The 57,671-nt window shown below is 55.9% G+C and carries 47 protein-coding genes (1 of these 47 running past the window's edge); 20 read left to right on the forward strand and 27 right to left on the reverse strand.

The annotated features are described in order from the left end of the window. Window positions 1–406: transposase (locus tag BUE18_RS16540; RefSeq protein WP_211482819.1), on the forward strand; the 406-nt coding region annotated here is incomplete at its 5' end. Further along, window positions 394–3,462: a type I restriction endonuclease subunit R gene (locus tag BUE18_RS16545; protein WP_073477308.1), complete on the forward strand. Its 3,069-nt coding sequence runs from the start codon at window positions 394–396 to the stop codon at window positions 3,460–3,462. The genes BUE18_RS16540 and BUE18_RS16545, both read left to right, overlap by 13 nt. A gap of 335 nt (window positions 3,463–3,797) precedes the next feature. Here the strand turns inward: BUE18_RS16545 and BUE18_RS16550 are convergent, their stop codons facing one another. Further along, on the reverse strand, window positions 3,798–5,150 hold the full coding sequence (locus tag BUE18_RS16550; protein ID WP_073477309.1) for a YihY/virulence factor BrkB family protein: 1,353 nt from the start codon (window positions 5,148–5,150) through the stop codon (window positions 3,798–3,800). A 175-nt stretch (window positions 5,151–5,325) separates the two neighbouring features. Here BUE18_RS16550 and BUE18_RS16555 point away from each other — a divergent pair, with 175 nt between their 5' ends. The 5 genes from BUE18_RS16555 (at window position 5,326) to BUE18_RS28325 (ending at window position 13,011) form a co-directional block, all read left to right on the forward strand. After that, window positions 5,326–6,096, forward strand: a complete 771-nt coding sequence (locus BUE18_RS16555) for an electron transfer flavoprotein subunit beta/FixA family protein (RefSeq protein WP_073477310.1) — start codon at window positions 5,326–5,328, stop codon at window positions 6,094–6,096. Further along, on the forward strand, window positions 6,093–7,061 hold the full coding sequence (locus tag BUE18_RS16560; protein WP_073477311.1) for an electron transfer flavoprotein subunit alpha/FixB family protein: 969 nt from the start codon (window positions 6,093–6,095) through the stop codon (window positions 7,059–7,061). Before BUE18_RS16555 ends, BUE18_RS16560 begins: the two co-directional genes overlap by 4 nt. A gap of 96 nt (window positions 7,062–7,157) precedes the next feature. Then, window positions 7,158–7,886, forward strand: coding sequence for a glutamine amidotransferase (locus BUE18_RS16565; RefSeq protein ID WP_083611078.1), 729 nt, complete (start codon window positions 7,158–7,160; stop codon window positions 7,884–7,886). Between the two features lie 374 nt (window positions 7,887–8,260). Next, the gene (locus BUE18_RS16570; RefSeq protein ID WP_083611079.1) at window positions 8,261–12,583 is read left to right on the forward strand and encodes an RHS repeat-associated core domain-containing protein; all 4,323 of its coding nucleotides are present in this window, start codon (window positions 8,261–8,263) and stop codon (window positions 12,581–12,583) included. Continuing rightward, window positions 12,583–13,011, forward strand: a complete 429-nt coding sequence (locus tag BUE18_RS28325; RefSeq protein WP_073477314.1) for a hypothetical protein — start codon at window positions 12,583–12,585, stop codon at window positions 13,009–13,011. The genes BUE18_RS16570 and BUE18_RS28325 overlap by 1 nt, the downstream gene beginning before the upstream one ends. 36 nt (window positions 13,012–13,047) lie before the next feature. On the opposite strand, the gene BUE18_RS16580 is transcribed toward BUE18_RS28325, so the two are convergent. From BUE18_RS16580 to BUE18_RS16595, 4 genes are all read right to left on the reverse strand, one after another. After that, window positions 13,048–14,061 carry a hypothetical protein gene (locus BUE18_RS16580; protein ID WP_073477315.1) on the reverse strand — a complete coding sequence of 338 codons (1,014 nt, stop codon included), beginning with the start codon at window positions 14,059–14,061 and terminating at the stop codon, window positions 13,048–13,050. Window positions 14,062–14,233: 172 nt separating this feature from the next. After that, complete coding sequence (locus tag BUE18_RS16585) at window positions 14,234–14,920, reverse strand: ubiquinone/menaquinone biosynthesis methyltransferase (RefSeq protein WP_073477316.1); 687 nt, start codon at window positions 14,918–14,920, stop codon at window positions 14,234–14,236. A 737-nt stretch (window positions 14,921–15,657) separates the two neighbouring features. After that, entirely contained in the window at window positions 15,658–16,293 is a 636-nt protein-coding gene (locus BUE18_RS16590; protein ID WP_073477317.1) for a CPBP family intramembrane glutamic endopeptidase, read from the reverse strand. Beyond that, window positions 16,290–17,180: a prenyltransferase gene (locus BUE18_RS16595; RefSeq protein ID WP_073477318.1), complete on the reverse strand. Its 891-nt coding sequence runs from the start codon at window positions 17,178–17,180 to the stop codon at window positions 16,290–16,292. Before BUE18_RS16595 ends, BUE18_RS16590 begins: the two co-directional genes overlap by 4 nt. 248 nt (window positions 17,181–17,428) lie before the next feature. Between BUE18_RS16595 and argS the strand changes: the two genes are divergently transcribed. From argS to mutL, 6 genes are all read left to right on the forward strand, one after another. Further along, a complete protein-coding gene (gene argS / locus BUE18_RS16600; RefSeq protein WP_073477319.1) occupies window positions 17,429–19,099 on the forward strand; it encodes an arginine--tRNA ligase in 1,671 nt (556 codons plus the stop codon). 83 nt (window positions 19,100–19,182) lie between these two features. Continuing rightward, window positions 19,183–19,908, forward strand: a complete 726-nt coding sequence (locus BUE18_RS16605; RefSeq protein ID WP_073477320.1) for an SPOR domain-containing protein — start codon at window positions 19,183–19,185, stop codon at window positions 19,906–19,908. 34 nt (window positions 19,909–19,942) lie between these two features. After that, window positions 19,943–20,227 (forward strand): Asp-tRNA(Asn)/Glu-tRNA(Gln) amidotransferase subunit GatC, encoded by a 285-nt coding sequence (gene gatC, locus BUE18_RS16610; protein ID WP_028316045.1) that lies wholly within the window; start codon window positions 19,943–19,945, stop codon window positions 20,225–20,227. Between the two features lie 11 nt (window positions 20,228–20,238). Then, the gene (gene gatA, locus BUE18_RS16615; RefSeq protein ID WP_073477321.1) at window positions 20,239–21,696 is read left to right on the forward strand and encodes an Asp-tRNA(Asn)/Glu-tRNA(Gln) amidotransferase subunit GatA; all 1,458 of its coding nucleotides are present in this window, start codon (window positions 20,239–20,241) and stop codon (window positions 21,694–21,696) included. A gap of 27 nt (window positions 21,697–21,723) precedes the next feature. After that, window positions 21,724–21,909, forward strand: coding sequence for a hypothetical protein (locus tag BUE18_RS16620; RefSeq protein WP_073477322.1), 186 nt, complete (start codon window positions 21,724–21,726; stop codon window positions 21,907–21,909). A gap of 73 nt (window positions 21,910–21,982) precedes the next feature. Beyond that, window positions 21,983–23,911 carry a DNA mismatch repair endonuclease MutL gene (gene mutL, locus BUE18_RS16625; RefSeq protein WP_073477323.1) on the forward strand — a complete coding sequence of 643 codons (1,929 nt, stop codon included), beginning with the start codon at window positions 21,983–21,985 and terminating at the stop codon, window positions 23,909–23,911. Here mutL and BUE18_RS16630 read toward each other — a convergent pair. The 14 genes from BUE18_RS16630 to BUE18_RS16695 form a co-directional block, all read right to left on the reverse strand. Beyond that, complete coding sequence (locus tag BUE18_RS16630; protein WP_073477324.1) at window positions 23,898–24,803, reverse strand: diguanylate cyclase; 906 nt, start codon at window positions 24,801–24,803, stop codon at window positions 23,898–23,900. The two genes, mutL and BUE18_RS16630, sit on opposite strands and share 14 nt — an antisense overlap. Window positions 24,804–24,859: 56 nt before the next feature. Then, complete coding sequence (locus BUE18_RS16635; RefSeq protein ID WP_073477325.1) at window positions 24,860–25,900, reverse strand: protein-glutamate methylesterase/protein-glutamine glutaminase; 1,041 nt, start codon at window positions 25,898–25,900, stop codon at window positions 24,860–24,862. A gap of 15 nt (window positions 25,901–25,915) precedes the next feature. Next, window positions 25,916–26,461 carry a chemotaxis protein CheD gene (locus BUE18_RS16640; protein WP_139264778.1) on the reverse strand — a complete coding sequence of 182 codons (546 nt, stop codon included), beginning with the start codon at window positions 26,459–26,461 and terminating at the stop codon, window positions 25,916–25,918. A 96-nt stretch (window positions 26,462–26,557) separates the two neighbouring features. Beyond that, window positions 26,558–27,391 (reverse strand): CheR family methyltransferase, encoded by an 834-nt coding sequence (locus BUE18_RS16645; protein WP_083611083.1) that lies wholly within the window; start codon window positions 27,389–27,391, stop codon window positions 26,558–26,560. A gap of 1 nt (window position 27,392) precedes the next feature. After that, complete coding sequence (locus BUE18_RS16650; protein ID WP_073477327.1) at window positions 27,393–27,839, reverse strand: chemotaxis protein CheW; 447 nt, start codon at window positions 27,837–27,839, stop codon at window positions 27,393–27,395. Continuing rightward, on the reverse strand, window positions 27,839–30,466 hold the full coding sequence (locus BUE18_RS16655; RefSeq protein WP_073477328.1) for a methyl-accepting chemotaxis protein: 2,628 nt from the start codon (window positions 30,464–30,466) through the stop codon (window positions 27,839–27,841). The genes BUE18_RS16650 and BUE18_RS16655 overlap by 1 nt, the downstream gene beginning before the upstream one ends. Before the next feature lie 16 nt (window positions 30,467–30,482). Next, window positions 30,483–31,007, reverse strand: a complete 525-nt coding sequence (locus BUE18_RS16660) for a cytochrome c family protein (protein ID WP_083611084.1) — start codon at window positions 31,005–31,007, stop codon at window positions 30,483–30,485. Further along, window positions 31,004–33,205, reverse strand: coding sequence for a chemotaxis protein CheA (locus BUE18_RS16665; protein WP_073477329.1), 2,202 nt, complete (start codon window positions 33,203–33,205; stop codon window positions 31,004–31,006). The genes BUE18_RS16660 and BUE18_RS16665 overlap by 4 nt, the downstream gene beginning before the upstream one ends. Continuing rightward, window positions 33,202–33,585, reverse strand: a complete 384-nt coding sequence (locus tag BUE18_RS16670) for a response regulator (protein WP_015949207.1) — start codon at window positions 33,583–33,585, stop codon at window positions 33,202–33,204. Before BUE18_RS16670 ends, BUE18_RS16665 begins: the two co-directional genes overlap by 4 nt. 109 nt (window positions 33,586–33,694) lie before the next feature. Beyond that, window positions 33,695–34,009, reverse strand: a complete 315-nt coding sequence (locus BUE18_RS16675) for an STAS domain-containing protein (RefSeq protein ID WP_170868391.1) — start codon at window positions 34,007–34,009, stop codon at window positions 33,695–33,697. 19 nt (window positions 34,010–34,028) lie between these two features. Then, window positions 34,029–34,892: an NUDIX hydrolase gene (locus tag BUE18_RS16680; RefSeq protein WP_073477331.1), complete on the reverse strand. Its 864-nt coding sequence runs from the start codon at window positions 34,890–34,892 to the stop codon at window positions 34,029–34,031. After that, window positions 34,889–37,222 carry a hypothetical protein gene (locus BUE18_RS16685; RefSeq protein ID WP_073477332.1) on the reverse strand — a complete coding sequence of 778 codons (2,334 nt, stop codon included), beginning with the start codon at window positions 37,220–37,222 and terminating at the stop codon, window positions 34,889–34,891. The genes BUE18_RS16680 and BUE18_RS16685 overlap by 4 nt, the downstream gene beginning before the upstream one ends. A 203-nt stretch (window positions 37,223–37,425) precedes the next feature. Next, window positions 37,426–38,616, reverse strand: coding sequence for an iron-containing alcohol dehydrogenase (locus tag BUE18_RS16690; RefSeq protein ID WP_073477333.1), 1,191 nt, complete (start codon window positions 38,614–38,616; stop codon window positions 37,426–37,428). A 57-nt stretch (window positions 38,617–38,673) separates the two neighbouring features. After that, window positions 38,674–39,228, reverse strand: coding sequence for a hypothetical protein (locus BUE18_RS16695; protein WP_073477334.1), 555 nt, complete (start codon window positions 39,226–39,228; stop codon window positions 38,674–38,676). A 465-nt stretch (window positions 39,229–39,693) separates the two neighbouring features. Here BUE18_RS16695 and BUE18_RS16700 point away from each other — a divergent pair, with 465 nt between their 5' ends. Both BUE18_RS16700 and BUE18_RS16705 read left to right on the forward strand, forming a co-directional pair. After that, on the forward strand, window positions 39,694–41,700 hold the full coding sequence (locus BUE18_RS16700; protein ID WP_073477335.1) for an aldehyde ferredoxin oxidoreductase family protein: 2,007 nt from the start codon (window positions 39,694–39,696) through the stop codon (window positions 41,698–41,700). A gap of 485 nt (window positions 41,701–42,185) precedes the next feature. Further along, entirely contained in the window at window positions 42,186–43,352 is a 1,167-nt protein-coding gene (locus BUE18_RS16705; protein ID WP_073477336.1) for an aminotransferase class III-fold pyridoxal phosphate-dependent enzyme, read from the forward strand. Window positions 43,353–43,761: 409 nt separating this feature from the next. Here the strand turns inward: BUE18_RS16705 and BUE18_RS16710 are convergent, their stop codons facing one another. From BUE18_RS16710 to BUE18_RS16730, 5 genes are all read right to left on the reverse strand, one after another. Beyond that, window positions 43,762–46,185 carry an efflux RND transporter permease subunit gene (locus BUE18_RS16710; protein WP_073477337.1) on the reverse strand — a complete coding sequence of 808 codons (2,424 nt, stop codon included), beginning with the start codon at window positions 46,183–46,185 and terminating at the stop codon, window positions 43,762–43,764. 184 nt (window positions 46,186–46,369) lie between these two features. Continuing rightward, window positions 46,370–46,990: a carboxymuconolactone decarboxylase family protein gene (locus tag BUE18_RS16715; RefSeq protein WP_073477338.1), complete on the reverse strand. Its 621-nt coding sequence runs from the start codon at window positions 46,988–46,990 to the stop codon at window positions 46,370–46,372. Between the two features lie 26 nt (window positions 46,991–47,016). Further along, window positions 47,017–47,616, reverse strand: coding sequence for a YceI family protein (locus BUE18_RS16720; protein WP_083611085.1), 600 nt, complete (start codon window positions 47,614–47,616; stop codon window positions 47,017–47,019). A gap of 35 nt (window positions 47,617–47,651) precedes the next feature. Then, entirely contained in the window at window positions 47,652–48,824 is a 1,173-nt protein-coding gene (locus BUE18_RS16725; protein ID WP_073477339.1) for a MalY/PatB family protein, read from the reverse strand. A 79-nt stretch (window positions 48,825–48,903) separates the two neighbouring features. Then, window positions 48,904–50,073, reverse strand: coding sequence for an MFS transporter (locus tag BUE18_RS16730; RefSeq protein WP_073477340.1), 1,170 nt, complete (start codon window positions 50,071–50,073; stop codon window positions 48,904–48,906). 248 nt (window positions 50,074–50,321) lie between these two features. On the opposite strand from BUE18_RS16730, the gene BUE18_RS16735 reads away from it, so the two are divergent. Next, window positions 50,322–50,696, forward strand: coding sequence for a hypothetical protein (locus BUE18_RS16735; protein WP_073477341.1), 375 nt, complete (start codon window positions 50,322–50,324; stop codon window positions 50,694–50,696). Between the two features lie 8 nt (window positions 50,697–50,704). Here the strand turns inward: BUE18_RS16735 and mutY are convergent, their stop codons facing one another. The 3 genes from mutY to BUE18_RS16750 all read right to left on the reverse strand — a co-directional run bounded on the left by mutY (window position 50,705) and on the right by BUE18_RS16750 (window position 52,963). Continuing rightward, window positions 50,705–51,814, reverse strand: coding sequence for an A/G-specific adenine glycosylase (gene mutY, locus BUE18_RS16740; protein WP_073477342.1), 1,110 nt, complete (start codon window positions 51,812–51,814; stop codon window positions 50,705–50,707). 46 nt (window positions 51,815–51,860) lie between these two features. Then, complete coding sequence (locus BUE18_RS16745) at window positions 51,861–52,268, reverse strand: hypothetical protein (RefSeq protein WP_139264780.1); 408 nt, start codon at window positions 52,266–52,268, stop codon at window positions 51,861–51,863. Window positions 52,269–52,336: 68 nt separating this feature from the next. Beyond that, entirely contained in the window at window positions 52,337–52,963 is a 627-nt protein-coding gene (locus BUE18_RS16750; protein WP_073477344.1) for a TetR/AcrR family transcriptional regulator, read from the reverse strand. Window positions 52,964–53,181: 218 nt separating this feature from the next. Here BUE18_RS16750 and BUE18_RS16755 point away from each other — a divergent pair, with 218 nt between their 5' ends. The 4 genes from BUE18_RS16755 to BUE18_RS16770 all read left to right on the forward strand — a co-directional run. Continuing rightward, window positions 53,182–53,772 carry a chalcone isomerase family protein gene (locus BUE18_RS16755; RefSeq protein WP_083611087.1) on the forward strand — a complete coding sequence of 197 codons (591 nt, stop codon included), beginning with the start codon at window positions 53,182–53,184 and terminating at the stop codon, window positions 53,770–53,772. Between the two features lie 235 nt (window positions 53,773–54,007). Further along, window positions 54,008–54,568 (forward strand): SCP2 sterol-binding domain-containing protein, encoded by a 561-nt coding sequence (locus tag BUE18_RS16760; protein WP_073477345.1) that lies wholly within the window; start codon window positions 54,008–54,010, stop codon window positions 54,566–54,568. Between the two features lie 89 nt (window positions 54,569–54,657). After that, on the forward strand, window positions 54,658–56,496 hold the full coding sequence (locus BUE18_RS16765) for an AMP-binding protein (RefSeq protein WP_073477346.1): 1,839 nt from the start codon (window positions 54,658–54,660) through the stop codon (window positions 56,494–56,496). Window positions 56,497–56,604: 108 nt separating this feature from the next. After that, window positions 56,605–57,671 carry the 5' portion of a thiolase family protein gene (locus BUE18_RS16770; protein WP_073477347.1) on the forward strand. The gene runs 112 nt beyond the window's last position, so the window shows 1,067 of its 1,179 coding nt (coding positions 1–1,067); the start codon lies at window positions 56,605–56,607; its stop codon lies beyond the right edge, outside the window.

Below are 57,671 nucleotides of genomic sequence, written 5' to 3' on the forward strand. Positions count from 1 at the left end.
CCATCGTCAAAATACAGCCATGGGCGATCACAAGGATCGCCCCTACGGCGACAAGGATCATACCGACATGGGCGATCTCAAGGATCGCCCCTACGGCGGCGGCGCGAATCGCCCGAGCGGTACACTGCCGGATACTGTAGGGCGCCTCATACAGGGCTTTAAATCAATAACTACGCATCAATATACGGTGGGCGTCAAACAATCCGATTGGCCCCGATTCAATAGCAAACTGTGGCAACGCAATTATTATGAACATATCGTCCGTGATCAAAACTCATTTAATCTCATCCGGGAATACATTGTGAACAATCCTGCGCAATGGCTCTTTGACAGAGAACATCCTGAATACACGATAATAGGCTCACAATCTGAATCTTTAACGGAGAAAGAACCGTGGCGGGTTTAAATGAATCTCATCTCGAAAACATCGCCTTGAACTGGTTTCAAGACCTTGGGTTTGAATTAATTCACGGCCCGGACATAGCCCCGGACGAAGCCCAGGCCGAAAGAGCGGATTACAGCCAGGTGGTTTTACAGAACCGGCTGGCCCGGGCCGTGGACGCAATCAACCCGCATATTCCGGGCGGCGCCCGGGAGGAAGCCATCCGGCAGGCCCTGACAACACAGTCCCCGTCTTTGGTGGGTAACAACCATGCTTTTCATCGGTTGCTGGTGGAAGGCGTCCCGGTTTCCTATCAGAACAAGGAAGGCGGCACGGTCCATGATTACGCCCGGCTGATTGATTTTGAACATCCCCTTGCAAACGATTTTACAGCGGTCAACCAGTTTACCGTGGAAGAAGGCCAGAACAAACGCAGGCCGGACATTGTGCTGTTTATCAACGGCCTGCCCCTGGCTGTATTGGAGTTGAAGAATCCCGCCAGCCAGGAAGCCACCATCTGGACCGCCTTCAACCAGTTGCAAACCTACAAGGAACAAATCCCTTCCCTGTTCATCTATAATCAGGTGCTGGTGATCTCTGACGGCCTGGACGCCCGGGTGGGCTCCCTGACCGCCAACAAGGAATGGTTCATGCCCTGGCGCACCATTGAAGGGGAAAACCTGGCCCCGGAATCCATGCTCAAGCTGGAGGTATTGGTTAGAGGGCTGTTCGATAAAGAGCGGTTCCTGGACTACATACGCCATTTTATTGTGTTTGACGAAGACAAGGCCGGGACCGTCAAAAAGATCGCCGGGTATCATCAATTCCACGCCGCCAACCGGGCTGTGGAAACCACGGCGGAGGCGTCCTCTAAATACGGGGACAGGCGGGCCGGGGTGGTCTGGCACACCCAGGGTTCGGGTAAAAGTCTGACCATGGCTTTTTATGCGGGCAAGCTGATTCTCCATCCTGCCATGGAAAATCCCACGGTGGTGGTCATTACGGACCGGAACGACCTGGACGACCAATTATTCAGCAACTTCGCCCATTGCCACGAACTTTTGCGCCAGCAGCCCAAAAAAGCCGATAGCAGGGAGCATTTAAGGGATCTCTTAAGCGTGGACTCGGGTGGCGTAATCTTTACCACGGTTCATAAGTTTTTTCCCGAGGACAGGGGCGGCAAGCATCCCGAGCTTTCGCCAAGAAGAAACATTGTGGTCATTGCCGACGAGGCCCACCGGAGCCAGTACGATTTTATTGACGGGTTCGCCCGGCACATGCGCGACGCCCTGCCCAACGCCTCGTTTATCGGGTTTACCGGCACGCCCATTGAAACGGCGGATAAAAACACCCTGGCCGTGTTCGGGGATCACATCAGCATATACGACATCCAGCGCGCCCAGAGGGACGGCGCCACGGTTCCCATCTATTACGAAAGCAGGCTGGCCCGGATCGAACTGGACGAAAGGGAAAAGCCCTCCCTGGATTCGGAGTTCGAGGAAGCCACCGAAGGGGAGGAACTGGAAGGCAAGGAGCGCCTGAAAAGCAAATGGGCGGCTTTGGAATCCCTGGTGGGCGCGGAAAAACGCATCGGCCTGGTGGCCCGGGATCTGGTGGATCATTGGGAAAGCCGCCTGGAAGCCATGGACGGCAAGGCCATGATCGTGTGCATGAGCCGCCGCATTTGCGTGGATTTGTATAACGCCATCACCAAGCTAAGGCCCGGCTGGCGGGACTCGGAAGATAAGAACGGAACCATAAAAATTGTCATGACCGGCTCGGCCTCCGATCCCCTGGACTGGCAGGAGCATATCCGCACCAAAGGCCGCAGGGAGGAACTGGCCAACCGGTTCAAGGAGCCGGACGATCCGTTTAAAATTGTCATTGTTCGGGACATGTGGCTGACCGGGTTTGACGCCCCGTGCCTTCATACCATGTACGTGGACAAGCCCATGCGCGGCCACGGCCTGATGCAGGCCATCGCCCGGGTGAATAGGGTTTTCAAGGATAAGCCGGGGGGCCTGGTTGTGGATTATCTGGGCATTGCCGAGCATTTGAAATTCGCCCTGGCCCAATACACCCAAAGCGGCGGCAGGGGGAAAACCACGGTGGATCAAGCCGCCGCAGTGGCCCTCATGCTGGAAAAGCACGAAATTTGCTGCGGGCTTTTCCACGGCTTTAACTGGAGCGCCTGGACCAAAGACGATCCGGCTAAAAAGCTGGCCCTGCTTCCGGCCGCCCAGGAGCATATCCTGGGCCAGGACAAAGGCAAGGAACGGCTGCTAAAAGAGGTTTCGGAGCTGTCCAAGGCTTTCGCCCTGTCCGTCCCTCACGAGGAAACCAAGAACATTCGGAACAACGTGGCTTTCTTCCAGGCGGTGCGGGCCGCCCTGGCCAAGTCCTCGCCGGGATCTCCGGTCAATCCCCAGGATATGGAAATGGCGGTCAGACAGTTGGTTTCCAAGGCCGTGGTCTCGGACGGCGTTTTGGACATTTACGACGCCGCAGGCCTGGACAAGCCGGACATCACGATTTTATCCGACAAGTTTTTGGAGGAAGTCCGGCAGATGAAATTCAAGAATCTTGCCGTGGAAACCCTGCGAAAACTCCTGGACGGGGAAATTAAACAACGCAAAAAGAAAAGCCTTGTCCAGGCCCGGTCCTTTGCCGAAATGCTGGAAAAAAGCATCCAGGCCTACCAAAACAGGACCATCCAGGCATCCGTGGTCATCGAAGAACTGATCGCCCTGGCCAAGGAAATGAAGGAAGCCGACAAGCGCGGGGAAGCCTTAAACCTGACCATGGAGGAAGTGGCTTTTTACGACGCCCTGGAAACCAACGACAGCGCCGTCAAAGTCCTGGGGGATGATAATTTGCGGATCATCGCCAAGGAGCTGCTGATCACGGTCAGGAAAAACGCCACTATTGACTGGACAATGAAGGAAAGCGTCCGGGCCAAGCTGCGGGTGATGGTCAAACGAATTCTCCGCAAGCACGGCTATCCGCCGGACAAACAGGAAAAGGCCGTCCTGACCATCATCGAACAAGCCGAACTGATCACCACCGATTGGGCGGAGTGATAATAATCTTTCATAAAGCTATCCCCCTGCGCGCAGCGCCATTTTAGGTTTCTTGCGGAGCTTTTTTGTAAAAAAGCGACCCGCCGAAAGCAAAATTTTCTCGTTTTTTAAATATGTTATTTCTCAAACGTCAAACGTAGATTTGACCCCATTGCTTTGTCGCTACATGGCTTCCTGAGACCTCAAAGGGGGATTAATCCTTTTTGGGGTTTCATGCTCTCTACGCCCCCTGCGCGCAGCGCCATTTTAAAAAGTTTTGATCCAACTTTTTCAAAAGTTGGCCGCCGGAGGCTAAAAACTCTTTCTTTTTTTATCTATTCTCTTTTGTCCTTCTTTCAATCTTCTTCTTTGCTTGGCGTTTTAAAGGGTTTATTGGCCGGGGATTGCTTCATGGCTTGGCTGAAGTGGTCCAGGGCGTCTCTTGCATTGTCTGCGATGGGGTTTTCGGTTTGGTTAAAGCTGGAGGTTCCTACTTGTTCCAGGCGTTCCAGGACGAGTTGGGTGGTGAGGGCGTCCGGGTCCATGCCAGGGAGGTATGCGGGGTGTTTGTTTGAGGATTTAACGGGGACCACGAGCCCTGCTTGTTGGAGCATGGCCAGGACCTCGGCGGTGAGGCTTCTTGGCAGATCCAGGATGTATGAAATTTGGTCTTCGGTGTGCTGGCCGTCTCCGGCCGTGAAGCTATGGACGATCAGCTCCATAATTTGCAATGCGGCGTATTTCTTGAGAAAAAAGCTGGTTTTGCGAAGGGTTGGGGAAAAATCGTTATCCCGGGAGTGCTGGTGCGCAAAGGCGATTTCCGCTCCGAACAGGACGATCACCCACGACATGTACAGCCATATGAGGAATAGGGGCAGGGCCGCGAAGCTGCCGTAAATGGCGTTGTTCCGGGCAACGCCCACCTGGAATTCGATGTAAAACCGTTGAAAAAGCTGAAATGCGCTGCCCGCCACAATGCCGGCCACGATGCCCGAGGTCCAGCTGACGGAACCGTTGGGCATGAATATGTACAGGCAGGAAAACAGGACCCAGATCATGGCGAAGGGCAGGAAGAACAGCAGGGTAAACTGGATGATATCGCCCACGTTCTGCAAAAAGGCCCATTGGGTATAGGCTTCTATCTGGCTGGCGATGAGCACCTGTGCGCTGCTGGCGGGGAGCCATAGCACGGGCATAAGCAGGGCCACAGCCAGGTAATCGATGACCTTGCGGGCCTGGCTTCTGCCTTTGGCGAAACCCCAAATCTGGTTGAAGGCCATTTCGATGTTACCGAACAGGCGAATGACGGTCCACAGCAAAAGCAGCATCCACAGGCCGTTGACCACGCCGCCCTTGGTATTGGACAGCATGGCCTTGGCGAATTCCAGGACCTTTGTCAGAACAAGCTCCTGGCCTCCGAATTCGTGAAGCAGCAGTTCTTCGATCCGGGCCTCGAAGCCCATGCCCCGGGCGATGCCCATGATCATGGCCAATAGCGGCACTATGCCCAACAGCGAATAATAGGTCAGGGCCGAAGCGCGCATCCAGCAGTTGTCCCGCAAAAAGTCGTTCACTGCCAGAGCGGGCACGCGCAGAAACCGGACTCCCAGGGCTTTGTACCGGGGCAGGCTCCGGGTTTTGATCTCCCAGAGGTCTTGTTTGAAAAAGCGGTATGGCTGATGGACGAGCTTTTGAAGAATACCGTTCATAACTTAGGCTCCCGGCCTGAAGATTCGGGCTATGTCTGAAAAATGCCGTTGGAAAACTTGCTGAAACCAATTCGCGTTTGCTATGATTACCGGGTTTGTCCCTGGTATACAACGGTTTGGGAAACAGGGTCAAATCCTTAGCCGATAATTTTTTGGTTCAACACAAGGAGTTGCAATGAAGATTCTGGTTTGCGTGAAGCAGGTCCCGGATCCCGAGGTGGACCTGGAGTTGACTCCGGACGGCCGGGTCACGCCCAAGAGGGATTCGTATGTCATGAACCGCCTGGACGAATACGCCATGGAAGAAGCCATGCGCCTGGCGGAATCCATGGACGGAGTCCAGGTGGAAGCCGTCACGGTAGGCCCGGAGGAGGCCGAGGCCTCCCTGCGCCGGGCCTTGGCCATGGGCGCCGTCCACGGAATATTCATCCCGGTGGACGAAGACCGGGCGCTGACTTCCTTTGAAACCGCGTCCCTGATTGCCTCGGCCGTTAAAGATAAAAACTACGACCTGATTATGTGCGGGGTCATGTCCGAGGACGAAATGGCCGGCGCCGTAGGGCCCATGATCGCGGGCATCCTGGATTTGCCGTGGGTTACGTCCGCCATATCACTGGAAAAGCCTGCGGATAAAAACGCCGTGGCCGTCCTGCGGGAGGGAGAAGGCGGCGTTCAGGAAACCGTCGAGCTGACCTTGCCCGCCCTGGCGACCATCCAGAGCGGAACCCGCCAGCCCCGATATCCCAGCCTGAGCAACATGATGCGGGCCAACAAGCAGGAATTGGAAGTGGTCGGACCGTCAGGCCAGTCACCCAGTAGACCAGTTGACCAAATCCTGGGCGCGGCGCCTCCCAAGCAAAAAGGCCAGGGAGTCTTCCTGGAAGGCTCCACCGCGGAAAAAGCCCGGCAGTTGGTTTCCATCCTGAAAGAGAGGGCACTGTTATGAGTTCGAACGTCAAAAAAGCCCTTGTGGTCGCGGAGCACAAGGAAGGCCAGATAACCCCCGCAACCCTGGAATGCGTGGAATGCGCCCGCATCCTTGCGGGATCATTGGAAAATGTGCAGGCCGTGGTTCTGGCGAAAAACGCCGGGGCCGCTGCGGCCCAGGTTGCGGAATTCGGCGTGCAGGTTCTTGGATTTTCAGGCGAATCCCTGGAGCACTACACCGGCGAGGCCTTCCGGAACGCCGTGCTGGAAGCCGCGGAAACGGACGATTTCGCCTATATCGTATTGCCCCACACCTCCCTTGGCATGGACCTGGGGCCGGCCCTGGCCGCCAAATGGGGCGCTTCGTTTATATCGGGCGCCATGGAGGTCAAGCCGGAGGAAAACACCTTTATCCGTCCGGTTTTTAACGGAAAATTCTCCCAGGAAATCAAGCCCATGGCCGACAAGGTGGTGGTCGGGGCGCTTCCCGGCAGCTTCGGCCAGGTGGAAAAGGCCTCTGCTCCGGGCGAGGTAACCCTTAAGGATTACGACAAATCCCCGAAAGGAACTTTGTACGTGGGCGCGGAGGAGACCGAGGGCGCGGACCTGGGGCTGGCCCAGGCCCAGGTGGTGATTTGCGCCGGGCGCGGCATGGGCTCGGAGGAAAACATTGAGCTGGTGGAGGAAGCCGCGGCTTTGTTCTCCCGGTCGGCCGTGGCGGGCTCGCGCATCGCCTGCGACATGGGCTGGCTGCCTTACAAGGCACAAATCGGCGTGACCGGCCAGACCGTGGCGCCCAAGTTTTACATGGGGTGCGGCGTGTCCGGGGCCTTTCAACACGTGGTGGGCATGAGCGGATCCCAGTTTGTGGTTTCCGTCAACACCGACCCCCAAGCGCCGATTTTCTCCATTTCGGACTACTGCATTGTGGAGGACGCCATGGAGTTTTTGCCCGCTTTTGTGGCTGCCGTGAAGGAAGAATAGTTGCAATTCCGTCCAGATTGCCGGACGGGGCAACCGGGGGGACGGGTGGAGTCAGCTGCGCCAAAGCGCTTGCTTTAGGCGCATAGTCAGGAAGTTATGGATAGAATGCTGCCCATATTGATTATCAAGACCGGCGGAACCTTTCCCGAAACCCGGGAGAAATTCGGAGATTTCGAAGACTGGACCCTGCATTACGCGGGCCTCTCCCAGGATCAGGTTATGATCGTGGATTTCCGGGAGGACGTTCCCCTGCCGGAGATGGGGACCTTTTCCGGGGCCATCATGACCGGCTCCCATTCCATGGTCACGGACCCCGACCCGTGGATTTTGCGCACCGAAGCCTTTATCCGGCGGATTATTGAAGAAAACGTTCCGTTTTTGGGAGTCTGTTTCGGCCATCAGCTCCTGGGGCGGGCGGCGGGCGGCAAGGCCGGGAACAACCCCAAGGGCAAGGAAGTGGGAACCAAGGAAATTTTTGGAACCGCCGAGACGGCGTCCGACCTTTTGTTCCAGGACATGCCGCCCAAATACTTCGGCCACGCCACCCACACCCAGGCGATTCTGGATCTGCCGGAAGGCGCCGTGCTTTTGGCGTATAATAATTTCGAGCCTCACCACGCCATTCGGGTTGGAGAGCGGGCCTGGGGCCTGCAATTCCACCCGGAATTCTCCACCGAGCATATGCACGAGTACATCGATTTTCAGGCCGAGGCCTTGAAAAAGCAAGGAGAGGACATTGCCGCCCTTCACGCCCAGACCCGCGAGACAGGCCCGTCCCATGGCCTGCTCAAGCGGTTCGTCAAGGTTGCCGCCGGGGAAATTTGAGCATCTTCCTATTGCGGCGCCGAGTGAGCAAATAGTTTCTTAAAAGGGGCCGAGCGTCCGGCCCCTTTGTAATAAAGACAAACAAAACTTTCGACAAAAAATACTTCAACAGTTAAGAAATTGGATATACTATAACAACCTTGGTATTTTGCCGTAATTTTGAAGCAAATCCCATTGTATTATTGATCTCGCCCGCCTTTCTTTCAGCCTGGTTTATTGGTTTTTAACTAATACAGCATTATTTTTCTTTTTGGTTATAAAAAAAAGATGTATTTTCTACGTCATGTCCGCCTCTGGCCAATGCATTGAAGAGAACTTTGCACAGGTTTGAAGCTGCGGCATCCATTCTTACACTTCTTTTAGGGTCGGTATAAATGAAAAATACGTCTCTTTTTCGTGCAGGCGTCGTGTTGTGTTTTTTGGCTGGCCTATACCTGGCTTCAGCCTCTCTTACCCATGCGGACGACATGGAGGATTGGCTTTCCGTGCAGACCTGGGGCGTAAAAATGCGCATGGTGGAATCCATGAACGGCTCCGGGTCCTATTTGTCGTCCGTATGCAACGGGTGCAACGCCAACTTTCAGGCTGTGGTCAATCATATTTCCCTGGTTGAGGCGGTTTTTGAAAAAGACGACGCCGGCGTCTGGTTCGGGACGTTAAAAAGCAAGGAAACCGTTCACAATTCCTATTCCGAGCAAGGCTATGGAGGAGATGAATACTGCCAGGATGAATGGTTCAGCCTGACGGAGGAATGCTCAGGGGAAGGTTTGGAAGAGGACTACACCTTTCTCATCCATGAAGACAATTTCACCTATCAGCTTTGCCTTCCCCACACGGGAATCGAATGCGCCAAGAGCATGAAGTCGGATGAATCCGACCAGGTTGTCACGGGCTTGGTGGAGATCAATAACAACACGCTCATGAACTTTCCCATGGGAGCGTATAACGAAATCCCCAATTGGGATTTTGAGCCGTGCATGGAATTTGATTTGCCGGACGGCGGCCCCCAGGTTATTTCCGGCAGCGTCACTTTTCAGGACATGTATTGCTCCCACGCAACCATTACCTGGGAATGGGAGTTGACGCCGGACCCGGAGCCCGCGCCTCCTGTTGAAACCGACCTGGGCTGCCCGGACGAAAACTGCGAGGGAACCGGCGGAGACGCCGGCTCGGGCCTTGGCGTGCCTACCTGGGCCGTCAACATGAGCAACCTGAACGTATTCATTACAGACACCCCCATTTGGCATACATCCCCCATAGGGCCGCCCGTCCAGGTGACGCTAAGCTACAATTCCCAATCCCAAACCGCCGTGTACGAGCCGACCGGACGAAAATGGCAGTTAAACTATAACAGCTACATAGATTTCAACCTGGCCACCGGGGAATACATCGTGTATCTGCCGGACGGAAGCAGGGAGGTGTTCACCCCCAACCTGGACACGGGCTTTCTGGATCCTCCGTACGGAAGCTACAATGCCCTGGCCGTCATCAGCATGGAGCAGACCAATCTGACCTTTCCCGACGGAACGGTTTATGTGTATCGGCTTCCGGAAAACTCCTATGTGCAGCCTTTCCTGAGCGAAATCCGCGATCCATACGGAAACAAGCTCACATTAAATTGGGCCGGCCTGTTCCCGGCCGGAGGAAAGCTGCTTTCCATCCAGGACGCCCTGGGGCGGCTGACCACCTTTCATTATAACGACCGGGCTAAAATCGACCGCATTACCGATCCGTTCAACCGCTCCGCCTATTTGAGCTACAACGACGACGGCGATCTCGTCCGCATCACGGATATGGGAGGGTATTTTACGACCTTCGCCTATGAATCCGGCGGAACCATAGCGTCCATGACACAGGGAGCGGACCACTGGAGCTTCGACGTGAACGCAACCTCGGTCACCGTATCCAGCGCTCTGGGTTTGGAGCGATTCGTCCTGACCAGCGGCCTGGGGCAAAGCCAGTATCAATCCGCCATGGGCAGCGGAGGGTCCTCAGCCTCGTTCGTGTATGATCTATCCTCCGCCCCCGACAATCTGCATAAGGACGTCACCCAATTCACCACGCCCGAAGGGGTGGGGTTTCAATACAGCTACGACTCCAAAAGAAACCTGTTGGAGGACTGCGTGGAAATTCCTGCAGGAGACGGCGGAGGTGTGGCCGCTTACCGGTACACTTACAATCACATGGGCAAGGTCGCATCGGTGACTGACCCTAAAAACAACCGGATCGACATGACCTATGCAGGGAACGGCGTGGACCTGCTGGCAGTGACAAACGGGCTTGGCTCGATTACAGCAACCTACGACGCCCACCACGGAATCAAGAGCCTTACGGACAGGACCGGCTACACCAAAACCAATGTGTATAACTCTTACGGACAATTGACTTCCAGCACGGACAGCCTGGGCACGGCCACCAACTACATTTACAACGACAATCATCAGCTTGCCGGCGTTCAGCGCGCGGGCCTGATCATAGGCGCCTACACCTACGACGGCAAGGAGCGGGCGGCCTCATTCACGGACGCCGCAGGCTACACATGCAGATACGCGTACAACAACCTGGATAACATCACAAGCATCACCTACCCCGACGACCGGTCCACCACATTCACCTATTCCTCCTCACGGCCTCATCTGGTCAGCGGCGTCACGGACCCGGCCGGACGCAGGACGGAGTTCCAATACAACGCACTCCGGCAAATCACCCGGGCTGCCTATCCGGACGGAAGCCAGACCGCGTATTCCTATCATAAGGACGGGCGGCTTGCAGAGATCACAGACCCCTTGGGCCGCAAGACGTCCTACACCTATGACAGGGACGGCAATCTGAGCCAAAAGACCTATCCGGACGGACGCAGCGTGTCTTTGGAATATTCCGGCGGCCGCCTGAAAAAATTCACCAACGCCCGGGGCATTGCGACAAATTACACCTACGACCTGAATGGCAACCTGCTGACCATCGTCTATTCGGACGATACGCCCTCCGTGGTATTCACATATGACGCCTACAACCGGCCCGTAACGGTCCGGGACGGGCTGGGATCACGAACCCTGACCTACGACGCCGCCTCCCGGCCGCTTAGCATCGACGGCCCCTGGGAAAACGATACGCTCCAATTCTCCTACGACCTCAAAGGCAGGAAAACCAGCCAAACCCTTGAAAACGGCCCAAGCATGGAATACGCCTGCGATGCACTGGACCGCCTGACAGTGGTCACAAGCACGGCCGGAATCTTTGCTTACGGCTACACCGGCGCAAGCCAATATCCGTCCGTGGTGGAAAGGCCTGACGGAGGATTCACCCAATTCACCCATGACGAGATGAACCGGCTGACAAGGTTGGAAAACCTTAAGGCGGACAACTCTCTGATCAATGCCTTCGGGTACACATTTAACAATCAGGGCATGCCCTCTGCAGAAACCGTGGACAACGGCCCTGCGTTGAATTTTTCCGGTCTGAAATCATCGGCTGCAAACTTCAATCCGTTGAACCAGCTTACCTCGCTTCAGCCCCTGACAGGGTCCTGCGAATACGACGCGGACGGCAATATGACCAAGGGGCTAACCCGCCAGGGATATGTGTTTTCCGCCGCGTACGATGGGGAAGGCAGGCTGGCTTCCCTGGAATACACGGACGCAGGGGGAAATTTGCACCGCCGGGAATACACCTATCGGTCCGACGGATTCCTCGGGCTGATTAAAATTTTTCAAAACGGGGACCTGCAGGAGGAAAAACGGTTAATCCGCCTTGGCCCTGTGCTTGTGCAGGAGAGGAACGGCGCCAATGAAGCGACGGCGGATTACGTCTGGGGGCGGGCCGAGGAGGGAGGCGTAGGCGCTCTGCTGGCCGTGCAGACGGGCGGCCAGGCTTATTACCCCCTGTTCAACGCGAGAGGCGACGTGACAGCCCTGCTCAACGCCGCGGGAGACGCCTGCGCCTGGTACGCCTATGATCCATACGGCAACCTGTTGCATAATACCGGAGCTCCGGCCCAGCCGTTCCGCTTTTCCACCAAGGAATACGACGAGGAGACAGGGCTCTATTATTTCGGGCGCCGATTTTATTCCCCGGTCATGGCCCGGTGGCTGACCCGGGACCCCAAGGGAGAGGGGGCCTCGTTGAATTTGTACGAGTTCTCCCGATCCAATCCCCTGGCCTATTTCGATCCCCTGGGAGCTCAGGATGCCGAACTGGCCGCCATGGACGCCCGGTGGGCTCAAGCCAGGGCCGCCATGGAAGCAAGCAGCCAGAGTACGGCGACGGCCTCGGACAGCGGAGGCTTTGGGGAGATGATGAGCAATACGGTGGGCAAGGCCTTCAAGTGGGTGGGGGACCTCATCCAAGGATCCCCGGACGCCGCCGGAACCGTGGTGGACAAGGTGGTGGACACGGCCCTGGAATCCAACAAATTCACCAAAATGGGCAAGACCGGATACGACGCCATCCAAAAAGGCTTTGATGTAGCCCAGGACGCCGTGGAGATTTCCGAAGCATGGAACGACCCGGATCCGGCATCGGGCTTTACTCTGCTAAAAAAGACCGTCAAATACACCTGCGGCCGGGTTCCGGGGGTGGGGACGGCCTTTTCCGAGATCATGACCGAAGGAATAGAAACCGTGGAGCATTCCCAGGCCACCCAGGCCCTTCGGAACAGGGAGCAAACCATCATGGGCGCGGTCAGGAGGGGGCAGTAATGAAAAGAAACCTGATGATCAAGGCCTTGGGCCTGACAAGACATTTTGGGGCGATAGCCGCGCTTTTTTTTCTGATCACGCCTGTTGCAACGCCGGCGGAAAGCGTAGAATACACCTACGACTCCATGAACCGGGTGACCAAAGCCGCCTATTCCTCCGGCGAATCCATTTCCTACACTTACGACGCCATGGGAAACCGGCTGACCATGAGCCTTGCCGGGGCGGCGGGGACCGCCGTTCCAGGAGATTTAAACGGAGACTGCCGGGTAACCCTGGCGGACGCCGCCCTCGCGCTGCAAACCGCGGCGGGCATGAAACCCTCCGTATTCAGAGCGGATTACACCTCCAGCGGGGCGGACCCGGACGGGACTCCGCCCATGTCGCTGGCGGACATTGTGTGGATTCTCCAGGCTGTGGCCGAAGAATAAAAGTAACGCCGAGTCGATGTAAAAAACCGATGCAGTTTACTGCTTGAACAGGTTTTCCAGAAACTGCACTTTGGCCATGCCGCGCTCTCCAAACAGCGGGGAGGGGAAGGCGCCGGTCTTGACTCCGTCCGTGTAGATCTCCATGATCCACGGCTTCTTCTGCAAAACCGTGTGCACATACACGGAATACGCGCCGGCGAAATCGCTCCACACATTGCGGGAGGCGTAAAGCGACGCGAAATCCGTCTGCCTGAGCTGCTCGTAGCATTCGGGAATTTTTACGGCGGGTATGGAGCTGTCGGCCAGGGAATAAAACTTGATTTTCGGGCGCATGGTGAACTCGTCGTCAAACTTGCTTACGGGTTTTCCGTTCACGGTTTTCCACGAAATCCTGGAAAACGCAAAGTTTTCCGCCGGCTCGTCCTTGTTCCAGCTTGGAAAGGCGCCAATGGCCGCCCCCACCAGATGCCCGATCTGATGAATCAGGATATACTGGATGGCCGCCTTGCGGTTATCGTTCTCCGGCTCTTCCAATACCGCCTTGATTTCCGCCCTGCCGTCCGGCGCAAAGGGGCTGTTAGCTCTCAGGCTGGCCCACTCGTTGACCGGCTTACTGATAAAGTCCACGTCCAGGACGATAAAGCCCTTTTGCTCGTTGGCCGGAACGGTCAAAACCTCGGTCAGGCTGGTGGTTCCCAGTTCCCTGACCAGAAAAATCCCGGCCAAGTGCTTGCTTAACTGAGCCTGAACCGGCTTGGGAAGCTCCCGGACCGCGTCCTTGACGTCCTGGAGAAAGGCCTTGTCCGCCGAGGCCGCCTTGGGAACCTCGGGATATCCGTTCAATTTGTTGTCCAGCCTCAGATAATCCACCAGGACGTCCGGCGCGGGAGCGACGCGATCGTAAGGCGCCTTGTTTGCGTATTGTTTATAGGGCTCCGGGGACCGGGCCGGATGCTTGACCAGCTCCTCAAACACCGCAAAGGAGGAGGACGGCATAACCAAAACCGCCAGGGCCAAAACGGCAAACACCGCAACAAAACGCTTCACCATGGAGTTCTCCTTTTCTTTCAAATTCCGATATTGGGCGGCGCATCGCCGCTGTTTTTTATGAATTTGCTACACCAAAAATGATGGGAGGATTTTATCAGGTTCGGGCATGGAGGGACAGGACTTTGTTTGCTTGAGCGTCCCTCCTGCAACTGTCGCTTAGACAGAAGATTGATTACTTTTCCCCCCAAGCCACGGTTTGGGTGTTGAACATGAACTGGCGGAAGCCGATGTTTTTGAGTCCGGCCTGCTTCATGAGGTCCGTCAACTGTTGGGGATTCATGAAGTTGGCGGTGGTGTCGGGAAGATATTCGTAAGCGCTGCGGTTTTTCGCCACCATCTGCCCCAGAAAAGGAATCACATATTTCATGTGCACCATGATCGCAGGCTTTAAGAGGCCGTCCGGCGGCGGGCAGGTGTCCAGGCAAACCACCCTCCCTCCCGGCTTGACCACCCTGGCCTGCTCCTGAAAGGCCTTTAACGGATCGGGCACGTTGCGGATTAAATATCCCGAAGTCACGGCGTCAAAGCTGTTATCCCCAAAGGGCAAGGCCAGGCCGTCGGCGATTCCCCAGGAAACCTTTTGCCTTCCCGGCCTGGAAAGGGCGGTGCGCACCATGTTTTCCGTAAAATCCACGGCGGTCACGGAAACGGAAGGAAACATGGCCGCCGCCATCAAGGCCATGGGGCCGGTGCCGCAAGCCACGTCCAAAAGGCTTCCGCCCCTGGGCGGAGCAGCGGTCTGTAACACGAACCGGCGCCAGGACTGATCCCGTCCCATGGTCATGAGGGTGTTCATAAGGTCGTAGCGCCCGGCGATCCTGCCGAACATTTCCTGGACGGTTTTTGGGTCCTTATCCATGGTGTTCCTGGTTTTAATCAAAATTAGCGGGCGCGAAAGACGCGCCTGAATTCGGGCAGGGAAACCCTGCCCTAGGTTTCGCCGGGAAACCCGGCGGGTATGGGCGCGGAAAGCCTCCTTGGCCGTCATTCCCGTGGAGGGATTTTGGCGGGATGATTGCGGTTGTTTGCAATCATCGTGACAAAATGCCGGAAACGGGAACCCAGAGTCATTTCTACATAAACCAGGAGGACGGATGCAACCTGGATTCGTGAAAAAAAAGACAACGACGCTGGATTCCTGCGTTCGCAGGAATGACAAAATTTGCAGGGCAAGCCCTGCGGCTACGGGCGCGGGGACCGCGCAACTACTATGAATAAATGAGGCCGCTTCGCGGCGTTATTTGTTGGGTTTCGCAAGCTCTACCCAACCTACGATGCCGGCTCCTGCGCTGTTTTTGGGCAGGGAAACCCTGCCCCTACGTTTCGCCGGGAAACCCTGCCCCTACACATAGCCTCCCCCTGCGCGCAGCGCCATTTAAAAAGTTTTGATCAAACTTTTTCAAAAGTTTGCCGCCGGAGGCGCAGTTTTCTTTTTGCTTTTACCGCCGGAGGCAAAATACTTCTTTGGCTGTTTGGCTTTTCACTGCCGGAGGCAAAAATTTCTTTTGTTTTTTTATTTTGCCTTTTCCCCGCTGTTTGCAGTTCTTAGTTCATAAACTAAGGTTTTGGGGGGATGTCAAGGGATTCGGGCCGGATTTAGGCGCCCGGGGTCATGATGGGGATGATTGCAAAGGCGAACACGCTCCACAGGGAATGGGACACGATGGCCGGGGCAAGCCTGCGGTTTTGCATGTACATGAGGCCCCAAAAGGCGCCGGCGACGCCTGCCGCGGCGATGAGCATAAAATTAAAGGTCACCAGATGAAATCCTGCGTAGAGCAGGGTGGCGGCGGCCCAGCCGCGCCAGGATCCCAGGCGGTTCATTAGCTTGTCCTGGACGTATCCGCGCCAGAAAACCTCCTCGCACGGCCCTGTGATGAAAAACAAAAACAGAACCAGCATCCAGGTGGGCGGCCCCAGGACCTTGGAATATATGCTGCTCACTTGTTGGGAGGCGAAAGGCAGGATCATGCCCGAGGTCTTGCCGCCTATCCAAAAGATAAGATACAGGATGGCTGCCGAGGCGGCGCCCAGCATAATGGCGTTGGCGTCAAAATTGGGAAATCGTTTGCGGGAGCCGAACCATACGGCAAGACCGGCCAGGCACAGGGCGGACAGGATTATTTTAATCCAAAACTGCCCGTAATTTACGGAAAAGGAAAAAAACCACAACAAGGCTGCAATGCCGACCGCCAGGAAAATATCGTATCCGGCGAAGGACTTGGCTTTCATATGACGTGCTCCAATACCAGGGATGCCAGCAGCAGAACCCCGAACACGGTGTCCAGCCTGGCTGTTTGTGCATCGGCATCATCGGGAATATCTTGAGAAACCATTTTGAACATGGGCCAGGCCAGGGGCAAGGCCAGGAGCACGGCCAGGGACCAAACGGGCAAGGGCCCGAATATGGCCATAACAGCGACTCCGCCAAATGACAGGGCGATCAATCCGGCGAACAGCAGCCGGCCGGACCGGCCTCCGAACCTGACGGGTATGGTGGAAATGCCCTGCCTGCGGTCGAATTCCGCGTCCCGGAGGTTATTGGCCAGCAGCACCAGGCTGACCAGAGCGCCGAAAGGCGCGGACACCAGCAGCAACGGCAATGAAAATTCTCCGGTCTGGACGAAATAGGCCCCCTGGATGGCCAGCGGCCCCCAGCATAAAAAGACCAGGGGCTCGCCCAAAGCGTGATACTTCAGGGCAATAGGGGGCGCGGTGTAGGCCACGGCTATAAATACTCCGGCCGCCCCCACCACAATCAGCGGCCACCCTTTGGCGGCGGCCATGATCAGGCCAAGGGCGATCCCCACGGCGAACAGAGTCAATGCAAACCACTTGACCTCATGCAGGGTCAACAGGTTTTGCGCCAGGGGATGGGGCCGGTATTTTGTAGTGGGCGCGCCGGGAATGTCCACCTTATTTTTGTAGTCGAAATAATCGTTGGTCAGGTTGGCGGCCCCGTGGATGCAAACCAGGGCTATGGCCGTGAGGATCAGCCAGAACCAGGACACGCCGGAATCGCCCGCCCATGCTGCGCCGACGCCCACGGAAATCAGGCTCATTGCAAAGGACCAGGGCCGGGTTGCCAGAAACCATGTTTTTATCGTATTCAATTTCATATTGACCTTGGACGCGCCAGGCGCCGCCCCCTTACTTGCAGCTTGCTATGCGAAGAGTTAAGATTGTTTTACAATGATAATATAATATTTTTTCAAGCCGTTGGCAAACGCCTTGACTTGAGGGGGCAAAACAAATAAAAATTTTACCCTTTTGGTATCATGATTATATTTGTCGTGGTACATTAATAGGGTTCAGGATCGAAACCGCCCTATCCATTGAAAACAATTATAAAACCAGACGTGGAAAAATGAAAGAAATACTTGCCGAAATGATCACCCGGGCCGCATTCAAGGCCCACGAACAGGGCGTATTGCCCTCGGACGCCATTCCCCAACCCGGCCTGGAAGAGCCCAAGCAGGAAGCCCATGGAGATTTTTCCACCAATATCGCCATGGTCATGGCCAAGGTCCAGAAGATGGCCCCCCGGAAAATAGCTGAGGCCATTGTGGACAATCTGGAAGATCCGGAAAATTTTCTGGTGAAGACGGAAATCGCCGGCCCGGGTTTTATCAATTTTTATTTGCGTCCCAGCCTGTGGCAGCGGGTGGTGAAAGGCATTTTGGATAAAGGCGATGAATACGGCCGCTCCCAAATAGGCGCCGGTCAAAAAGTCCAGGTGGAGTTCGTCAGCGCCAACCCCACCGGCCCCTTGCACGTGGGTCACGGCCGGGGCGCGGCCGTGGGCGACGCCCTGGCGGCCTTGCTGGACATGTGCGGCTTTGAGGTGGAGCGGGAGTATTACATCAACGATTCCGGCCGCCAAATCCGCACCTTGGGCCTTTCGTGCTGGCTGCGGTATTGCGAGCTTAAGGGCAAGGAAGTGGACTTTCCCCAGGATTGCTACCAGGGAGACTATATTAAAGACCTGGCCAAACGCATTCAGGACGAAAACCTGGCCGACCTGGATTCCATGCAGGAAGAGGACGCCGTTTTATGGTGCGCCCGGTTTGCGGCCAACGACATTCTGGACGGCATCAAAAAGGACCTCAAGGACTTCCGGGTGGTTCACGACGTTTGGTTTTCGGAGCAAAGCCTGTACGACGACAACAGCGTGCAGAACGCCCTGGAGCATTTTGAAAAGACCGGCGACATTTACGAAAAAGACGGCGCCAAGTGGTTCAAGACTGAGGATCGCGGCGACGAAAAAGACCGAGTGGTTGTGCGGAACAACGGCCTGACCACTTATTTCGCCTCGGACATTGCCTACCACAAAAACAAATTCGACCGGGGCTTTGACCGGGTTATCGACGTGTGGGGCGCGGACCATCACGGTTACATCGCCCGTATGAAGGCGGCCGTGGACGCGGTGGGCCGGAACAAGGACGCCTTTGAGGTGGTCTTGGTCAAGCTGGTCAATTTGCTTCGGGACGGCGAACCTCTCGCCATGACCACCCGGGGCGGCACGTTCGAAACCCTTGCTGACGTGGTGAACGAAGTGGGCGCGGACGCGGCGCGGTTTATCTTTCTTTCGCGGCATTATGAAAGCCCCCTGGATTTTGACCTGGAGCTGGCGAAAAAGCAGACCAACGAAAACCCGGTCTGGTACGTCCAGTACGTGCATGCGCGAATTTGCTCCATAGAGTCGAAAGCCAAGGATTTTCCGGTTTCCCTGGACTTTGACTGGGACAGGGACGAGGAAATCCTGAAAGAAATCGAGGAAATACGTTTAATGAAGGCTCTGGCGCGGTATCCCGAGATTGTGGAGGGCGCGGCCCGGACTTTGGAGCCTCACCGCATCGTTTTTTATCTCAGGGAGCTTGCATCGGCCTTTCATTCGTTCTACCATGACCACATGGTGCTGAAGGAGGACCAAACGCCTGTGTTAACCAAGGCCCGGCTGGATTTGGTGACCACGGTCAGGCAGGTCATTCGCAACGGCCTGGCCCTGCTTGGCGTGTCGGCCCCTGAAAGCATGTAAGCAAAAAGCCCTCTTTCCGCATCTTGGCGCCTGATTGCGTCGGAATCTGGTTCTGCATGGCGGTTCGCCCGCCGGAGGGGATAATGGCCAAAGCAAAAACAAGGGACAGGGATTTTCGATTTACCAGGAAGGAATTCTTCGTATTCGTACTCTTTGTGTTTGCGTCCATGGCCGCCATGTTTACGCTGGGCATCTATGTGGGACGCGGCCAAAGCCCCATGACTTTTGACATAGAGGCCATGCAAAAAGAGCTTGCCGGTCTGAAAGCGGCCGTGATTCGGGCTGAAAAGGCCCAGGCCGAGGCATTGGAAAAGGAGTTGGCCCGAAAAAGCGAATACGATTTTTTCCAGCAGGTTAAGAATCCTTCGGCGGACTATTCATTTCCTCAAGAGGAAAACATCACCCCGGAGTCCGACGATAGCAGCGGAACTCCGGTGCATTTGAGGGCGAACAAAAGGCCTGAGAACGTCCAGGAGGCCGCTCCGTTGCAGGCGGCCAAGCAAAGCCAGCCTCCGCCCGCTCCTGCGGTCCCTGCGCAGCCGGCGGCTTCCCAGCCCGCCGCCGGGGAAGAGTCCTACGATTTCTGGACGGTCCAGGTGGCGGCGGTGCTTCATCAGCAGGACGGCGCCCGCATGGTGGACAAGTTCTTGAAAATGGGCTATCCCGCTTATATGCTGGAGGCTCACCCGGAGCCGGGAAGAACCATTTACCGGGTGAGAATGGGCCATTTCAAAAGCAGAAAAGAAGCTGAGGCCCTGACCCGAAGGCTTTCCAAGGATTGGAACGATTATCTGATCGTTAAAAAATAGTTTATATCTTCCCGTTTTTTTTTGGAGGAATCGCATGAAAATCAGCGAAGAGGAAGTGCGCCACGTAGCCAAGCTGGCTCGTCTGGACCTGACGGACGAGGAAGTGGCTATGTTCTCCCGCCAGGTTGGGGACATTCTGGATTATGTAGATCAACTCAATACCGTGGACACTGAGGGGGTGGAAGGGGCGTCTCACGCCATTTCCGTGAATAACGCCTTTCGCGAAGACAAGGTTAAGGACTCCATGGACCCGGATCTGGCCCTTTCCAATGCGCCGGAACGGGAAGACACGGATATTATCGTCCCTAAGGTCATATAGGAGAAGCCCTCATGGCACTGCATGAACTCACCATCGGGCAAGCCCGTGAAAAATTATTGAGCAAGGAGATTTCCAGCCAGGACCTGACCAAGGCGGTGCTGGATCGCATAGAAGCCGTAGAGCCCCGGGTGGACGCCTACCTGACCGTAAGCAAGGAAGAAGCCATGGAGGCCGCTCAAAAGGCGGACAAGGCCCTGGCCCAAGGCGAAACCGCGCCTTTGTGCGGCATTCCCATTGCCATCAAGGACGTTATGTGCACCAAAGGCGTGCTGACTTCCTGCGCTTCCAAAATTTTGGGGAATTTCGTCCCGCCATACGACGCCACCTCCATAACCAAGCTCAAAGAGGCCGGCGCGGTGCTGGTGGGCAAGACCAACATGGACGAGTTCGCCATGGGATCCTCCACGGAAAATTCGGCTTTTAAAACCACGAAAAATCCCTGGGACCTGACCCGGACGCCGGGCGGATCCAGCGGCGGATCGGCTGCGGCCGTGGCTGCGGACATGTGCCTTGGCGCATTCGGATCGGACACGGGCGGATCCATCCGGCAGCCCGGCTCCCACTGCAGCGTGGTGGGGCTGAAGCCCACGTACGGCAGGGTATCCCGTTACGGGCTGGTGGCCTTCGCCAGTTCCCTGGATCAGATCGGCCCCTTTGCCAAGACGGTGGAAGACGCCGCCATTTTGCTGCAGGCGGTGGCGGGCTACGATCCTTCGGACTCCACGTCCGTAAACGTGGAGGTTCCGGACTACTCGGCGGCTATCCAGGAAGACGTCAAGGGAATGCGCATTGGCATGCCCAAGGAATATTTTGAAATGGGCGGTCTGACCCCGGACGTAAAAAACTCCGTGGATCAGGCCATCAAGACCATGGAAAGCCAGGGCGTGGAAGTGATGGAGGTTTCTCTGCCTCACTCCAAATACTGCGTGGCGGTGTATTACGTGATCGCTCCGGCGGAAGCCAGCTCCAACCTGGCGAGATACGACGGCGTAAAATACGGGATGAGGGAGGAAAGGGACTCGTTGATCGACATGTATCACGCCACCCGTTCCTCCGGATTCGGCCCGGAAGTGCAGCGCCGCATCATCATCGGCACTTACGCCCTTTCCGCGGGATATTACGACGCGTATTACGGCAAGGCTTCCCAGGTGCGCACCCTGATTATGGAAGACTACAAAAAGGCCTTTGAACAATGCGATGCGATCGTCTCTCCCGTGGCGCCCACTCCGGCGTTTAAATTGGGCGAAAACACAGACGATCCGCTGACCATGTACCTGAGCGACATCTTCACCCTGTCCGCCAACCTGGCGGGCGTGTGCGGGGTTTCCGTACCGTGCGGATTTTCGTCGGAAGGCCTGCCTATCGGTCTGCAATTGCAGGGCAGCCATTTTCAGGAGGAAAAAATATTGAGGCTTGGCCATCATTTTCAGAAGGCCACGGATTTTCATACAAAGCGCCCGTATTTATAGGGAACGCGGGCGCAAGGGGAACAAAATATGTCTACAGTTATGCCAGAGGGAGAAAACATTCGCCGCGCCGTGAAGTTTGTAGGGGAATTCCGCAGCGAAAACCCGGACGCCAAGCCGTCCGTCATCGTGCAGGAAGCAGCCATGCGCTTTGACCTGAACCCGGCGGAGTCCGAATACCTAGCCCGGCTGGTCAGGGGCGAAATGAGCAAGTAAATTCAAAGCCCGGGCCTCCCTGGCTTTTTTATTTGATATAAAAAAAACCGATTTTCATAAAGGCTGAACTTTCGTGGCTCCTGTCAGGATTCTCCCTGAAATTCTTACCAACAAAATCGCCGCCGGCGAAGTGGTGGAACGGCCCAGTTCGGTCTTGAAGGAATTGGTGGAAAACTCCCTGGACGCCAAAAGCACCCGCATCGTGGTGGATGTGAAAAAGGGAGGCAGGTCCCTGATTCAGGTGGCGGACAACGGCGAGGGCATGGATAAGGACGACGCCCTTCTGTGCCTGGAGCGCTACGCCACCAGCAAAATCTATACGGACGACGATTTGTTTTCCATCAGCACCCTGGGGTTTAGGGGGGAGGCTTTGCCTTCCATTGGATCGGTGTCCCGCCTGACCCTGATCACCCGAAAAAAGGATAATCCCGCCGGAACCAAAGTGGTTATGCAGGGGGGCAAGATCGTCAACGTGTCGGAAATCGGGGCGCCGCCCGGCACCATGATTTCCGTAGCGGATTTATTCTACAACGTACCCGCCCGCAGAAAATTCCTGAAAACCGTTGCCACGGAAATGGGTCACATAGCCGACACCATGTCGGCCATGGCTTTGGGCTGGCCCGAAACGGCCTTTGAACTCGTCCACAACGACCGAAAGCTGTTTTCGTGGCCTGCGGCCCAGGATCCTCAGGACCGGATTGCAGACGTGCTTGGCAAGGACGTGGCGCCCGGGCTCATTCGTTTTTCCAAAAAAGAGCCGGAAGTCAGCATTGAAGGCTGCCTGGCCATGCCGGAGTTCTCCCGCACGACAAAACGGGGACTGTACATCTTTGTCAACGGCCGTTTGGTGAAGGACAAGCTGGTCACCCACGCTTTGATGGAGGGCTATAAAGGCCGCCTGATGAAGGGTAAATATCCGGTGGCCGTGGTCTTTTTGCGGGTTCCGCCGGATCAGGTGGACGTGAATGTGCATCCCGCCAAGGCGGAGGTGCGTTTTGTCAATGGCGCCATGGTGCATCAGGCGCTGTCCTCGACAGTAAAGGAAAGCCTGGACGCCCTGGATCAGACGCCGTGGAAGTCGCCGCCCAAAACTCCCGTGCGTACGGAGGCGAGCGAGGATTTGCTCAGGCAGCCGCCCAGCCAGGCGTCTTTTTCGTCCTACGTCAAGGAAGAGCCTTCCTGGATTAAAGCGGCCGCTGCCACGCCTCCCCAGGCGCCTATGTATCGGCCTGAGCCGCGATTCGACGCGCCAAGGGAGTCGCAAAGGCCTTCGGCTCCGTCCTCGCGTCCTGGCGCGCCCTCGGCCCAGCCTCGGGAGGAATCATCGTTTTCCAGGCCGGCGCCGCCGGTTCCGGACCCGGGGTCTGATAGGCCTGAGCCGCAGAGTGCGACACAAAGCCAGTCTGAGGCGCCTCAAGACGGCGTTTCGGATTTAAAGGCTTTGGGCCAGTTCGCCAACGCCTATGTGATCTGCCGGTCGTCCAAGGGCCTGCTGATTGTGGACCAGCATGCGGCCCACGAGAGAATCCTGTTCGAGCAGTTTAAAAGGCATATGGAAGTTGGGGGGATTGAAATCCAGAATCTGCTGATTCCGGAAACCTTTGAGCTTTCCCATATCGAGGCGGAAATCCTGGATCGCATTCTGCCGGACCTGCAAAAGACGGGCATGGACGTGGACCGCTTTTCGGGGCGCACCTTTGTGGTTAAGGCGGCGCCCGCCATGCTTGCGGACTCGGACATTGGAAAAATGGTGCAGGAAATGGTGGAAAAAGTGGCCGAAGCCGGGGGAAACGCCCATTTTTTCGACGCCCTGGACGAATGCCTGATCGTCATGGCCTGCCACGGATCGGTCCGCGCGCACCAAAGTTTAAGTATTCAGGAAATGGATGCTTTATTGAAGCAGCTGGAAGCCTGCGAGCGCCCTTCCCAATGCCCCCATGGGCGGCCCACCTGGCTGTTATGGACGGAGTACGACCTGGAGAGGGCCTTTAAAAGGAAATAACCTGGTTTCTGCCGTTTTCTTTGGCCTTGTACAAGGCTTTATCCGCACATTCAATCAAGGTTTTATGGTCCGGGATATCCGGGTGGGGATAGGTGGCTACGCCCACGCTGATGGTCACGGACAGGCTTAGGTCGTTGGCGATGAATTCGTGCTGCTCCACGGATTCCCGCAGGCGCTCGGCCACCATAAAGGCCGCGGCCGCCGGGGTGTGATACAGGACCAGGGCGAATTCCTCGCCGCCGTATCGTGCGGCCAGATCGGTGTCCCGCAAGCTGTCCTCCACGATTCTCGCCAGGGTGGAAAGCACGATGTCGCCGGTCTGGTGGCCGTAGGTGTCATTAAATTTTTTAAAGTAGTCGATATCGCACAAAACGCAGGACAGGGACTCATGATAGCGCATGGCCCGCTGGAAGTCCTTGGTCATGGCGTCCTGGAAGTAACGGTGGTTATACAGGCCGGTCAGGCCGTCGCGGTTTGCGAGCTCCTGGAGTTGGCGGTTGGTTTCCTGCAGGCTTTCATAGAGCTCCTTGATGCGTAAATGGGTGTTGACCCTGGCGACCAGTTCGCCTTCTTCAAAGGGTTTGGTCACGTAGTCGGATGCGCCCGCTTCCAGGCCGCGGACTTTGTCGGCTGTTTCGGCCTTGGAGGTAAGCATGATGACGGGGATGTCGGCGGTGGCGGGCGAGCCTTTGATTTTTTCGCAAACCGCGTACCCGTCCATGCCCGGCATGATGAGATCCAAGAGGATCAGGTCCGGTTTTATGGTGGCCACAGCCTCCAGCCCCTCCTCCCCATTGGTGGCCACAGTCACCTCATGCCCCCTTGCGGTGAGCATGTTTTTGGCCACATGAGCGATGAGCCTGCTGTCGTCTATCACGAGTATATTAGCCATAATGCAAAAAGCCTTTGCAAATATTCGTTTTGCCGGGAGTCATGTCCGGCTTCCCGTCACCGCAGTTTTGCGCTGGCGAGAATGTCGTTAGGCATGGCGTCCAGGGATGCAATGCGGGTTGCGGCGCCCATTTCAATGGCGGCCCTGGGCATTCCAAAGACCACGGAGGAGGCTTCGTCCTGAGCGACGGTAAAGCAGCCGGCCTGGCGCATGCTAAGCAGGCCGCGCGCTCCGTCCTCCCCCATGCCTGTCAAAATAATGCCTACCGCTTCCCGGCCTGCAACCTGGGCGGCGGACTCGAAAAGCACGTCAACCGAGGGCTTTTGGTGATGCACGGGCGGCGTATCCGTGATCCGAACGAAAAAACCGGCCCTGTCCCTGGCAAGAACCATATGCTTGCCGCCCTGGGCGATTATGACCTTATCCTTCTCCACCCTCTCCCTGTCCACGGCCTCCACGACTTCGCAGGGGACCATGTCGTTCAGGCGTTGGGCGAAAGACTTGGTGTAGTTGGCGGGCATGTGCTGAACCACCAGAATTCCGTTGGTATGAAAATTCATGGAGGACAGCAGCCTTCTGATCGCCGTGGTTCCGCCTGTGGAAGCCCCGATGGCCAGGATTTTATACAACCTGGAGGCCCGGGTTTGGGCGGTCATTTTAGGGGCGACCCGCACCGCCTGCGCCGGGGATATGTTAGCCCGGCCCGCGGCCCGCACTTTGGCCACGATGTCCGCAGCCAGCAACTCCAGGCTCTGATGGGCGGCGCCGTGCACGGGTTTGGGCACAAAGTCCACAGCCCCGGCTTCCAGCGCCTCCATGGTTCGAATGCTGTTTTCCGTGGTGTATGAGCTGATCATCAACACGGGCAGCGGCTTGTAGGACATAAGCCGTTTCAAAAAGGTAATGCCGTCCATTCGCGGCATTTCCACGTCCAGGGTAAGGACGTCCGGAGGATCGGCGATAATCATCTCTCTTGCTTCAAAGGCATCAGAGGCGCTGCCTATGACTTCAATATCCGCTTCGGCGGATAAAATGCGTTTTAGCAAGGACTGCATGATCGGCGAATCGTCCACAATCAGTACACGCAATTTCTTCATGTCGCCTCGTACAAATTAAAACAAAATAACGGAAGACTTTGCCTTCCTGGGATAGAAGACCCTGCCCTTGTAGGCGGTTTCTTCGTCCAGAGTAGTAGGATCGGCTTCCATATCAAATCTTTTTAGCAACACCTTGGTGGTGTCGGAAAAAAACAAAATTTTTCTGCCTTGTTTTCCACCGAGATCGGAGGTTTCCTGGGGGATGCCTTCCAACTCCAGATACTTGGTTGCAAAGCGAATATTGGACCCGGTAATATTTCCGTCGTACTTGCGGAATTTAAGCACCTTTCCGCCGCCGAAAAGTTTGGCCTGGAGCTTATCCCGCCTTGCGCCTTTTTTGATGAGATCGCCGATGAGCAACTCCATGGCGTACATGCCGTAGCGCCCGACTTCCGAGGAGAAGATGTCGTCCGGGTGCACCAGGCCGGGCAGCAAAAAATGATTCATGCCGCCTATCTGCCTTTCCTTGTCGTACAAGCATGCAGCGATGCAGGATCCCAGCAAGGTGTACAGCACCTCGCCTTTCGTACAAACATGGTACTCGCCTGCTCTCAAAAGCACTACCTGCCTGTTGAGTTTGCGACTGTAAAAACGCCTCAAGCAATAACCCCTGTATTCTGTGAGGCAGGGCGCCTCGGGAGTTTGAAATACAGCTCTCTAGTTTTTTTGTTTTTGATACACCGCATGCCCTAAAAGGGAAAAGCGGTCATCAATTCCTATCAATGATTCCGAGGCGCCCAGGCAAAGATACCCCCCGATCGGCAACAGCCGCAAAAACTCCCCCATGATCTGTTGCTTCTGAGTCCTGGAAAAATAAATCATCACGTTGCGGCACAGGATGACATCCATGGGGCCTTTGATGGGATAAGGCGCGTCCAGGAGATTCAGCCTCCTGAACAGGATGGGATTCCTGAGTCTGTCTTTAACCGCATAAAGTTTTTTTCCCCCGTGTCTCTGCGGTTTAAAGAAGCGCGTTGCATAGTCTTCGGGGACATGGCTCATTTCATTGGCGGTGTATCGCCCCCGAAAAGCGTATTTTAAGGAGTCGCTGTCAATATCCGTGGCCAGAATTTTGACGTCCCATGAAACCAACTCCCGGGCCGCCTGCTGGAGCATCATGGCCACGCTGTACGGTTCGTGCCCCCTTGAACAGCCTGCGGACCAGATGCGCATCTGTTTAAGGCCGTAGTTTTTCTGCATGATTTCGGGAATAACCCGTCCGGCCAGGAGATCAAATTGCGGACCGGCCCGAAAAAAGCTGGTCTGATCAATCGTGACGTGGTTGATCAGGGCTCTGAGCTCCTCCTCGTTCTTTCCCGCCTTGAGCATGCGGTAATAGGCGGTGTACGAACTCATCCCCAGGGCTTCCATTCTTTTGGCCAGCCTTCTGCCCAGGGTTTGCCTTCTGGCGGCTTTCAACAAAATGCCTGTCTTGTTTTGAAGCAAGGTCCGGAATAGTTCGAACTCCGTTTCAGACAGGACGGGAATCATTTCAGGTTGCGTCCACCATTTCCAATTCCTCCTGGCTCAGCAGCCGGTCCACATCCAGAAGGATCGTCATCATATCGTCTTTCCTGCCCACCCCTGCCAGGTATTCCCGAGATATGCCCGGCGGCAGGTTTCCCGTGTTCTGGAAGTCGTCGGCCTGAATTTCCACCACGTCCGAAATTTCATCGGCGATCACCCCCATAACCCGGCCGGCAATCTCCACCACAATGATTACGTGGAAAGGGGTGTAATCCGCGGAGGGCAGGCCGAATTTCTCCCGGAGATCGAACACCGGCAGGATGACTCCTCTCAAGTTGATGATTCCCTTAACAAAGCCTTTGACGTGGGGCAGCGGCGTAATCTTACGATAGCTGAAAACCTCCTTGATCTTGAAGATTTCCACGCCGTAGCATTGGTCGTTAAGGGAAAAAACCACGTATTGGGTAGCCATCAGAACTCCTCGAAGCCTTCTTCAAATTCCTGTTCCAGGAGATCGTCGGTCATTTCCTCCATGGAGGGCCGGGTGTTTATCAGGTCGTCCCTCAGGGCCCGGGAAGTGGGCATGGCCCTGCGCCGTTCCCGGCCTTCAAAGGAGGGTCTGGCCTCCATGGGCATTTCCTGATCAAAGGCGTCTTCGTTAAAATCCATTTGATGGGAAATGATGTCTTCGGTCCCCAGGACAAAGACGGCCGTGAGTTCCTGGAGCTTGCGGGCTTTTTCCTTGAGCTTTTGGGTTTCCTGGGCCAGTTCATCCACAAAGGAGGCGTTCTTTTCGTTGACCTCGCAGACTTCCTGGGTGCCCTGGTTGATTTGCTCGATGCCCCGGGAGCTTTCCTCGCTGCCCATGGACACCTCGCCCAAGGCGTCGGAGACCTGGCCTGAAGTTTTCACGATATTGGCGAAACGGCCTTCCAACTCGCCCACCCACTGGCGGCCGGTGGTGACCTTGTCCATAATCTCCCGCACCAGCACCTGGATGTCCTTGGAGGCCGACGCGCTGCGCTTGGCCAGGTTGCGGACTTCGTTGGCGACCACGGCGAAGCCCCTGCCCTGCTCGCCGGCCCGGGCCGCTTCCACGGCTGCGTTGATGGAAAGCAGGTTGGTCTGGAAGGTGATCTCGTTGATGAGGTCCATCATTTCCACGACCTTGGCGCTGGCCGATTCGATTTCCGACATGGCCGCAGCCGTGCGTTCCACCTCGCTGCCGCCCTCGTGGGCCACCTTGACGGCCTCTTTGGAAAGGCCGTCCGCATGGCGGGTGTTGGCCAGGTTCTCTCCGGTATTGCTGACCAGTTCCTCCAGGGTGGCGCTGATTTCCTCCATGGCGGCGGCCTGCTGTTCGGTGCGCTGGGCCAGGTTCTGGTTCTCGCGGGAAATGCGAAGCACGCCGTTGATAACCGGCAGGATGGCCTCCTTGACCTGTTTGATGAGAGCGGCCATGCCGTCCAGGGTTTCGTTGATGCGATGGGTGAGCACGTCCATGGAATCATTGGCGCCCGAAGGGACTCCCCGGGGCGAAAGATCGCCCTGGCTGACCTTGCCAAGCACCTCTGACAGCTCAATAACCTTGATTTCCAGTTCCTTCTTGCCCTTTTCCTCCCGGGCGTAAGCCTCGCGAATGCGGGTTTCCGCCTCCACGTCCGCGGTGAGGTCCCGCATGATCTGGAAGGCGCCCAGAATCTTGCCGGAGGAATCCCGCAGAAGGGCCGCACTGCACAGGATGGGAACTTCCACGCCTTTGGAGTTGGTCAGAGCGATTCTTTTGCCGCTGACGGCCTCGTCATTCTCCATGGCGCTGCGCACGGGGCATTCGTTTTTGTATACGCTGGCCAGAAAGACTTCATGACAGGGCCGTTCCAGCACCTCCTGCTTGCTCAGCCCCACCAGTTTGAGGGCCGCCTCATTGACATAGGTGATTTTACGGTCCGTATCGGTCATGAAGAAGGGGTCTGAGATGCCCAATTGAAGGCTGTTGGCGTATTCAATCCGGTCCTTGATGCTTAAAATCATGGTGTTGAAATTGCGGGTGAGCCTGCCGATGGAGTCGGCTGCGTCGTCGTACACCTCCACGTTGACGTCTCCGCCGGCCACCTGGGCGGTTTTTTCCTGCAGGGCGCCCAAGCGATTGGTCACCATGCTCTGGAACAGGCTGTAAATGATGGCCACAAGCAATCCCAAGGCCAGTATGGACGCGACGCTCATGTAGATAATGTTATATGTGACCGTGGATTGGGTTTCCTTCAAGGGCTGCTGGATGATCATAGCGCCCAGCACCCTGCGGGATTTCCCATGGCAATGGGTGCAACTGTCCCTGTTGAAGATGGGCCTGATGGCGGTCATGAAGGGCGCCTCGCCCGTGGTTTCTTCAAAGACCATGGGGCGCAGCGGGGTTTTGGCTTTTTGAAGGGCGTTTTCCAAAGCCTTTTTATTGCTGGCGGTCACACTTGGAAAAATTTCGCCGATCCGGTCCATCATGCGATCGGTGTCCGCAAGCTCAATGGCGGCCCTGATGTTGTTTTTCACCTTTTCATTGTTTTCCTGCCTGATGACTTCCCTGGCTTTTTCCTCCAAAAAGGCGAAAGGGCCTCTATCCGTGGACTGCAACGCTTCGTCCAGGGCTGTTTGAGGGTCCTCGTCAAAAAGGAGCCGGTCCTTCACCACTTCCAAGCCTTCCTTGGCGGGATCAGAGGCGAACACGACCTTCTTGCGCTGATTGACAATGTAAATGCTTAAACCGCGGGTTTCGGCCTCGGACAACTTCTTGCCGTCCTTGTCCTTTTTGCCTTCATCCTCATCGGTTATGCCGATGGCCTGACTCATCTGATCGCCCGTCTGCCTCAGCTCTCGCCTGACGCTGTCGGTGTCGCCCAGCCGCATGGGATACTCAAAGCCGCCCATGGCTTTGGCCATGAGTTGATAGGAAAAATTGGTGGTGAGCGTTTTGGCGATCTTCTTTTGCACCGAAGAGAAGTAGATCAGGTTGGCTGCCATAAAGAGCATGACAATGAACAACGTAGCTACAAGCATCTTGGTGCGCAGCCGAGTCCGTTTACGAATGGACATGAAATAATTCGTCATTAAGTCCCCCTATGGATCAATGGGCGCCCGCGTAAATTACTTTTTTATATCGGAAAGGTCTTACTTTACCGATGTTGTCTTCGTCTTTTTGTTCATGGCATTTGGCGCACAATTCAATGGTCGGCGTTTTGACAATGTGCGCCTTTTCCATGGTCTCGGTATGCAGCCTTCCAGGGCCGTGGCAAGCTTCGCAACCCACGTTTTTCAGGCCGGGAGTTTCGGTCTCGTTGACAAACCCGGTTTCCTGGCCGTATCCGGTGGTGTGGCATTGGTAGCATTCCTTGATTTCCTCGTCCGTCAGTCCGCCGTCGCCGTCATCTTCTCTCATTCGGTTGATGGACTCCCAGGATTTAGCTTTTCTGGAATTATTGGACCAGGATTCATAATGCTTTTTATGACAGTCGCTGCAAGCTTCCGACCCGATGTAGCCGCCCCCAACAATCCCCCCGTTTGCTCCGGCCATGGGCCAGAGCACCAAAAAAGCCATGGCGGTCCCCGCAACTGCTGCACCGGCTAATTTGGTGAACATCGAAATTTTCATGCGTCGCTCCTTGCCGAAGATCTATTGAAAAACATTTCTTCCAAGGCAAACAGGTCCATGACCAAGGCCACCGAACCATCCCCCATAATCGTTGCGCCCGAGATTCCGGCCACGCTTTTAAAGTTTGATTCCAGACTTTTAACAACCACCTGATGGGGGTCAAGCACTTTATCCACCAAGAGGCCAAAGCGCTGCCTGGACGTATCGATGAAGACCAGAATTGAGCCCCCGCCAACCCGGTCCTCACCGCAATCAATGCCGTACACCTTGGACAAGTGAACCACGGGGACGTACTCTCCCCGGAAGGTGTAAAGCCTTTCCCCGGCGCCGAAAAACTTCACGTGAGCCGGGTCGTATTCCTGGGTTCCCACGACTCCCCATAAGGGAATCAGATAGGACCTGTCCTGGTCCTTAATGTGCAGGGCTTCCAGCAAAGCGAAGGTCAAAGGCAGGGACAGAGTAAACGTGGTTCCCTTGCCCTTTTCCGTTTCGATCTGCATGGTTCCGCCCAGTTGCTCCACTTCGTTCCTGACCACGTCCATGCCCACGCCTCTGCCGGAAAGGGCCGTAATGGCGCTGGCGGTTGAAAATCCGGGCTGGCAAATAATATCCAGGACGTTGGAGTTGTCCACCGTTTCCCCTGGCAGGATGATCTCCCGCTCCACGGCCTGTTCGGCGATGCGGTCCAGGTCCAGCCCGCGGCCGTCGTCGCTGATGCGCACCAAAATCATGCCGCCTTTTTGAAAAGCCCGGAACTCGATGACGCCTTCCGGGGGTTTGCCTGCAGCTTCCCGCTCTTCCGGAGTTTCAATTCCGTGGTCCACGCAGTTGCGAACCAAGTGTTTCAAAGGATCGGTGATGTGTTCGATCACTTCCTTATCCAACTCAGTATCCACCCCGATCAGGGACACCCGCACCCTTTTTCCTTGTTCAAAAGCCGTATCCCGGGCGATGCGCTGAAACCGGCGGAAGGTTCCTTCCAGGGGAAACATGCGGACCTGGGCCACCCGCTCCTGAAACTCCCGATTGACTTTAAGCAGGTTTTCCAACTCCTGGTCCGCCTCTCCGCCGGAAAGCTCGGGCACGCTGCCGAAAAAATTCTGGAGCCTGGAAAGGCCGATGCCGATTTCCTCCGCCAGGTTCACGAGGTGATTGATTTTTTCCACATCCACCCGAACGCTGGTTTTTCGGTAGGTTTGCCGGCTTTCCTCCTGCTGGCCGACGACCTGCTCCAACATGGAAGAATCGATCTTGCCTTCCTCCACCAGAATTTCGCCCAGGCGCTTCTGTTTGCCCAGGGCCACGTCCAGGTCGCCCTTGGTGATTGCGCCTCTTTCCAGGAGGACCTCCCCCAGGGGGCGCTCTCCTACGGCGATGTCCACCCCTTCCTTGTACCGGGCCGTAATGTCCTCAATGGAGATTTCATTATCGTCCCGGACGAACATGAAGACGTCCTCCATCTCTTCGAGGGAAGCCTTTGTCTTGGCCGTCAATCGCCAGGATATGTACAGATTGTATGGGTCGAAAGATTCATAATCAGGCAGCCGGGACATATCGGCCGTCACGTCCACAATGTCCGCCACCTCTTCCAGGCCCAAGAGCAGCAATATGGGATCCTGCCCCCATGAGAACAGGTCCTTACGGAATTTCAGTTCGATTTCATAATATCTTCGCCCGTCTGCGGCAGGGGCTTTGGCTGTTTTTTCCTTGGCCGCCTTAGGCGCCTTGGATGCAGGTTGAGGCGCCGGGGCCGACTGGGGCTTTGATTGAGACTCGGATCTGGATTCCTGTTCGGATTCGGATATCGCGTCCATGCCCAGAAAACGATTTAGCTGGGACTTTCTTGCATGGAGGACTTCCGGCTCGGCCTCGGGTTCGCCCCGCCCTCCCCTTTCCACCATTTTTCTTAAAAAATCGATGTCTTCCAGCAGAAAAGACACCAAGGGCTTGGTAACGGTCAACTGCCCGCCCCTAACCCTTTCCAGGAGATTTTCCAGCAAATGCGAGTATTCGGACACCTTTGTGAAGCCCACCATGGCGGAACCGCTCTTCATGGTATGGATGGCTCGGAAAATTTCCTGCACTTCCCCGCCGGAGCCGGGATTATTTTCCAAACGCAACAGGCTTTCTTCGGCGGACCGCAACAGGTCGTCCGTCTCAGCAAAGAAAATCTGTAAAGTTTCGTCGGCCTCGTTCATCTGGTCCACATGAGTTTTTTAATGGCCCACAACAGCTGTTCCGGGTGAAAAGGCTTGATCAGCCAGCCGGAGGCGCCGGCGGCCTTGCCTTTTTCTATCATGTCCCTTTCGGATTCGGTGGTCAGCACCAATATGGGCAGGAATTTGAACTCGGTTTGCTTAACCTTGCCGATAAAAGTGATGCCGTCCATTTTAGGCATGTTGATATCCGTAAGGATCAGGGACGGAACGTTTCCCTCCCTGCGCATGGTGCTTAAAACTTCCAGGGCGTCCTCTCCATCCTCGGCCATGGCCACCTCGTAGCCTGCGTTGCGCAGGCAAAAGGAAACCGAAGACCTGATGGTGGGAGAGTCGTCTACTACCAGAATATGCTTTTGCATGGTTCTCCATCCTGGCGGCGCTGCAGCCGTCCGGCCCCGCCTGGCGGCTTGTGTGTGCTATGCGCTCAATCTTTCCGTGCGTGCAACCAAAAAGAAGCTTTTGGGCGTCCTATAGCAGATGGGCGGCCAGTCCGCTAATCCGCAGGATCTTTTCCATTTCGGGCGAAAGGCCTTCAATGACCAGCCCATGGGCGATTCCCATGCCCCGTTTAAAGGACGCCAGAAACTGCAATGACGCCGTATCGGCGAAGGCCAATTCGGAAAACGAAAGCGCCACCTTGCCGGATCGAATCGCGGAGGACTCCAGGAATTCCTTCAGGTAATCCAGGTCATGGATGGTCAGTTCGCCTTTGAGGACGTAAACGCCGTTCATGTCCTGGGACACGGAGAAATTTCTGGGAGCGGGCGCCTGATTGTCTTCCATTTGGTCTTCTTTTCCCATTTTACAGACAGGGCATCCACCTGCCGTTTTCCATTACGACCCGCGAGGGTTCGTCGGTACGGGGGGGCTGTTTGTACTCCGGGATGCTGTATTCCGGGTCATGGGGAAGCAGCAGGCCCATGACCTCCCCTTTTGCGAAAGGTTGAGGCAGAACAGGACGGATTTCCTGGTTTTCGCCGGCCGCCAGGATTTCGTCCGCGTTTTTTTTGCCGCATAAAGCCCACAAGTTCATGAACGTGGGCGGCATGAGGTTCAACCTGCCCTCCTGGTATTCCTCCAGACCCTTTTCCGGCCGGATCCACAAGCCCTGCGTCACCTCCCCTTCATCCGCCGCAGGCTCCTGCCCCTCGGGCAGCTTGGCCAGAAAAAATCGCGTATCCCATCTTTTTTTAATATGCTCCGGAGTAATCCAGCGCCTGTGAGGCGCCAGCCTGTCCGGGCGCAGGCGTAAATCCGTATCCTTGACCATTTGCGCCAGGGGAATTTCCCCTTTTCCCAGAGGGTTTCTGTACTTCCATAACGCACGGACACCCCCGGAGGGAAGGCCGGAGGCGAAAAGCACTCCGGATTCTTCAAAGGTTTCCCGAAGGGCGCAAAAATATAATCCCAACGCTTGGGCGCTTTCCCCCAAAAAGCCTTCCAGGCCCCTGGTTTCAGGCTGTTGCGCATAGAGGGTCAAATCCGGGTCTGCGTCGTTTTTATCCACCACGCCTCCGGGAAAAACGTGAGCCCCGGCAAACGACCTGGCTGACGCGGTTCTGGAGACCAGGAAGACCTCCGGCCCCTGCTCGCCGTCCCGCACAAGGATGACCGTCGAAGCGTCCAGGACGCCTGTTTGTTTGCCGTTGGCCTGGGGTTGCGTCATTTTACGGGCCCCTTATTCCGGGTGACGGCGGACATGGAATCCTCCACCCACCCCATGGCCCTTCTCAACAATCCCTTAAAATGGGCTTCCCTGCTGATGGCGTAAAAGGAGGTTTCGCTGGAACGGAGCTCCTTAAGGAACACCAGGTCCGAGGTGGTTCCCACCCTCCCAATGGCGCGAATAATCACCTGAAAAATCTGCAGCAAACCAGAAAGCTGGTCATTGCTGTATTTAAGCCGCCACACGTCCGCGTCCGGGTTGCCGTACTCCCTGCCCGCGCTGCGCAGAACGGCGCGCGCGGTGGCCCCGCCCACCAGGGAAAGAAGGATATACACCTCCCTCTCCAGGGTCAGGATGTACCTTGCCGGCATGGGATCCCTGGTTCCAAAGGGGTCCAGGGTGTCTTTCAAGGACCGGTGGATGCTCCGAACCTTTCTGAAAAACGCGTCCTTGTTCTGCTCGATGAAATTATCGGCGAAGGCCACGGCCTGGGGGTCGAGCCCCTCCTTAACCCTGAGAACCTCCTCAGGAGTGATCTCGATGTCGTTATGGAGCTCCTTGTTGTATTTCCGCAGCAGCAAGGTGGACAGCATGAGCGCGTTCCGGTCGTAAAAGGTGACATTTTCCGGATCGTGGCAGAAATCCCTGAGCAGGACTTCCAGGCCCTGCTTGCGCATTTTCATGCGGTCAATGAGCAATTGCAGGGCGTTCAAAAAGGCGATGCGGTCGTGCCTGTCCATGATTTCCTTGAGATAATACCAAAGGAATTCAAAGACCTTTTTTTCGTGCCGGGAGAAAGCCGGAATGTTTCGCTCAAACTCCCTGCGTAAAAAACCGCCCATGGGGTCGAAGCATCCCCTGAGCAGGGTCACCAGGTCCTCGGCGTCCTTCACCGTGATGGAAAAGTCTCTGGCAATGGTTTGGAAATCAATGGTTTCAAACTCAATGGGGTTTTCCACCATTTTTTTGATTTTGTTCTTCGTGATGGAGCGCTGCGAAAAGAACGCCAACAGGTCCAACAACTTGTGATCCAGGGTGGCGGATATGGAGTCGTTTTCAAACAGGCTGGCGGCCACCATAACGTCCCCGGAAATGGTGATGCTGTAATACACCTCGTCGGGAACCAGATCCAGGCGGCTTTCCACGCTTCCCAGAATGTCTATAATCAGGGACTCCCCTTCCATGTCCAGATCGGCGGCCAGGCCGTTCTTTTGGGACATGCCGGTTTCCACGGCGTTGATCACGTCGGAGGCCAGGGCCAGCCGCTCGCCCAAAACATAGGCGTCCACCGAGCCGTAATCGTCTGCGTACAGGCTGTGCAGGGTCCGGGCGACCTTTTGCGGCTGCAGTCCGAACTCGCTTTGGATGATCCGGGTGAGTTTGGCCTTGAACCGGGAGACCGGCTCGGACGGGTGGTCCGTAATCAGCCAGCGCACGCTGTTCATTTCCACAGGCGGGCGCTTAAGCTGGGCTTTTAATTTTTTAAAGGCGAAAATGGTGTCATAAACGCCTGTAAACTGCTCCAAGGGATCGCCCTGCTTGGCCCTCGCCAGCATAACGCTGATTTTTTGCACCAGTTGGGTAAGCGCCTTTACCTTGACCCCGCTGTAGGCGGCCAGCAGGGAAAGGTTGGGGTCGGGCCGGCCTTTTTCGTCCTTAACGATGGGCGTGGGAGTCAGTTTGGGCGTATTTTCCTTTTCTCCGGGGCTTTTGGGAGCCTCGCCCGACTGAAGGGCCAAAGCGTACCAGTAGCCCGCCAAAAGCTCCAGGGAGTTGGAGACGTTCTTCCTGTCTTCATCAGTCCATTTGCCCATGTGGACAACAAAGCCGCCCAAACCGATCTTGCCCAGATATTCAAAGGCTGTGGTGGCCTTGGAGGGCATATGGGAGGCCGTAACGCCCAGGCGCCTGGCCGTGTCTTGAATCTGGGGAAGGTCCAGGAACAGAGCGCCGTAACGCATAATAAAATCATAGCGCTTGGACGCGGACCCGGCCCCGGGAATGACCCGGCCCAGATATTTCAAAATCAGCCATTCTCCATGATCCGGCATGGTGGAAAGTTTGCGGAGATTCTCCATGATCCGGTTGATGGATTCTTTGGTTTTTTGCAGCGAGCCGGACTGGGCCGTCTGGATAAATGTGGTGAACTCAAAGGCGTAGTCCACCATAAGCAAGCGCCAGGCGTCCCGGCGTTTCTCCTCGTCGTGCAAAGCTTCCGCCAGTCCATTGGCCGCCTTGGCGGGAGAGATTTTATTCCCGGCGTCCACGCCGCCCAAATCGCGAAACAGCTGTTCCGCTTCATTGTCCAGAACGATGTTTCTATCTATCATGTATACGCACCTGGCGCGGCCTGCAAAGCCCCGCCTTTTTGGCGGTCCGGCGCAGATCCCCCGGCATGGGGGAGGCCTCGACCGCCTAACTAACGGAAATCCCAACGATTAGGATAGTATCACGACGGGCGCAATTGGTAAAGGCAAAAATGCCGCAAAAAAACGCAGTTTAATTACGGTTGAAGCACGGCTAGAACCAGCCTTTACAACCAGTCGTAGGCTGCTTTTACTATGGACAGGGCGTCTTCGTAACTCACGGCTTTGGGGTTGTACGTCACGGCCCCGTCGTTAAGCACGGCCGTGGCCGCCTCTTCCAGTTTGTCCAGGGGCACGCCCGCCTGTTTCAGGGTTATGGGCAGCCCGCAGGCTTTGTTCAGCCGGCGATTCAGGTCGCGTACGGCTTCCACGGCCCGGGCCGGGCGGTCTTTTTTGGGAGTGTTGAAGTAAACGTCTTCTCCTGCCAGGGGCAGAAGCAGTTCTCCGTACAGATCGCCGGTTTTATCCAAGTTGAACTCCATGCCGAAAGGCAGGAAAATGGTGTTCGCCACCCCGTGAGGCACATGGCATACGCCGCCCAATCCATGGGCCAGGGCGTGGACGACGCCCACCATGGCGTTGGAAAAGGCCGCGCCGGCCAGCAAAGATGCGTTGGCCATGGCGAAGCGGGCCGCCTTGTTGGAGCCTTTTTCCACGGCGGTGAGGAGGTTGTCCCGAATCAGGGCGATGGCTGCCGTCGCGTGGGCGTCGCTAAGGGGGTTCTTCTGGATGCAGGTATAGGCTTCCACGGCGTGAGTCATGGCGTCCATGCCCGTGGCGGCTGTAATTTTAGGCGGCATGGTCAGGGTCATGCGGGGATCCAGAATCGCCACTTTGGGCAACAGGTGGTAGGAGGTGAAAGGCATTTTGATGCCTCTCTTGGTGTCGGCCACCACGGCCACCAGAGTAACCTCGGACCCGGTTCCCGCTGTTGTGGGAATGGCGATGAAAGGCTGCAGCTCTTTTTTAAGAACCTCGGCGCCCATGAGTTTGATGAGGTCGTCCACGTCTTCCGTCACCACGATGTTCACGGCCTTGGCCGTGTCTATGGCCGATCCGCCGCCAAGCCCCACAATGGAATCGCACTTGTTTTTGCGATAGAGTTTGGCCACTTGGTTGACCACCTCCACCGAGGAGTCGGGGGGAGTGTCTTCGTAAACCGCCGCCAGCACCGCCTCCTGGCCGTGAAAGGCGTCAGCCACTATCTGCATGAGGCCCGCCCCCACAACGCCTTGATCCGTAACCACCAGAGGCCGTTTGGCGCCCAACTGCTCCAGCTCGTAGGGAAGATTGTCCACGGCCTTGTTTCCGGCCACTACTTTGACCGGATTATAATATTCGTAATAGGAAGGTATCATTTATCATGCTCCTTGATTTTTTAGTCGTTTTCCCGCCGCCCGGGGCGGCATAATTTTTTACCGGACAAGCCTTGCCAATTTTCCAAGCCCCACGGGCACGCCCACGCCCAGGATGGCCGCGCGGATTCCGGCCCGTTTCAGAGTCATGGGAGGCACTGATTTTAAAACATTTTTCGCAATAAATTTGGGAAACAAGTAGGCCTGGGCGATGTCCATGCAGCGGATGAGGCTCATGGCCTGGCTGGCGTCTCCTTTGAGGGAGACCCGATGCTCAGCAGAACCTTGCGGGGAGCCCATTTGTCCTGAAAAAATTAGAAAAGCCGACTCCAGGTTTTTGAAAAAAATGGTGAGATCCGCCTCCACCGGCGTTGACCCGGCGTAGCGCAAAATCCCGTTTTCCTTTTTCAGCACCATGGTGGGGCCTTGGGAATGGACGTGAAGCATGATGGTCATGGGATCGTTCCATTTTGCGACCTCCGCGCGCGCGTCCTTGTCCAGGACCGCAGCAGCCTCCAGAGCGCGCCCCAAAAGAAAGAGGCCCGCCTGAATCATGAAGGTCTTCCCCCTCTTTTTTCGCGGTTTCCACCTGTGAGAAACCATGTTTTCATTCATGACTAACTCCTGTTCTAGTAATTGTGAGGGTAGTATTGCGGCAGTCTGTCAAGGCCTTTAAAAACTCGCCGCCTGGAAAAAACTTCCCATGCACCATGCATGAATTTCCACCCGCCGTCAAGACAGAGATCAAGGGGGTCTTTTTTCCTGCCTAATCATTCCAAGGGATAGCCTGATATTTCGTGATACAATTAGAATTTTTTGTATTCTTAATGGGTTTTGCAGGGCGATTTTTTTTCGCTTCCGGACGGGGAATAACCCTACGGAGCTATTGACCACGGGTCATGTCTGTGTTAGGCATTTTTTAAGGTCGCTCGGGATAAACGCTCCAATCCCGAGCCGCGCACAATCCTTTCTTGATTTTACTTGCCGAAGGTAGTCATTTTTTTGTCTTACAGATTGTGCTTGCATGGACTTTTTTTCAACGGGGCCGGTAACAAATTTTTTACAGGGGGGGGAAGGATCATGGCAGTGGAAAAAGAAAAAGCCGGAACTGGATTTTGGGGAAGAATCCTTCACGTAAATCTGACGGAAGGCAGTTTTGAATACGAAGACCTGGACAGGGAAGTGTACGCCAAATATTTGTCCGGGGTGGGCCTGGGCGCCAAGGTGCTTTGGGAGCGTCTGAAACCCGGCGTGGACCCGTTGGGGCCTGACAACATTCTGGGCTTCACCACCGGGGTGTTGACGGATACGCCTTCGCTGTTTACCGGGCGCTTTACCGTGGTGGGCAAGTCGCCTTTGTCCGGCGGGTGGGGAGACTCCAACTGCGGCGGATATTTTGCCCCTTTTTTAAAACGCTGCCAGGTGGACGCGGTCTTTTTTTACGGCGCGGCGGAAAAGCCGGTGTATCTCTACCTGGACGGCAAGGACGTTCTGATTGAGGACGCCGGCGAGATCTGGGGCAAGGATATTATTGAAACCGAGGAATACCTGAAAGCCAAGCACGGCAAGCGGGTTCAGGTGGCTTCCATCGGCCAGGCAGGAGAAAACAAATGCCGGTTTGCGGGCATTTGCAATGACGGAGGCAGGATCGCCGCCCGCAGCGGTCTGGGAGGGGTCATGGGCTCCAAGAATCTCAAGGCCGTGGTTGCCGCGGGTAAAAAGCGCGTAGGGGCCGTCCAAAAGGACGTCATGAAGGAGTTGACCAAGGAGTATCGGGAAAACCTTGGCAAAATGCGCTTTCTGGAAAAAGTCCTGGACGGAAACGGCTTGGCCCTCACCGGCTGGATTACCCGGGTGCTGCCCATTTATCCCCGCCAGCCTTCCTTTTTATGGCGCACCATCCTGAGAAAATTCGGAACTCCGGGCCTGACCGCCATGAGCGCGGAATCCGGCGACAGCCCCATCAAAAACTGGGGCGGCGCGGGATGCAAGGATTTTCCCCTGTCCACGGTCAAGGCCATCGGGCCGGACGCCGTGCTTCAATTCCAGAAAAAGAAATACGGCTGCTATTCCTGCCCGATTCAGTGCGGCGGAATCATGAAAGTGGACAAAGGCCCCCATCAATTGGCCGAAACCCACAAGCCGGAATACGAAAGCATATGCGCCTTTGGCGGCATGGCCCTGAACAATGACGTGTACTCCATTTTCAAGCTCAACGACATGTGCAACCGGGCCGGGATAGACACCATCTCCTGCGGCGCCGTGTGCTCCTTTGCCGTGGAATGCTTTGAAAACGGCCTTTTGACCGAAAAGGACACCAACGGCCTCAAGCTGGCCTGGGGCGACGGCGAAGCCTTGATCCGCCTGACCGAAATGATCATCAACCGGGAGGGGATCGGCGACGTCCTGGCCGAAGGCGTAAAAGTCGCCTCGGAACGCATCCAAAAAGGATCCGATGAATACGCCGTGCATTGCGGCGGGGTGGAGCCGCCCATGCATGATCCGCGCATGGATATCGGTTACGGCATGGCCTACTACTGCGACCCCTCTCCCGGCCGGCACACCATTTGCTCCAACATGTACCTGGACCTGCAGGAATTGGAAAAGCAGTTCCCCAGCGCGGACAAGCCGGCCCAGTTCTTCACGGACAAGGAAAAATACCGCACCGACAACAAAGCCAAGGGCATCGCCATCGACACCTATTTCAAAATGCTCGTGGATTGCAGCGGGTTGTGCTTGTTCGGCACCCAGGCCGGCGGCGGCATGCCTGTGGTCAAGTGGCTGAACGCGGCGACGGGATTCGACTTCACTCCGGACGAGTACCTGGCCATCGGAGAACGGATCCATCAACTGCGCCACGCATTCAACGTGCGCGAAGGCATTAACGAGGCCAAAAACGCGCCCCACGGCAGGGTCTACGGCAATCCGCCTCTCAAGGCAGGCCCGTACAAGAACCTCACCCTGGATATGGACGCCCTGGGCAAGTACTATTACGCGGAAATGGGCTGGGACTGGGAAACCGGCAAGCCCCATCCGGCCAGGATGAAAAACCTGGACCTGGAAACCGTGGCGGAGACGTTTAAATAAATCCGGGAAGCATTTTTCCCGAGACAAATAGTATAGAAAGCCCCCGGTGATTTGTTTGAATCGCCGGGGGTTTTGTTTTTTATGGCCGCCAGAACGGTTGTCTTTGGATTCAGCGCGGAGACCGCGCGACTACAATGGCGGGGAGACCTCGCAACTACGCAATGCATTGGTTCCAGTTTAGGTTTTTCGCCCGCCGACCATTCACAATCTTGAAAATCGCTGCAGGCCGCACCTTTTGTTGCTGGCGCAACCCAGACAACAAACTGCGTTGTCTGGGCCACCCTGCTTCAGCGAGGAAACCTCGCAACTACGGCGCGGGGGCCGCGCAACTACATAGCGAGGAGACCGCGCGGCTACAATTTAGAGGCGCGCCCCATATCTCAAGCAATGCCTTGCACCTTGCAAAGAAAGGCCATGCGCGTTATTGTGCAGAGCAGCCTTCAATCCGAATTCACGCCAACCATTAAGCCAACGCCGAGGGAGCTATGGATCACGTTTTTCAAAGCACAGGCCATGAACTGAAAATCCCCAACATCGTGGACAGCCGGGGGATGTATGTCTTTGATGACCAGGGAAAGCAATACATGGACCTGGAATCCGGGGTGTGGTGCATTTCAGCGGGGCATAACAATCCCCGGATTAACGTTGCCATGATTCAGAGAATCGGGACGCTTATGCACGCCGGATTCTGCTATTCCAGCGAAATCCTGGAGGAAGCCGCCCAGGCGGTCCTGAAAATCCTAGGTTTTGAAGACGGCAAGTGCGTTTTTCTCTGCTCGGGAAGCGAGGGCATAGAAATTTCTCGGCAGATATCCAAACACCTCACGGGAAAAAGCCTGTCCATGACGCTCCACGACTCCTATCTGGGTTCCTACGCTTCAGTGACGGATCGCAGCAAAGGGTGGTTTTTATTCAACTGGGACGCGTGTAAAACCTGCGATAAAATAGACTCCTGCGATCCCTCGTGCCGTTTGCTTAAGGAAATCCCGAAAGACGTTGCAGACTTTGTATTTGAGCCGGGAAGCTCGTCCGGGTTCGTCCGGTTTCCGCCCAAGGCCCTGATTCAAAACATTGTGGCAATCGTGCGCGGAAACGGTGGAAAAATCGTGATTAACGAAGTAACCACGGGCGTGGGACGCACCGGCAAGTGGTTCGGATATCAGCATTACGGCATCCAGCCGGATTTTATCGCCATAGGCAAGGGAATCGGCAACGGATATCCGGTGAGCGTCGCGGCCCTAAGCAAACCGATTACCGAAGAACTGGAAGAAAAACCCTTCCATTACGCCCAATCCCACCAGAACGATCCTTTGGGCGCCTCCGCAGCCAACGCAGTCATCAAGGAGATTGAAACCAAGGGCCTGATAGAAAACGCCGAAAGGATGGGAAGGCTGCTTTTACCTCAACTGGAAGCCTTTGTGGACAATGAAATTGTTTTGGAGGTCCGGGGAAGAGGCTTGATGTTCGCCGTGGACATGATCGACGCCGAAACAACCAACGCCGTGTATTCCGATTTGATCGAGCAGGGATATATCGTTGGCAACCGGGGGACGTCTTTCCGGATCGATCCGCCGTTGATCGTGACCGAGGAGGATTTGAACGGGTTTATTGAGGCGTTTAAAGGGGTTTTGGAGGCGAGAAGACCACGGTAGGAAAACGCATGACTACCTTTGGCGCGGGGGCCGCGAAACTAGGGCGAGGAGACCTCGCAACTACAGGACAACGGTTTCAGGGAAGAATTTCCGCTTGTATAGCGCCTCCGATTCCTGCTGGCTTTCTTGGCAGTTTTTTTTTAGCGCGGGGACCGCGCAACTACGTTATGCATCGGTTTCAGTTTACCCTTTTTCGTCCGCCGACCATTCTTAGTTTCGAAAATCGCTGCAGGTCGCACCTTTTGTTGCTGGCGCAACCCAGACAACAAACTGCGTTGTCTGGGCCACCCTAAAAGCAGGGCAAGCCCTGCGGCAACAATGGCGTGGGGACCGCGCGAAAAAGCGAGGAGACCTCGCAGCTACAATGCGCGGGAGCCGCGCGGCTACGGAACCGCAGATACAACCCCTTCTAATCTTTTTTAAATCCCCTTGTCAGGACGATCATGAGGGCCGGAGCCAGGGTGAAGTCCGCAGCCAATGCCACCAGGATGACCAGGCCGGTGAAAAATCCGAACTGAACCATGTGGAGCAGGGTTCCGGACAGGAGCACAAAAAAGCCGGCTGAAAGCACGAGGGAGGTGATAAGCAAGGCCCTGCCCGTGCCTAAAAAGGTTTCCCGAACCGCTTTGTCCACATCGCCCGTCACCTGGTGGTATTTACGGAAATTGTAGATGAAATGCATGGTGTCGTCCACCACAAGGCCTATGGCGATGCTGCCTATCATGAGGGTGTTCATGTTCAGGCTGATATGAAAGGCGGCCATGATGCCCATGATCATCAATATGGGCAGGAGGTTGGGAAACATGGCGATGAGGCCGGTTTTTACGTCGCCGACCAAGAGAATCATCATGGCTGTGATAACCACAAAGGCTACTACGTAGCTTCTGGCCATGCTGTACAGGGCGGCGGGGATGGTCCGGGCCATGACCGGCATGAGCCCCGTGATGTTAATCGACGCCCTGCCCTCGAACATCTTGTCCAATTTGCCTTTCCATTCCCTGACAAAGTCGTCGAAAATCACCGAGTCCACCCAGTTGGTTTTGACCGTAATCCGGGCTTTGGAAAACTGCTGATCCACGATGCGCTCCAGGTCGTCGGATCCGCTGTTTTCAAACAGCAAAAGCTCCTGGGCGATAAGCTCCTTGTCTTTGGGGATGGAATAATGAGCCGGGTTGTTCTCGTGCAAGGCCTGGTTGGTTTCCTTGACCACGTTGACGATGGAGAGCGTCTTCCCGACTTTCAGCTCGGGATGCTCATAAACCATGAACTCTTCGCTCACCTTGTCCATGTCACCCAGGAGGTCCGGCGCCTGGATTCCGTTTTCCCGCCCGGTGTCCACCACCACTTCCATGCTTACGGTTCCCTGGAGGTCCTTCTCGATTTTGTTCAGGTCAATGTATACCTGCATGTCTTTGGGAAAATAATCCACAATGGCGTCGGAAAAATGGAGGGTGAAGCAAAGCCAGGCGGAAGCCGCAAAAAAAACGGCCGATACGGCGATAATAGCGACGGGCCTCTTAAGAGAAAAATCAGCGAACCATAGCAGCACTTTTTCCATGCCCTTGTTGGACGGTTTGATGGGCCGGGGCTTGACTGTCACCAGGGCCAGCATGGCCGGCAGCATGATAACGGTGAGCAGCAAGGCCAGCATAACGCCGAAGGCGGCGAAAATGCCCATTTCGGCGATGGCGGTCAGTTCGGCGGTGGAAAAGGATAGAAGCCCGGCGGCGGTGGTCATGGACGTCATGACAATGGCCAGGCCTGAGTGGCCCAGGCTGTATGCAATGGCGTCCTCCTGGTCGTCGCCCAGGTCGATTCGGCGGTAAAACACGGCCAGGATGTGCACGGAGTCGGCCAGGCCAACGGCGACCAGGAAGGCGGGGATGGCCGTGGTGGTCATTTTAAAGGGCACGTTGGTCATGGCCATGAGGCCTATGGTGCAGAACGCCGATGACAGAACAATAATCAAAGGCATAATCACGCCGGAAAATCGCCGGAATAGAAAAAACAGCAGAAAGGAGTTCAGGAACGTGGTGAAGATCATGCAGTTCCGGGTGTCTGTAAGCGTGGATTCGTTGAATACGTCCAGAATCACGGGCCTGCCCGTGGCCGCTACGTTGAAGTCAGGCGCTCGGAATCTATCCAGCAGCTTGTCCACCGCCAGCACCACCTCCCGGTTTTGCTCCACCGTAAAATAGCGCTTTGGCTTGCCGCCTGCGTCCTCCGTTTTTACGGGGGCGGGGTCCTCAAAGGCGTCAAAGGCCTGATCAAAGGCTTCCCCTCCGGCCGGAGCGTCAGCGTAGGCCTCGGTTTCTATGAGCAGGGCGGTAACGCGGCCGTCTTCGGACATGATGTGATTCCGGTACAAGGGGCTGGACATAACCCTCTCCCGGAGGTCCTCCATGGTCAGGCCGTTTTCCGGCCAGTCTTCCAGGAGGTCTTCCACAATCAGGGAGTCGCCCTCGCCCCGGGTGTTGCGGATGTTCACCAGGCTGGTGACTTCCCGCACGTAGGGAATTTCGTCTTCCAGGGCATGGTGCAGGTCCCGGAGCTTTTCCAGAAAATCAGGATCGAAAATCTCCGGCGGCTCCACGGCGATAACCATCATTTCCGCACGGCCGAACTGATCCCGGAACTTGTTATAGGCTATTCGGATGGGGTCGTTTTCCCGGAGCATGGCCTCCGAAGAGGTGTCCACGCCCAGGTTGGGAACCTGGATGAAAAAGAACAGGCAGAAGACCAGGGAGGCGGCCAACGTTTTTTTGGGATTTTCGTAAATCCAGCGCCCCAGGCGGCTGAACATATGTTCAATGCGGCTTCTTATGCCGGACATAAGGCCTCACGGGAGTTTTCAAACACGACAGTCTGAAATGCAGCAAAAGGTGAATAGGAGCGGAAAATTTATCAATCGGACGAATTTTATATATGGAACAGGCCTTGGGTTCAAGAATATTCTTGAACTTCCTTAAATTATCGGCGGGAGTCGACTCCCTGCCCCGACTCCCGGCCCAGGATTTTCAGGCGGCGCAACGGTTCAGGCTGAAAAAACCCGCGCAGGCGTCGGAAGCCGCTTCCGCAGCCTGGGCGGCCTTGCACCGGGCCGCCAACACGGCATTGGTCAGGAGGCCTTCCACCGGGCCGCTCAGGCAACTGAGGGCGCCTTTGCGGGGTTCGGGCGTTTCCTTCTCCAGGTACGGAACTGCAAACAGATAGTTGCTGGTGTAATTGGCCATTTTCATCATGCGGCAGATTTTTTGAATATAGTCCCTTTCCTCCGGGGTGTAGGCCTTTTCAAAAGCCTGGGCGTTTTTTCCCGTAGGCGTCTCGCCGCGCAGCACGGCCCAGTCCCTTGCCCAACGCAAGGCCAGCCATTCCTTTTTGGGGTAATCTTTTTTATACAGGGTGACCAGCTTTTGGATGTCATCCTCGCTCAGGCCGGCCCGCAGCCCCACCAGGGTGTGAACCTTGCTGCAGACGCCGCAATTATTGGCGATGGACACGCACAGGATGATTTTCTCCCGAAACTTGGGGTCCATCTTTAGAAAGGTCCCTGCAAAGGTGGGGCCTTTGAACATATTGGCGGCCGTCATGGCGGCGTCTCCCACGGTTTCGAAGGTGCGCATTTGTATGTCTTTCATAGTTTTCCCCTCCAAAAAAATAAGGCCTATTCTTTTTTGATTCCCTCGATGGACAAGCAAACCTTGACCTCGTCCCCCAAGAGGCCGTTCAGTCCATAAACCATGCCGAAGTCGCTCCTTTTAAGCATAAATTCAGCGCTGAATCCGACACGCGCTTCTTTCTGCATGCCGAGCCCCACGCCGGTTTTAGTCACTTCAAAGGTCATGTCCCTGGCCGTCCCCGCCATGGAAAACACGCCCTGGACTTCGTACAGGCCTTCTGCGATTTTCTCCACCCGGGAGCTTTTGAAGCTCATGTCTGGATAGTCGGCGGCTTTAAAGAAGTCCTTGCTCTTAAGGTGGTCGTCCCGCATCTTATTGCGGGTGTCCACTTTTTTAACGGGTATGGTCAAGGCCACCGAACAGGCGTCAGGGTTGTTTTCGTCCAGGACGATTTTGCCCTCTATGACATTGAACGAGCCGTAAAACATAGCCACGCCCAGATGCTCTATTCCGAATATGGCCGAGGAGTGGACGGGGTCCACCTCGTAAACGTCGGCGGCCTGGGCCTTTTGCAGGGGGATGAAAACCAGCCCCAGGGCGATTAGGGCTGCAAAGAAAGCGGATTTGACTGTGAATGCCTTCATGGTCGACCTCCTTTGTTAATATTTTATCATGAAATTCAGGCGAAAGCCTTAATTAACCGTTCCAGGGCCTGTTCCACCGTGAGTCTGGGGCAGGCGAAGTTCATGCGCAAATGGTTTTCCCCGCCCGGGCCGAAGGTGTCACCGTGATTCAGAGCCAGCCTGGCCTCTTTTTCCACTTTTCGGACGATTTCATCCATGGGCGCGTCCATGCCGGAAAAATCCAGCCAGGCAAGGTAGGTTCCTTCCAGGGGCATGCTTTTTACCGCCGGGAGCCTGCTTTCCAGGACCTTGGCGATGAGGTTTCTGTTTTCCTCCAGGTAAAGAAGCAGGGCGTCCAGCCAGCCTTCTCCGTGGTTATAGGCCGCCCTCGCAGCTATGGGCCCGAACCGGTTGGGCAAAAACATACCGCATTTGTAAAGATGGTCTTTGAACTGCTTGCGAAGTTCTTCATTGGCGATGATCACATTGCCCGTCATGGTTCCGGCCAGGTTGAAGGTCTTGGACGCGGAGGTGCAAACGATGACCTTATCCTGCAGTTCGGGCGACAGGGAGGCCAGGACGGTGTGCTTTGCGCCGGAATACACCAGGTCGTGGTGGATTTCGTCGGAAACCATGAGGATGTCCCGGGAAAGGCAGATTTCGGCCAGAGCTTCCAGTTCCTCTTTGCTCCACACCCTGCCGCCGGGATTGTGGGGGCAGCACAGGATGATCATGCGGGTTTGGCCGTCGGCCTGGCGTTTTAGGTCGTCCAGATCCATGACGTATCGGCCGTTTTCCTTGACCAGGCGATTGTTGATAACCTGGCAGCCGTTGGCGGCGACGGCGAATGCGAACGGATAGTACACGGGGGTCTGGATGATCACCTTGTCGCCGGGCTTGCAAAAAGCCTGAATCAGCATGTTGACGGCCATGACGACCCCGTGGGTCGTAGATATCCAGGACGGCTCGATGCTCCAGCTATGGCGACGGGCCATCCAGTTCACAATGGCCTGTTTGTACTGCCCGGAGTCGGCCCAATAGCCGTGGACGCCATGCTCCATTTCCCATTTAAAGGCTTGAGCCACTGCCGGGGGAGGCCGGAACTCCATGTCCGCCACCCACATGGCTATACCGTCGCCCGGGGAGACGCCGTAATGCTCTTCCATACCGTCCCATTTTTCGCACTGGGTTCCCCGGCGGTCTATTATCCGGTCAAAATCATAGGGCATGATCGAATTCCTTTACTGCCTGCGCTGTTTAAACCATATCCTTCAGAGTAGCACGGGCCCGATTGGGAGGGCAACGGATTCATGAGCACGGTTCCCGCGGCAGCAAAATAGAGGCCGCAGCGGCTAAGAGGGCGCCGGTCATAAAGGCTGCGGCCATTCCCCAGGCGTGCCAGATCATGCCGAAAATCAGGCTGGCCGGCAATGCCGCAAGGCCTACGGCGGCGTGGTAGAAGCCAAAGGCCGCGCCGCAAAGCTCCTTGGGCGCCATGTCCGCCACCCAGGCTTTTTCACAGGGCTCGGTAAGCCCGTAATATACTCCATAGAGCAGGAACAAAGCCACAATCCATCCCGGGCTGCTTGCAAAGGCGAAGCAAAAATAAACCGCCGCATAAAAAATCCAGCCGGCCAGGATCATGCGCCGTCTGCCCAAACGGTCGGAAAAGCGGCCGCCCCAATAGGTTGCAATGGATTTGATCACGTGATGCAGAGACCACAACCCTGCTATCCACGGGCCGGAAACGCCGGCCGCGGAAAGTTTAAGCAGAATGAACGCATCCGTGGAGTTTCCTAATGTGAAAATAACAACCGATGTAAGCAGCCGCCTGTAATCAGGCCCCAGCCTTTTCCAATCATGCTTGGAAAAAGGAGGAGCGCAGGCGTCCTCTTCGGGCTCTTCACCCTTCGGGTCCTTTACGCCAAAAGCAATGAGCGCAATGACCACCATGGCCGGGATGGCCGCCAGCAGAAAAACATGGCGCAATCCAAGCCCCAGGACCGAAAGTAAAAAGGCCGCCGCCAAGGGCCCCGCAACAGCCCCGGAGTGATCCATGGCCCGGTGAAAGCCGTACGCGCGTCCCCGCATTTCCGGTTTGACGCTCATGCTGATGAGAGCGTCCCGAGGAGAGGTTCGCAGACCTTTGCCCACCCTGTCGAAAAATCGGGCGGCCAGAACCAGGGGCCAGGCCCAGGCAAGGCCGATAAGAGGCCTTACCAAGCCGGACAATCCATATCCGCTTAGAATCAGGGGTTTCCTTTTATTCCAGCGGTCTGCGGCTATTCCCGAGACCGCCTTCAAAATGGACGAAGCCGACTCGGCCACTCCCTCCACCACGCCCAAAGCCACGGCGCCCGCCCCCAAGGTCGAGGACAAGAAAAGGGGCAGCAGCGGGTAAATCATCTCGCTGGACAGGTCGTTGAAAAAGCTGACCAAGCCCAGGACGAAAACGGTTTTTGGCAGTTTACTCCTCATGGCGGGCGTCCTGTTTAAGATTAGGGTTTTGCATGGGGCGTTCCATGCGTTTTGGCATAAATAAAATTAGAGGCCTGTCTTGTCAATTGTGCTGTTGCTGTAATTGCCTCGTTACGAGGGAGCCGGTCTAACGGTTTTAATGGCTTGGCAAAATCCCCCGCATCGTGTAAAAAATGCGTGGGCATGGTTGGTCTTGCCCAAAACTGAATCGAGACATTTTGAGCAGTGCGCAGTTTGCAGGAGGATCAATGACGGAAGAACCGCAAGTGACGGTGGACACCCTTGCATCGTATTTCAAAGCCAAACACAAGGTCGGCTATTATTCTCTGATTTTGGATGAATGCCGCAATCGCATCAGAACCCACCCCGAAGAATCTTTGGGCGTTTTGGCCAGGAATTACAAGGAATTGGACCTGGACCACGATTTGTGCTTTGAGTTTATCGGGGACGCCATTTTGTATTTGGTGCACAAGCCCGAAAAACTGGAAACGGTCGAGTCTGACGGAGCTATTGAGCAAATGAAGTCGGATATCGGCATGACGCCCAAGTATTATGAAAAAATGAAGCAAAGAGCCGAGGCCTTCTGGATGAAGGAAATGCCCGAGGACAGCAGCGACTGCTGACGGCTAAATCAAACCGGAACCCCGTCTTTCATGAGCATTTGAATGAGCCTGCGGTCGGCCGAAGGAAAGGCCAGGCCGTCCAGTTCTTTAGGCAGGACCCACCGGATCTCCTCCGCGGCGTGGAGGGCCGGAGTTTGAGCCGGCTCTTTCATGGAGCACCAAAACACGTGCAGCCGCACCCTAAAACGGGTGTATGCATGCTGGATGACCGTAATTTTTTCCCCGCACTGGATATCGATCTCCAACTCTTCGGCGAACTCCCGCACCAGGGCTTGCTCCGGGCTTTCTCCGGAATTCAGCTTGCCGCCGGGGAATTCCCATAAGCCCGCCATCAGCCCTTTGGGCAGCCTTTTTTGAATCAGAATTTTTCCGTCCCTAACGCACACCCCGGCCGAAACCTCCAGAGCCTGGGTCTTCTTTTTGGGGGGCAGCACAGGCCGGGAGTCCACGGTTTGCTCTTTTAGCGCCAGGCAATGAAGGGAAACCGGGCAGCCCGCACAGTCCGGATTTTTTGGGGTGCAAACCAGAGCGCCGAGCTCCATGAGGGCCTGATTGAACAAACCGGCCTTGCCGCTTGGGATGAGAGACTCGGCGGCGCCGCGGATTTCCCTGGCCGCGGCGGTTTGCTCCACGGGCTTTTCCATGTCCAGAATCCGGGCGAAGACCCGCTTGACGTTGGCGTCCACCAGGGGGACGTCCTGGTTATAAGCGATGCTGCATACGGCCCCGGCCGTGTACGCCCCAATGCCGGGGAGCTCCAGCAGGCCCTTGTAAGTCCGGGGCATGCGGCCGTCCAGTTTGTCCATGATTTCTTTGGCGGCTTTGTGCATGTTCCTGGCCCTGGAATAATATCCCAGGCCCTCCCACATTTTGAGGACGTCGTCCAAAGGGGCCCCGGCCAGAGAGGATATATTCGGGAAAGCAGCCAACCAGCGCAAAAAATACGGAATAACAGTCTTTACCTGAGTCTGCTGCAACATGATTTCAGACGCCCAGATTGCGTAGGGATCGGAGGTTCTGCGCCAGGGCAGATCCCGGGCGGCTTCCTCGTACCACCGGAGCAAAGAGCGGGAAAAGTCCTTGGAAGGGAGTTTTTGGGGGGCGTTTTTTTCGGGCATTATCTTCTCCCTTGCACAGCTTGCTTTTTAACCGGGACGGATTCGCCTACGGCCCTATGTAGTCGCTTAACGGGCCGGCGATATCCGCCAGATAGACCAACTTTCCGTCTTCCCTTTCCACAAATGCGATATTGGGAAAGTTGCTTTTAAGCAAAATGTACAAGGGAGAACAGGTAAGCAGCGCAGAGTCCGGGCTGTCCTGATGTTCACAGGCTTGGGCCGCGCTCAGGAACAAAAATACCAGGCGCTCCCGGTCCTCGGGGCTCAACCTGGCGGCCGAGTCCGGGACCACATAGGAGGAAAGGTAATCCACGGGATGCAGGGCGGCGTCATCAACAAGCTCGTCCGAAACATGGAAGGCCGGGGCGGAAGGGCTTTCCTGGGCGACAGCAGGGGCGCCTCCCAAACAGATCAGGGCGGATAGCAGTGCAAGCAGGGTCTTGTATCGAATCATGGTTCCGTAAATCTTTTTTCCAAGCCCGGATGGCCGGGCCGGGGGCTTTATCAAAGCAGGCCAACACGTCACTTGCCTTTCGGCTGGTATGGCTTCACAAAAATTCCGGGTGCGAAAACCGCCGTGATCTCCTCGGTGGTTTTGTTGATGTCCAGGGGCTTGGCCTTACCCGCGTCGCGGCTGTAAAAGTGATAGGCCGTGCTTAACAGGGCGCCTGTCAACAAATTGGCTGTCAGCTCCACGTTAAGGTCCCGGCGCACATGCCCGTTGTCTATACCCAACTTCAGGTCTCCAATCAACAGGCGGATGATTCTTTCTTCAAATCGCTTGATCACGGAGGCCATTTCGCCGGGCAGCCCCAGGCCCACGCGCAGGGCGATGTTGCACAAATCCTTGTCCTGGGAGAAAAAAAACAGAGTCCGCTTAATGCGATGCCGAAAATAATTCACGGGGTTGACCACATCCAGGTCCAGATCGGCCGCGGCCAGGGAGATGCTCTCCTCCCACAGGGAATAGTACTCCTCCGCCAAGGTGACGAACACGTCCTCCTTGTTGGCGAAATACTGGTAGATCGTGCCCCGGGCTATTCCCGCGTCCTTGATGATGTCCGATATTTGGGTCTGATAATAGCCGTTGCGGGAAAACAGTTTCTTCGCCGAAGCCAGGATGAGTTTTTTGCGTTCTTCGGGTTTCATAGTCTTTTGGAGGCCAACCTTTCCATATTTTTTACCAAGCCGAGAAAAAGCGCTTGTTTTGCAGGATATTTTCCATTGACTTTTACGGGCGAGGCCCATATAAAGATTTTTGACTGACACCTCAGTCTATTCTCAGATGGTGGCATATTCCCACACCTGTGTCAACAAACCCGTCAATTTTTTCGAGAGTATTTTTCAAGCCTTGAGGGGGGTATCTCATGAAAAAAGTTCGACAATTGTCCAGTTTTATTTTCATCCTGTGCCTGCTTTGCGCTTTGACCGCGCCTGCTTTTGCGAAGGACTTTCATGGCTGGCCCCTGCCTGATAAAATGCCGGCGGACGAAAGTACGGACCTGGTTTTAAACGGGGCCGGATTCCGGACCAAGTTTTTGCTGAAAATTTACGTGGGTGCCTTGTACCTCACGCACAAGGAAACGGACGCAAACAAAATCATCAACGCCGACGAGTACATGGGCGTCAGGATGCACTTCACGTTCCGGAAGGTCGGGCACGACACTTTGGTGGAGATCCTGAATACAGGCTTCGACAAAGCCACGAACGGCGACACTTCCGGCATTCAGAGCCAGATTGACCATCTTTTCGCCCTGCTGCCCCAGGAGTTCTGCAAGAACGACATCGTGGACCTCTTATATGTTCCTGGCAGGGGCATAGTCACCCACATCAACGGCAAATACGCAGGCGAGTGCCCGGGCCTGGATTTCAAACAGGCGGTTTTCGCCATTTGGCTTGGCGACGAGCCCGTGACGGAGAAGCTGAAGGCCGAGATGCTGGGCATAGAGACTTCCTAAAAAAGTGTACATGCGGGGAATCCGCGGCTGGAGCGGGTTCCTGGGCGACGGTCCTTTAACGCAGGAAGGGGGGGGATTGGCCGGCCTTGGTCAACGCCGGGGCCGGCCCGATCTTTTGGAAGCGACGGCCGGGATAAAATGTACGGGTGTACAAAAAAATCATTGACACGGATTTCCGGGTCCGTGTATAGACTGACACGTCAGTCTATACTAACCCAAACAAGGAGGATCCGACATGAACATCCCTAACAACATTTCCATCAAAGAGCTTTTGACCGAGTATTCTCCCAAAATGGCCCAGGAAATGCTGGCCGATTCCGGCAAGGCTGCGGAGCTTGACGGCACCCTGTTCAAGCTGGTGGTCGACGTTGACGGCGACAAGTACAGTTATCAGGTCACGAACGGCAAGGAGTTTGATGTTCAAGAGGCGGACTTGGATTCCGCCCAGGCGCGGGTCATGATTTCCAAGGAGGATTTGGAAAAAATGATCGCCACCAACAATCTGGACATGCTTTTAGGCATCCAGAACGATCTTTCCCGGGCCAAGTACGAAGCCCTGAGCCGTGTGAAGGGATGCATGGTGGCTGAGTTGGAGAACGACGACGGCTCCAAGTTCACCATCCGGGCCGTGTTGAATGAAACGGAAGCCCCCACGGCGACCTTTAAGATGAAAACCACAGATTCCGCCGCTTTGGTGCGCAAGGAGACTTCCCCGGTGACCTTGTTCATGGGCGGCCAGATGAAGATTGAAGGCGACATGGCCTTTGCCATGTCCACCCAACCGTTGTTTACATAAGGAAGGGCGCGGGCCGGGGCGGAGCATGATCCGCCCCGCCGCACTCCGGGGGGCCCTTCCCAAAGCCGCAAAGGAGGATGTCCGGTCACATGTCACAGTTACCCTGGTTAAATGAATACAAGGTTTTTGGAATCCCCGAAACATGCGGGCCGTATCCGGAGGAGCCGGTATACGACATTTTGGAGAGGGCCGCCAAACGGTTTAAGAAGACCGGTCTGATTCAGTTGGACCACAAGATGAACTATCCTCAGGTGAAAGACCATGTGGATCGCCTTGCCACGGCCCTGGCTGGTTTGGGCCTGAAAAAAGGCGACCGCGTTGCTACGGTTCTTCCCACCTCCATTCAATTCGTCTTGGCGGACTACGCCATATCCCGGGCCGGCCTGGTGCATATTCCCAGTTCCTCCCTGGAGCCGCCCCACACCTTGGAGCACAAGTTCTCCATGGGGTCCCCCCGGGCCATCATCTGCGACAGCACGGTGGACTCGGCCGTGGAGGCTGCGCATAAAACCGGTGTGGAGTTCATCATCAAGACCAAGCTGGAGGATTATTCGGACAACCCGCCGGTCCACGAGAAGGCGGAAGGCTTTTTGTGGATGACGGACCTGATCAAGGACAACGATCCCGAGCCGCCCGAATTGACCTTTGACGTGACCAAGGACCTGGAGACCCTGCTGTTCACGGGCGGCACCACGGGCCTGCCCAAGGGGTGCATGCTGACCCACCGGAACATTTACGCCAACGCCATGCAGAGCATGGCCGCGCTGGGCAAGGCGGCCTGGCTGCTGGAAGGCGCCATCACTGTGTTGCTGGGGCTGCCTTTGTTTCATTCCTACGGGCATATTGTCATGCACACCATGACGCTCCAGGGCGCGAACCAGATATTGATCCCCGACGCCAGGGACACGGAGTCCATGATCCGAATGATGGAGAAATACAACCCCATCATTCAGGTGGGCGTTCCCACGCAGTTCCTGAACATGTCCGGCGATGCATTAAAAGGCCGGGGCATTTTGGGGATGTCGGGCTCGGCGCCTTTGCCTCCCAGCACCCAGAAATCCTTTGAGGAAAAATCCAGCGGCGGAATCATGGAAGGCTACGGGCTGAGCGAAATGAGCCCGGTCACGCACCTTAACACCTCCTTTTTACTCCGGGTGTTGGGCGGCCGCGTTCCCGTGCGCATGAACAACGCCTTTTTAGGAATCCCCGGAGTGACCCCCGCGGCGAACTGGTTTTTAAGGCTGTTGGGTCCGGCCGCTTTGGGCCGGATTGCGGGCAGAGGCCTGGCTTTGATCGTTCGGTCGACGTCCAAAAAGAGCCAGGAAGGCAAAACCAAGGAAAAAAGAGGCACGGCGGGCATTCCGGCTCCGGACACGATCGTGAAATTCCTGGACGTAAACACCGGCCAAGAACTATCCATGGACGACATGCTGGAGGGAAAAAGGGGGGAAATGTGCCTGAAAGGCCCCCAAAGGATGCTTGGTTACTGGCCTGATCCGGGCGCGGGCATGGATGATGAGGGATTTATCCGGACCAGCGACGTGGTAGAGGTTGACGAAAACGGATATTTCTATATTGTAGACCGTACCAAGGACATGATAATTGTCAGTGGGTACAAGGTCTATTCCAGGGAAGTGGATGATCTGTTATACTCCCACCCTGATATTGCAATGGCAGCCACCATAGGAGTCCCGGACCCTGAGCGGGAAGGCAGCGAGCGTGTGGCGGTCTATGTGCAGCCCAAGCCCGGCAGGGAAAACGAACTCACGGAAGACGGCGTGAGGGAGTTTTTGCGGGAGCGGGTGGCCAAGTATGCAGTTCCCAAGTTTGTCCGCATCGTGGATGAAATGCCTCTCACGGAAGTCCAGAAGATGAATAAAAAGGCATTGCGTGAGCAGGCTATCAATGAATTTGCCCAAAGCCAATAGGGTGATGTTCGCTAGGGCATAATACCCGGACGCCGGTTTGGGGGGAAACCTGGTTTTCGGGAACGGGTATATGGCACATCCAATCAAACAACATCAAGGAGGAGCAGCATGGAAGAAGCAGTATTTATCGATGGGTTAAGGACCCCCAACGGCAGGGCGCATTTTGAAAAAGGCTGGTTCAGGAAACTGCGTCCCGACGAGTTGCTGACCAAAGTATACGACGCGTTGTTCGAGAGAAATAAGGCTGTCAAGCCTGAAGACGTGGACGCAGTCCTGGTGGGCTCGGCCAACATCTCCGGCATGCAGAATGATATCGGCCGCCTGGCATGGCTGGCCGGCGGATACCCCGAAAGCGTGGGAACCAACACCCTGACCAACCAGTGCCCTTCGGGCATGGCGGCCACCATGCACGCAGCCCGCGCCATCATGAGCGGGGAAGCGGACATCATGATCGCCGCCGGCGTGGAAGACATGGAAAAGGTCGGCATGGGCGCCAACATGGATTTTCCTCCCCGCCTGATGGAACGTTACAACATCATGGACATTCCCATGGGCGCCACGGCGGAAAAGGTCGCCGAGCAATACAACATCGCCCGGGAAGACATGGACAACATGGCTATCTGGTCCAACAAGAAAGCCTGTGAAGCCCGCGACGCCGGCAAGTTCGCCAACGAAATCGTGCCCGTCATGGGTCATGACATGGAAGGCAACGAGTTCCTGGTGGACAAAGACCAGTGGATTCGCGACAAAATGGATCCTGAAAAAATGGCCGCCATGCAAAGCCCCTTCAAACCGGGCGGAGTGGTGACCGCAGCCACCTCCTCTCCCCTGACCCAGGGCGCCTGCGCCCTGCTGATGATGAGCAGGAAAAAGGCCGACGAACTGGGCCTGTCCTACACTTACAAATACAGCGCCGGCGTGTTTGCAGCCTGCGATCCCACGGTGATGGGCATCGGCCCCATCGTGGCCGTTGAAAAGCTCTTCAAAAAAACCGGCCTGACCCCCGAAGACATCGGCGCCGTGGAACTGAACGAGGCTTTCGGAAGCCAGGCCCTGGCCTGCATCCGCGAACTCAAGCTGGACAAAGACAACGCGCCTTTTGACAAGGTCAACCAGTGGGGCGGCGCCCTGGCTCTGGGACATCCCCTGGGAGAATCCGGCGCTCGCATCCTGGT

This window comes from Desulfatibacillum alkenivorans DSM 16219, assembly GCF_900142135.1.
Classification (GTDB): Bacteria; Desulfobacterota; Desulfobacteria; order Desulfobacterales; family Desulfatibacillaceae; genus Desulfatibacillum; species Desulfatibacillum alkenivorans.

Bases quoted from the DNA above. Each gene is read 5' to 3' on its own strand.
- BUE18_RS16590 (WP_073477317.1), bottom strand. From the start codon at position 16,293: ATGAAAGCCAAGTCCTTCGCCGGATACGATATTTTCCTGGCGGTCGGC.
- BUE18_RS16645 (WP_083611083.1), bottom strand. From the start codon at position 27,391: ATGATTCCCGTCCTGTCTGAAACGGAGTTCGAACTATTCCGGACCTTG.
- BUE18_RS16595 (WP_073477318.1), bottom strand. From the start codon at position 17,180: ATGAAATTGAATACGATAAAAACATGGTTTCTGGCAACCCGGCCCTGG.
- BUE18_RS16665 (WP_073477329.1), bottom strand. From the start codon at position 33,205: ATGAACGAGGCCGACGAAACTTTACAGATTTTCTTTGCTGAGACGGAC.
- BUE18_RS16720 (WP_083611085.1), bottom strand. From the start codon at position 47,616: ATGAAGGCATTCACAGTCAAATCCGCTTTCTTTGCAGCCCTAATCGCC.
- BUE18_RS16670 (WP_015949207.1), bottom strand. From the start codon at position 33,585: ATGCAAAAGCATATTCTGGTAGTAGACGACTCTCCCACCATCAGGTCT.
- BUE18_RS16735 (WP_073477341.1), top strand. From the start codon at position 50,322: ATGACGGAAGAACCGCAAGTGACGGTGGACACCCTTGCATCGTATTTC.
- BUE18_RS16685 (WP_073477332.1), bottom strand. From the start codon at position 37,222: ATGATAGATAGAAACATCGTTCTGGACAATGAAGCGGAACAGCTGTTT.
- BUE18_RS16655 (WP_073477328.1), bottom strand. From the start codon at position 30,466: ATGACGAATTATTTCATGTCCATTCGTAAACGGACTCGGCTGCGCACC.
- BUE18_RS16555 (WP_073477310.1), top strand. From the start codon at position 5,326: ATGAAGATTCTGGTTTGCGTGAAGCAGGTCCCGGATCCCGAGGTGGAC.
- argS (WP_073477319.1), top strand. From the start codon at position 17,429: ATGAAAGAAATACTTGCCGAAATGATCACCCGGGCCGCATTCAAGGCC.
- BUE18_RS16700 (WP_073477335.1), top strand. From the start codon at position 39,694: ATGGCAGTGGAAAAAGAAAAAGCCGGAACTGGATTTTGGGGAAGAATC.
- BUE18_RS16690 (WP_073477333.1), bottom strand. From the start codon at position 38,616: ATGATACCTTCCTATTACGAATATTATAATCCGGTCAAAGTAGTGGCC.
- BUE18_RS16570 (WP_083611079.1), top strand. From the start codon at position 8,261: ATGAAAAATACGTCTCTTTTTCGTGCAGGCGTCGTGTTGTGTTTTTTG.
- BUE18_RS16550 (WP_073477309.1), bottom strand. From the start codon at position 5,150: ATGAACGGTATTCTTCAAAAGCTCGTCCATCAGCCATACCGCTTTTTC.
- BUE18_RS16760 (WP_073477345.1), top strand. From the start codon at position 54,008: ATGAACATCCCTAACAACATTTCCATCAAAGAGCTTTTGACCGAGTAT.
- BUE18_RS16680 (WP_073477331.1), bottom strand. From the start codon at position 34,892: ATGACGCAACCCCAGGCCAACGGCAAACAAACAGGCGTCCTGGACGCT.
- BUE18_RS16745 (WP_139264780.1), bottom strand. From the start codon at position 52,268: ATGATTCGATACAAGACCCTGCTTGCACTGCTATCCGCCCTGATCTGT.
- mutY (WP_073477342.1), bottom strand. From the start codon at position 51,814: ATGCCCGAAAAAAACGCCCCCCAAAAACTCCCTTCCAAGGACTTTTCC.
- BUE18_RS16560 (WP_073477311.1), top strand. From the start codon at position 6,093: ATGAGTTCGAACGTCAAAAAAGCCCTTGTGGTCGCGGAGCACAAGGAA.
- BUE18_RS16605 (WP_073477320.1), top strand. From the start codon at position 19,183: ATGGCCAAAGCAAAAACAAGGGACAGGGATTTTCGATTTACCAGGAAG.
- BUE18_RS16705 (WP_073477336.1), top strand. From the start codon at position 42,186: ATGGATCACGTTTTTCAAAGCACAGGCCATGAACTGAAAATCCCCAAC.
- BUE18_RS16755 (WP_083611087.1), top strand. From the start codon at position 53,182: ATGAAAAAAGTTCGACAATTGTCCAGTTTTATTTTCATCCTGTGCCTG.
- BUE18_RS16715 (WP_073477338.1), bottom strand. From the start codon at position 46,990: ATGAAAGACATACAAATGCGCACCTTCGAAACCGTGGGAGACGCCGCC.
- BUE18_RS16630 (WP_073477324.1), bottom strand. From the start codon at position 24,803: ATGGCTAATATACTCGTGATAGACGACAGCAGGCTCATCGCTCATGTG.
- BUE18_RS16585 (WP_073477316.1), bottom strand. From the start codon at position 14,920: ATGGATAAGGACCCAAAAACCGTCCAGGAAATGTTCGGCAGGATCGCC.
- gatC (WP_028316045.1), top strand. From the start codon at position 19,943: ATGAAAATCAGCGAAGAGGAAGTGCGCCACGTAGCCAAGCTGGCTCGT.
- gatA (WP_073477321.1), top strand. From the start codon at position 20,239: ATGGCACTGCATGAACTCACCATCGGGCAAGCCCGTGAAAAATTATTG.
- BUE18_RS28325 (WP_073477314.1), top strand. From the start codon at position 12,583: ATGAAAAGAAACCTGATGATCAAGGCCTTGGGCCTGACAAGACATTTT.
- BUE18_RS16725 (WP_073477339.1), bottom strand. From the start codon at position 48,824: ATGCCCTATGATTTTGACCGGATAATAGACCGCCGGGGAACCCAGTGC.
- BUE18_RS16765 (WP_073477346.1), top strand. From the start codon at position 54,658: ATGTCACAGTTACCCTGGTTAAATGAATACAAGGTTTTTGGAATCCCC.
- BUE18_RS16730 (WP_073477340.1), bottom strand. From the start codon at position 50,073: ATGAGGAGTAAACTGCCAAAAACCGTTTTCGTCCTGGGCTTGGTCAGC.
- BUE18_RS16565 (WP_083611078.1), top strand. From the start codon at position 7,158: ATGGATAGAATGCTGCCCATATTGATTATCAAGACCGGCGGAACCTTT.
- BUE18_RS16635 (WP_073477325.1), bottom strand. From the start codon at position 25,900: ATGAAGAAATTGCGTGTACTGATTGTGGACGATTCGCCGATCATGCAG.
- BUE18_RS16620 (WP_073477322.1), top strand. From the start codon at position 21,724: ATGTCTACAGTTATGCCAGAGGGAGAAAACATTCGCCGCGCCGTGAAG.
- BUE18_RS16710 (WP_073477337.1), bottom strand. From the start codon at position 46,185: ATGTCCGGCATAAGAAGCCGCATTGAACATATGTTCAGCCGCCTGGGG.
- BUE18_RS16580 (WP_073477315.1), bottom strand. From the start codon at position 14,061: ATGGTGAAGCGTTTTGTTGCGGTGTTTGCCGTTTTGGCCCTGGCGGTT.
- BUE18_RS16695 (WP_073477334.1), bottom strand. From the start codon at position 39,228: ATGAATGAAAACATGGTTTCTCACAGGTGGAAACCGCGAAAAAAGAGG.
- BUE18_RS16675 (WP_170868391.1), bottom strand. From the start codon at position 34,009: ATGGAAGACAATCAGGCGCCCGCTCCCAGAAATTTCTCCGTGTCCCAG.
- BUE18_RS16750 (WP_073477344.1), bottom strand. From the start codon at position 52,963: ATGAAACCCGAAGAACGCAAAAAACTCATCCTGGCTTCGGCGAAGAAA.
- BUE18_RS16660 (WP_083611084.1), bottom strand. From the start codon at position 31,007: ATGAAAATTTCGATGTTCACCAAATTAGCCGGTGCAGCAGTTGCGGGG.
- BUE18_RS16650 (WP_073477327.1), bottom strand. From the start codon at position 27,839: ATGGCTACCCAATACGTGGTTTTTTCCCTTAACGACCAATGCTACGGC.